A 55671-nucleotide genomic window follows, 5' to 3' on the forward strand; every position below is an offset into this window, starting at 1 on the left:
GACGTCGAGCTCGCGGACGATGGCGGCATCGATGTGGACACGTCCATGCTCGCCGCGCCCGCGCTCTATGCCGCCGGCGATATCGCGCGCTTTCCGTTGCCGCGCTCGGACCAGCGCGTGCGCATCGAGCATTGGCGTGTCGCGCAGCAACATGCGCGCGTCGCCGCGTACAACATGGCGGGCAGCGCACGCACGTATGTCGGCGTTCCTTACTTCTGGACCTATCACTACGAGAAGACCTTCGACTATCTTGGACATGTCAGCGAGCCCGACAGCATCGAAATAGACGGCGATCTCGAAGCGCAGCATTTCATCGCGTATCTGATGAAGGATGGACGCGTGGGCGCGGTGGTCGCGTGCGAACACGACGCCGCCGTGTGCCGTCTCGCCGAAGCGATGCGCGAGCCGCTCACGCTCGAAGACGCACGTCGCATCGCCAACGCCTGAGCGCGCGAACATGGCCACGAAACGCGCCGATATCGACCCGCAACAGACGCCCGCATCGCTCGACGAATGCCGGCGTTGCGCGCTCTGGGAACACGCGACGCAAGCGGTGCCGGGCAACGGTCCGCGTCATGCGCCGATCATGATCGTCGGCGAGCAGCCGGGCGATCAGGAAGACTTGCAGGGCAAGCCGTTCGTCGGGCCTGCCGGCGCGATGCTCGATCGCGCGCTCGAAGAAGCGGGCGTCGCGCGCAAGGAGGTGTATGTAACGAACGCGGTCAAGCACTTCAAGTGGGAACCGCGCGGCAAGCGGCGTCTGCACAAGACGCCTGCGCAGCGCGAGATCGATGCCTGCCATTACTGGCTCGATCGCGAGACAGGCGATGTTGCGCCGAAAGTGATCGTCGCGCTCGGCTCGACTGCGCTCAAGTCCGTGTTGCGCGATTCGAAGGCGACCCTGCAGGCCTCGATGGGGCACGCGCTCGAACACGAGGGACATGCGATCGTCGCGACCTATCATCCTTCGTTCGCGTTGCGCGCGCCCGATCCGGAGACACGCGAGCGTGCATACAAGGCAATCGTCGAAGCGTTGCGCGATGCACATCGGCTCGTCGCGCGTCATCGGAAATAGCGTTGAGGGAATGACTATGACAACGAGCGCAAAGTCAGCAGCGAAAAAGAAGAATAGCGGCAAGCGGCCCAGCACGCGCCAGCGGCATTCGCTTGCGAGCGTCCGCAAGAAGCCGGAGCGCACGACGCATCGCTGGTCGCATCATGTGATGGAAACGAGCGATGCAATGGATATTCAGCGCGACATCTTCAAGACCGGCAACGCGCAGGAAATCGCCGATTCGCTCAAGCGCTCGTCGACGCGCAGCACCCGCCGCAAGGGCTCGCCGTTTCAATCGGCAATGTCGATGCTGAACTTCTACATCAATCGCGCGGGGCGCAATCTGCCGAAGTCGCGCAAGAGCACGCTGGAACGCGCGAAAACACGCTTGCGCGAAGCGTTCGGACGCAAGCCCTGAAACGTCCGCGGGGCCTCGTCGGAACGAGGCCGCGCGCGTTGCGTGGCTACCGCTTCTCCATGAAGATCAGGGTTGCCGCTGACCGCCCTGATGCTGTGGCAACGGCTGATTCTGCTGCTGCTGACCGCTCTGCTGATCCTGTTGCGGTTGCCCCGGCGACCGGTCTTGCTGGCCGTGCTGCTTGGGCGTCGATGGCTGATTGCCCGTTTGCTTTTGATTTCCGCTCATGAAGCCCTCCTGGCTAAGTCATCGCGTAGGTTAAAAGCCGCGGCTTGCGCCGCACGATAATGCGAGCATCGCGCGTACCAGAACGGACGTCCGCATGATGCGGACGCTTCGCAACGTCACGAGGAACGTCTCTTGCTCCCGCTAAAAGACGATGCGACCCGCTCAAAGGAGACAGCAATGGCGCAAGAACCTCCTCTCAATCCCGGCGATGAAGCCGAGCCCGGCGCGCCCGGTACCGGCGAAGACATCTGTCCGGACTGCAACGGCTCGGGCAAGCTCGAAGGCGCCGACTGCAAGACGTGCGGCGGAACGGGCAAGGTGACGCAAGGCATCGGCGGCGGTTGAATCGACGTTTCAGGAGTCACGTTTGAAAACGCATCCGAGCCATCTGGCAGGCACGGTCGCGCTCGCGTTGTTGCTCGCGAGCGGCGCGGCCATCGCCGACGATTACGCGAACGACTTTGGCCCGAACCCGACGCTGCCCGCACCGCGCAGAGCGATGATGCCGACGGTGAACATCGCGCCTGCCAAACCTTGGGCGCAGGGACAAAAACCCATCGCGCCCGAGGGTTTCGATGTGACCGCGTTCGGCACGGGGCTCGAACATCCGCGCTGGCTTGCGACGCTGCCCAATGGCGACGTGCTCGTCGCCGAAAGCAATGCGCCCGCGAAGCACGACGAAAACGCCGGCATCAAAGGCTTCGTCATGAAGAAGGTGATGAAGCGCGCGGGCGCGGCCGTTCCAAGCCCGGACCGCATCATGCTGCTGCGCGATGCCGATGGCGACGGAATCGCTGAAACGCGCAGCGTGTTCATCGACAAGCTGCATTCGCCGTTCGGCATGGCGCTCGTCGGCGACGATCTCTACGTCGCGGATACCGACGCGATCCTGCGCTTCAAGTACGAAAACGGCACGACGCAAATCACGACGCCGGGCGAGAAGTTCATCGACTTGCCTGCCGGCGATATCAACCATCACTGGACGAAGAACATCATCGCGAGCCGCGACGGAAGGAAGCTCTACGTGACGGTCGGCTCGAACAGCAATGCGGCGGAGAACGGCATCGACGCGGAGAACGGCCGCGCGGCGATCATGGAAGTCGATATCGAATCGAAGCAGTCGCGCCTCTTCGCGAGGGGCTTGCGCAATCCGAACGGCATGGCGTGGCAGCCGCAGAGCGGCGCGCTCTGGACCGTGGTCAACGAGCGCGACGAACTCGGCAACGACCTCGTGCCGGACTATCTGACCTCCGTGAAAGACGGCGCTTTCTATGGCTGGCCATACAGCTATTACGGTCAGCATGTCGATGATCGCGTGAAGCCGCAACGCGCGGATCTCGTGCAATCGGCGATCGCGCCGGACTATGCGATCGGCGCGCACACCGCTTCGCTCGGTCTCGCGTTTTATGACGGCACCGCATTTGCGCAACGCTATCGAAATGGCGCGTTCATCGGTCAGCATGGTTCGTGGAATCGCAAGCCGAGAAGCGGCTACAAGGTGATCTTCGTGCCCTTCGACAATGGCAAGCCTTCAGGACCGCCCGAAGATATTCTGACGGGCTTTCTGTCGTCGGATGGTCATGCGCTCGGCCGTCCTGTCGGCGTGGCGATCGATGGCAAAGGCGCATTGCTCGTCGCCGACGATATCGGCAATACGGTGTGGCGGGTCGCGCCCGCCGCGAAATAAATGGCCGCGCGAAAGTCGGCACGCGGCGCGCCGGGTCTCTTCGCGCTCGCGGAAAAGCAGATCGTCGGGCTTTACGATGCGGGCGTGATGTCGCCTGCGGTGCTGCATCACGTCGTCGCGGCTTACGCGAATAGCAGCATCGACTGGAACGAAGATGGCACGCTGCAAACCGTCGATGGCCATACGGTGCACGAAGCCGTCGTGCTCGTGATGATGCCGGGACGTGCGTTGAAGAACGCACGCAAGGACTTCATCTCCGTGGTCGAGCATCTCGCGGGCGGCGCGCGCGAGATGCAACAGGACGAAGCGCAAGCCGAGGACGACGAAGATCTCCTGACTCAACTGGGCGGCGACCCGTCACCGCCGCGCGCGAAGGCGCGCGCCGCGAAGAAGAACACGGAAGAAGAAGCCGAGCCGAAGCGCGCGGCGTTCAATCCGCTCGTCGGCGCGCGTGCCGTGCGCAAGTAGCGGCATCACGGCACGCGCCTGTCGCGATCAATGCGGCACGCCCGGCGCGATGAGATCGAGCAGATCGTCCATGTCGAATGGCTTCGCGAGAATGGGCACGCCGAGATGCTTCGCGCGTTCGAGTTCATCGGCATAACCCGTCATCAGCACGAGCTTCTGCGATGGCAAACGCGACATGATCTGCTCGGCCAGATCGATGCCGTTCATGCGGCCCGGCATCTGCACATCCGACAACACGAGATCGAATCCATAACCTTCGCCCAATAGCGCGAACGCGGCATCGGCGCTTTCTTCGTGATGCACCGCGCAGCCGAGCACTTCGAGCACCGCCGTCACGCCCGCCGCGACATCCGCGTTGTCTTCCACGAGCAGCACCGACGTGCCGCGCAACGGCTCGTCTTCTTCATCGGATACGGGCACGATCGGCGGCGTCTCGACATCGGGCGGCACATAGGCCTTCGATTCCTTCGGTGCCGGACCATGATGGCGCGGCAAATAGAGGCGCACGGTCGTGCCCGATCCCGCCACGCTCGTGATGCGCGCCGTGCCGCCCGCCTGCTCGCACGCGGCGAGCACCTGCGTGAGGCCGAGGCCCGTGCCCGCGCCGCGCTGCTTCGTCGTGAAGAGCGGCTCGAACGCGCGGCGCTGCACTTGCTCGGTCATGCCTTCGCCGTTGTCGGTGATCGAGACGAGCACGTATTCGCCATCGGGAATATCCGTTTCCGCGCCGCGCACGCGCGCGTTCTGGCAACGGATCAGCACGCGCCCGCCGTGCGGCATCGCATCGCTCGCATTCACCGCGACGTTCACGAGCGCGATCTCCAGTTCGACCCGATCGGCCATGACGCGCCACAGATCGGGCGATAACTCCAGCGTCACCGCGACGGACGGATGCACCGATTTCTTCACGAGATCGAGCACGCTTCGCAGCCAGTCGGCGGGATCGACGAGCTCGCGTTTCAGCGGCTGCTTGCGCGCGACGCTCATCAGCCGCCGCGCGAGCGATTCGGCCCCGGCCGTGGCACGTTCCACCGCGAGCACTTCGCTTTCGACGTCGTTGAAGCGCTTGTGTCGGGCAAGCTCCATGTTCGAGCCGACGACCATCAGCAGATTGTTGAAGTCGTGCGCGACGTTCGCGACGAGATTGCCGAGCGCGCCCATGCGCCGCAATTGCCGGCTCGACGCCTCGACGGAAAGGCGCGTCGCGACTTCGGCCTGCCAGCGTTCCCATGCGGCCTGCTCGGCATTGAGCCGGCGGATCGAGAACAGGATCAGCAGCCACACCGCGATGCACGGCACGAGCGCGATCGTCGCGACGAGCGCAAGGTGATTGCGCCAGCGAGCGAGAACAGCGGAGGCCGCATAGCCCGTCGACACATAGAGCGGATAGTCGCCCACGCGTCTGAACGCGAGCAAGCGATCGACGTGATCGACGGTCGAACGAAGACGCATGCTGCCGTAAAGCTCGTTGTTGCGAAACGCGGCGGTAAAGGGCGTATTGGTCGCGGGTTGCCTGCTCTCCATGGCGGCCGGAAAGCGCGCGAGGATATTGCCGTCGCGCCGATAAAGCCCGATGACGACCGCCTTGTCGCCCGCCGCGAGTTCGCGATAAAAATCGGTGAGGTAGTCGCGCTTCAACGCAATCGACACGACGCCCAGAAACTTCCCGTTTCGGCCGATGCGTCCCATCGTCGTCGTGAAGACATCCGAGCGCGCCACCTTGCCGCGCAAGGGCAACGAAAAGTACGTGACGGGCGCCACCGCACGCGCGGACTGAAAATCGTCGCGATCCTCGATCGATATCGCGGGCGCGGGATACCACCGGCTATTGGCGAGCAGCGCGCCTTTCTCGCCGAACACGGAGATCGCCGCGATTTGCGCGAGCGTGCCGCTCATGTCGTCGAGCGTGCGATGCAGCTCCGCTTCGCGGCTCTTGATGAGCGCGTCGTCGCTATCGCCGAGCAGATCGACGATGCGCGTCTCCAGTTGCTGATTGAGGTCGATCACTTTCAGCGCGTGCTCGTCGGCGACGCGCGTGAGGCGTTCCGTGAGTTCCCGCGCATCGGCGAAGCGGCGCTGATGATCGTAGTAGCCGTAGATGCAAAGGCACGCGACCGGAATGACGATGGATGCGCCCAATACGAGCAGCAGCACCTTGCGCATCGATGCGAAATTGCGGGCAGGCAGCGGCAGATCGAATGTCGCGGTCTCTGTGGAGTCCAAGCGTTGCGTCTCCGAGGAAGTCGACCGGCATATCGTAACCGGCGAGGAGTCGGAGCGGTATGAAGAATGAAGAAAACGCCGGCATTCTCTTTAAACGCGGCGAGCGCATCGGTCGCCGGCGGCCTTTCTTCTCATTTAGCCAGGCGCATGCCTGGCCACTCGTCGCAGGGCTTGTGGACCCGGCGCGAGCGTCGGCTTCAGCCGGCCAATTCGCGATCGGGCGTCGCGGATATGCGATGAATCGCGAGATCGGCGCCATTGAACTCTTCTTCGCGATCGAGCCGCAGGCCCACTGTCATCTTGATGGCGCCATACACGAGCGCACCGCCCGCGAGCGCGAGCACGACGGCGCCCGCCGTGCCGATGAGCTGCGACCCGATCGATACACCGCCGATGCCGCCGAACGCCTTCTGTCCGAACACGCCCGCCGCGATGCCACCCCACGCGCCGCACATGCCGTGCAGCGGCCACACGCCGAGCACGTCGTCGATGCGCCAGCGGTTCTGCACGCAGGTGAACATCTGTACGAAAAGCACGCCCGCGACCGCGCCGACGATCAACGCGCCGAGCGGATGCATCAGGTCCGAGCCCGCGCATACCGCGACGAGACCCGCGAGCGGCCCGTTATACGTGAAGCCCGGATCGTTGCGGCCCGCGAACCATGCGGCGAGCGTGCCGCCGACCATCGCCATCAGCGAGTTGACGGCGACGAGGCCGCTGATCTTGTCGACGGTCTGCGCGCTCATCACATTGAAGCCGAACCAGCCGACCGCAAGCACCCACGCGCCGAGCGCGAGAAACGGAATGCTCGACGGCGGATGCGCGGCGATGCGCCCGTCCTTGTGATAACGCCCGTGACGCGGCCCGAGCAGCAGCACGGCGGGCAACGCGACCCAGCCGCCGAACGCATGCACGACGACCGAGCCGGCGAAATCATGAAACGGCGCGCCGAACGTGTGCGTGAGCCACGCCTGAATGCCGAAACGCTCGTTCCACGCGACGCCTTCCAGTAAGGGATAAATGAAGCCGACGATCACGCAGGTCGCGAACAGTTGCGGATTGAACTTGGAGCGCTCCGCAATGCCGCCCGACACGATCGCCGGAATCGCCGCGGCGAAGGTCAGCAGAAAGAAGAAGCGCACGAGCGCATAGCCGTTGTGCTGCGCGAGGATATCGGCGCTGTGCATGAACTGCACGCCGTACGCGATGTTGTAGCCGATGAAGAAGTACGCAAGCGTCGACACGGCGAAGTCCACGAGGATCTTCACGAGCGCATTCACTTGATTCTCGCGGCGGACGGTTCCGAGTTCGAGAAAGGCGAAACCTGCGTGCATCGCAAGCACCATCGCGGCGCCTAACAGCAGAAAAAGAGTGTCGGTTCCGGATTGGAGTGCCTGCATGATTCGAGCGATTGGTCTGAAAGAGGCGCACGTTTTGCAAGTTCCGGGCCAAGTTGGCGCAGACGGCATCCAAACGGTGCAGACGCTTTGCGCAGCGCGGATTGGCATGGTGCAACGGGCCGCGACGCTGACCTTTTCGGTGCGCCCGATCTTGGTGCAGTGCCCCGTTGCATGGCATTGAATGCACCGCGCAAGAGCCAAATATTTCGATGCGAAGGGACGCCGTAGGCTTATCGCAAGCATGCGATGCGATGCACGTTCGCGTTGCGCGGCGAGTATTCTGAAGACTGGTCGCGTGCAAAACGGAGTGGCCATGACCTCACGCATCGAACGATTTGGCGAGCACGTACGCATGGAATCGCATGAGCGCGATCCGCGTGTCGTCACGGTCGTGCTCGATCGGCCCGCGCGTCGCAATGCCGTCGATCGTTCCATGGCCGACGCATTGCGAGAGGCGTTCGAGCGCTTCGATGCCGACGATGCGTTATCCGTCGCCGTGCTATGGGGCGCGGGCGGCACGTTCTGCGCGGGCGCTGATCTGTCCGCACTCAACGATGACGCGCGCCGCAACGAGATCCATGCCGACGGCAGCGGCCCCGGCCCGATGGGACCGACGCGGCTCACGCTGCACAAACCCGTGATCGCCGCCATCGCCGGTCATGCGGTCGCGGGCGGACTCGAGCTTGCCGCGTGGTGCGACCTGCGCGTCGTCGAGGAACGCGCGGTGCTGGGCGTGTTCTGCAGACGCGTCGGCGTGCCGCTCATCGATGGCGGCACGATACGGCTGCCGCGTCTCATCGGCATGTCGCGCGCGCTCGATCTGATCCTCACTGGCCGCGCCGTCGATGCTGACGAAGCGCTCGCTATCGGCCTTGCGAATCGCATTGCGCCGGCGGGCGAAGCGCGCAATGTCGCCGAAGCGCTCGCATGCGAAGTGGCCGCGCTGCCGCAGGCCGCGTTGCGCGCCGACTTATGCTCCGCGCACGACAACGCATTCGATGCCGACCTGGGCCGCGCCTTGCAGCGCGAAGGCGCGAGCGGATATCGCGCGGTGTTCGATGAAGGTCTCGAAGGCGCGACGCGTTTCATCGCAAGACATCGGGACTGAAAGGACGAGCGACATGAACTCAGTGTTCGAGAACCGTAGGGAAGCGGGCCGCGAGCTCGCGCAGCATCTCGGCGCGTATGCGGACCGTGACGACGTCACCGTGCTCGCATTGCCGCGCGGTGGCGTGCCCGTGGCATACGAAGTCGCACGTGCATTGCGGGCACGGCTCGATGTGCTCGTCGTGCGCAAGCTCGGCGTGCCGGTGCAGCCGGAACTCGCGATGGGCGCGATCGCATCCGGCGATGCGTTCTTTCTCGACGAGCGCATCGTGGAATATGCAGGCGTCGGGAAAGACGAACTCGATCGCGTGATCGCGATGGAGCGCGCCGAGCTCGAGCGGCGCGAGGCGCTGTATCGCGGCGACATGCCGCCGCTCGATATGAACGGACGCGTGGCGATCGTCGTCGATGACGGCATGGCGACCGGCGCAACGATGAAGGCCGCGGCGATGTCCTTGCGTCATGCGCGCCCGTCGAAGATCGTCGCGGCGCTGCCCGTTGCGCCGCTCGATTCGGAAGCGCGCGTGGAAGATATCGTCGATGAATTCGTCTGCGTGATGCGGCCGCATCGATACTTCGGCGTCGGGCAGTTCTACATCGACTTCGATCAGACGAGCGACGACGAAGTGCGCGAGTTGCTCGATGCGGCCCGCAAGGATGTTTAGCGCAGCCAGGGCGCGTCGTGCGATTCCTGCGTCTTGCCGTATTTTTCACGCGCGGCCTTCAACGACTGCTTCTCGATGACGCCTTCGTCCACGAGCGATTTCAGCGCGGCGATGACGATCGATACGCGATCCACTTCGAAGAACTCACGCAACGATTGACGCGTATCGCTGCGGCCGAAGCCATCGGTGCCGAGCGTGACGTAACGGCGCGGCACATACGCGCGAATCAGTTCGGGCACCGCGCGCACATAGTCCGTCGCCGCGATCACCGGCCCGCGCGATGATTCGAGCGCGCGCGTGACGAAGGGCACGCTCGCATCGTCGTCGGAGAGGCGCGCCGCGCGCTCGCATGACGCGCCATCGCGATGAAGCTCCGTGAAGCTCGTCACGCTCCACACGGCGGCGTCGATGTTCCAGTCGTCTTTGAGCATCATGCGCGCGGCGATCGCTTCGTTGAGGATCGCGCCCGAGCCGAGCAATTGCACTTGCGCATTGGCATCGCCGCCGATGCGATAGATGCCGCGCAAAATGCCTTCGCGCGTGGACGCATTCAGCGCACTGCCGGGCGCGGAAGGCTGCGCGTAGTTTTCATTCGTCACCGTGATGTAATAGAACACGTCGTTCTGGCGTTCCATCATCTCCTGCATGCCTTCATCGACGATAGCCGCGACTTCGTACGCGAACGCGGGATCGTAAGCGCGGCAGTTCGGAACCGTCGATGCAGAGAGATGGCTCGTGCCGTCCTGATGCTGCAAGCCTTCGCCGCCGAGCGTCGTGCGGCCCGCCGTCGCGCCGATGAGAAAACCACGCGAACGCTGATCCGCGGCCGCGAAAATCAGATCGCCGATGCGCTGAAAACCGAACATCGAGTAATAGATGTAGAACGGCAGCATCGGCAGATCGTGCACGCTGTATGAAGTCGCCGCCGCGATCCACGACGACACCGCGCCCGCCTCCGAAATGCCTTCTTCGAGAATCTGCCCGCGCGTGTCCTCGCGGTAATAGAGCATCGAGCCCATGTCTTCCGGCTCGTATAACTGGCCGAGCGGCGAATAGATGCCCACTTGCCTGAAGAGATTCGCCATGCCGAACGTGCGCGCCTCGTCCGCGACGACAGGGACGACGCGCGGTCCGAGCGTCATGTCCTTCAGCAAGCTGCCGAGCATGCGGACGAAAGCCATCGTCGTGGACATTTCCTTCGCTGATGCGTCGAGCGCGAACTGGCCCCACGTAGCGAGCGCGGGCGGCGTGATGCCAAGCGAAGCCTTCGCGCGCCGTCGCGGCAGATAACCGCCCAACGCCGCACGACGCTCGTGCAGATAGCGCATTTCGGGCGCGTCATCCGCGGGCTTGTAGAACTTGAGCTGCTCGACATCGTTATCGGAGAGCGGCAGGCGGAAACGATCGCGGAACTGCTTGAGATCGTCGAGATCGAGCTTTTTCTGTTGATGCGTCGTCATGCGGCCCTGCCCCACCGCGCCCATGCCGAAGCCCTTCATCGTCTTCGCGAGAATCACCGTCGGCTGGCCCTTGTGCGAAAGCGCCTTCGCATAAGCGGCGTGGAGCTTGCGCACGTCGTGACCGCCACGGCGCAAACGGTCGATATCTTCATCCGACATATGCGCGACGAGCGCCGCGAGTTCCGGATTCTGCCCGAAGAAGCGCTCGCGGTTATAGCGGCCGTCATTCGCCGAGAAAGTCTGGAATTGGCCGTCGACGGTATGCGCAAATGCGCGCAGCAATGCATTGGAGCGATCGCGCGCGAACAGCGCGTCCCAGTCCGAGCCCCACAAGACCTTGATGACGTTCCAGCCCGCGCCGGTGAATTGCGCTTCGAGTTCATCGACGATGCGCCCGTTGCTGCGCACAGGGCCATCGAGCCGCTGCAGATTGCAGTTGATGACGAACACGAGGTTATCGAGCTGCTCGCGCGCTGCGAGCGACAGCGCGCCGATCGATTCCGGCTCGTCCATTTCGCCATCGCCGAAGAAGCCCCAGACCTTGCGGCCTTCCGTGTTCTTGAGATTGCGGTTCTGCAAATAGCGCATGAAGCGCGCTTGATAAATGGAATTGATAGGACCGATGCCCATCGACCCAGTGGGGAACTGCCAGAAATCCGGCATCAGCCAGGGATGCGGATAAGAGCACAAGCCCGGTCCCGCGATCTCGCGCCGATAATGCTTCAGATGTTCTTCGCCGAGAAAGCCTTCGAGAAACGCGCGCGCATAGACGCCCGGCGACGAATGCGGCTGAAAGTAGACGATATCGCCGCCATGCGTTTCATTCGCGGCTTCAAAGAAGTGATTGAAGCCGACCTCGAAAAGATCCGCCGCCGATGCATAACTTGCGATATGGCCGCCGAGTTCGCCATAAGCCCGATTCGCGCGCACGACCATCGCGAGTGCATTCCAGCGCAACACCGCGGCGAGCTTTTCCTCGATGTCGAGATTGCCGGGATAAGGCTGTTGCTGCGCCACGGGAATCGTATTCGCATAAGGCGTCGCGCGCGCCCGCGCCGATTCGACGCCCACCGACAGCGCGTGCTCCGCGAGCCGGTCGAAAAGATACTGCGCGCGATCCTTGCCTACGTGTTCGACGACCGCATCGAGCGCCTCCAGCCATTCGGCGGTCTCGCCGGGATCGATGTCCTCGCGTCCCTTGGCAATGGAAAGAAGCTGGGTGGTACCGCTCGACAAGTCCGTCATGGCGCGACTCCGCGTTGGCTAGAGAATACGCTCAAGCATATCCATTGATGCGCAGAATGTGCGTCTCATTTGGCTGCCTTCTCGCTTTGCTGTAGTGTATTTATTCTTCGGAAACGCCAAAAACCGGAATCTTTCGACTATGACAGCACACTCGAAGCAGCGCCTCGACCGCATCGACATCGGCATATTGAATGAGCTACAGCAAAACGCGCGCATCACCAATTCGGAACTCGCCCGCGCCGTCAATCTTTCGCCGACGCCCTGCTTCAACCGCGTGCGCGCGCTGGAGAAGGCGGGCCTTTTCAAGCAGCACGTCACCTTGCTGAATCCGGAAGCGCTCGGGCTTTCCATCAACGTCTTCATTCAGGTCAGTCTGGAAAAGCAGATCAAGGATGCGCTTGCGCGTTTCGAGCAAGCGATCAGCGAGCGGCCCGAAGTGATGGAGTGTTATCTGATGACGGGCGATGCCGATTACCTGTTGCGCGTCGTATTGCCCGACGTCGCCGCGCTGGAGCGCTTCATCCTGGAACGGCTCACGCAGATGCCAGGCGTTTCCAACATTCGTTCGAGCTTTGCGCTCAAACAGGTGCGCTATAAAACCGCGCTGCCGTTGCCCGCCTCGGGATTGACCCTGCCCGATCAGAATGCCGACGAGGCAGAATGGACCTGATGGATAGTGCAACGAGCGGTCGATCCTTCCGACAGCACTAAACATTCCTGTAATTCTTGCGATGACGCGGTGCATCGCCTATAACTCGTGTGGCCTGTGCGGCATGTTTTCCCGGCTTGACGTGTTCTCCGACGAATTACCACGCACGCGAGAAAGACATGAACATCGAAACCGTACGTGTATTCATCATGACGCGCGGCGTCGATTTCGCGATCATGGTGATCGGCGCGATCGCGCTGTGGATCATCGGGCGCTGGCTGATCGGTTTCGTCACGAGCACGATGCGCAAGCTTCTTTCGCGCAACGGCCGCGTCGATCCCACGCTCGCGCATTATCTCGGCTCCATCGTCGGCGTCATTCTCAATCTGCTGCTCGTACTCGCGATTCTGCAGATTTTTGGCGTGCAGACGACGTCTTTCGCGGCGTTGCTCGCGGGTCTCGGTCTCGCTATCGGCACGGCATGGGGCGGGCTGCTCGCGCACTTCGCGGCAGGCGTGTTCATGCAGGTGTTGCGGCCCTTCAAAGTGGGCGATTTCGTGACCGCGGGCGGCGTGACCGGCACCGTCACTGAGCTTGGTCTTTTCGGCACGACCATCACGACGCCCGACAACGTCGCGGCCATCATCGGCAACAACAAGATCTTCTCCGACACGATCTGGAATTTCAGCTTGCTGCCGCATCGGCGCGTCGAACTGAGCGCGAAGATCGCGAATGGCGTCGATCCGCTCGATGCCATCGCGCGTCTGAAGGAAGCCGTCGCGAAGATACCGAACGTGGCGACCACGCCGCCGCCCGATGTCGAAGTGCTGTCGTTCACGCCGGAAGGACCGCTTCTGTGCGTGCGGCCTTACACCAATACCAACGACTATTGGCAGGTCTATTTCGACACCAATCGCGCGATCATCGAAACGTTCAGGCAAGCCGGCTATCCGACGCCGGAAACGCCGCTCGTGCGCCGCGTCGTCAACTGATTTTCACGCGCGAATGCTGAACTAGAATGAGTGGAACCGGCGTGCCTTGCGCCGGATCACCGGTCGCGCGCGGGAGGATGCCATGCCGACTTATCAATACCGTTGTCAGGATTGCGGCGAGACCTTCGAGCACGCGGAGCACATCGTCGAGCATGCAACGGTGCAACTCAAATGCCCGAAGTGCGGCAGCGAGAAGGTCGCGCACGCACCGGCGCCGTTCGTCGCGAAGACCACGAAGAAAAGCTGAACTTCAAGCCGCGCGAAACCGCACTTCGTGCGACGGCAGGCCGCCCAGACGTTGCGCGACGTGATCGATGAACGCGCGCAAGCGCGGCGCTTCGTGACGGCTCGGCGGCCATAGAATCTGAAACACGCCTTCCGTACGCATGTGTGCGCCGAGCACCGCGCGCAGCATGCCGCCGTCCATCGCGCTCTTCGCGACGAAATCCGGCACGCACGCGAGCCCCAATCCGGAGATGCAGGCTGCGAGCACGGCTTCCATGTCGTTGAACGTGAGCGTCGCGTGCGGATCGATTGCGAACGTGTGATCGTCACGCGCGAAACGCCAGGGCTCGGGACGGCCGCTCGCCGGAGAACGGAAGCGGATGCACGCATGGCCATCGAGATCGCCGGGCGTCGCGGGCTCGCCATGACCCGCGAAGTATGCGGGCGAGCCAATCACGACCGGACCGTATTGCGTGAGCGGGCGCGCGAGCAATTGCGAATCGGCGAGACGCCCTGTGCGGATCACCGCGTCATACCCTTCCTGCGTGACATCGACTACGCGATCGCTGAATTCGATATCCAGTTCGATGTCCGGATAGCGCCGCCTGAAGTCCGGCACGAGCGGCATCAATAGCCGCGTGCCGAGCGACGGCGCGCTGATGCGCAGGCGTCCGCGCGGCGACGACGTCGAATGGAACAGCTCGTTCTCTGCTTCTTCGAGATCGGCGAGCATGCGTTTGCAGCGCGCGAAGAAACGTGCGCCTTCGTGCGTGAGGCCGATCCTGCGCGTCGTGCGATTGAGCAGTTGCACGCCGAGCTTCGCTTCGAGCCGCATCACGCTCTTGCCTACTGCCGAAGCCGACAATCCGAGCGCGCGCCCTGCCGCGACGAAGCTGCCCGACTCGGCGGCGCGCACGAACGCGACCATGCCGGAAAGACTTTCTGTCGATGGAGGCGCCCCGGACGAAGTCGCCGTGAGAGACCCGTGCGAAGCCTGCGATGGAACGGTGGTCATATTCATGTTCTGGCGAAAAAGAAGGCGCGACGGATTGCGCCTGTCTTCTGCAAGAACGTGCGTGATGCCGATTTATTCCCGACTTACCCGCGCTCTCGTGTAGTGCGGCGCGTCAGCCGTTCAGTTCCTCGTGCAGCGCGACGTATTCCTGCGCGAGCTTGTGACGCGGTTCGAGATAAATCATCGGCCGCGCGTGCTGATGGCTCTCGCGGATTTTCACGGAGAGCGACAGATGCGAATTGAGCACAGGCAAATCTTCGCCGCGTAGTTCCTCGACGAGTTGCTGGGGCAGGCTTGCGCGCGGCTGGAACTGATTGATGACGATGCCTTCGACGCTCAGATCCGGATTGTGATCGTGGCGGATCTCCTGCACGTTATCGAGCACCGAATAGAGCGCGCGGCGCGAGAAGTCGTCGCAATCGAATGGAATCAGACAGCGCTCCACGGCGATCAATGCGGAGCGCGTGAAGAAGTTGAGCGCGGGCGGCGTGTCGATATAGACGGCGTCGTAGTGTTGCAGTCCCTTCAATGCGTCACGCAGCTTATAGATCTTGTAGCGCGATTCGAGCTTGCTTTGCAGCGCTTCGAGATTCGGATGCGACGGCACGATGTCGAGATTCTCGAATGGCGTTGCATGAATGAAGGACTCGAACGCCGGTTCGCGAAAGCTATAGCTCAATGCGGATTCGAAGAAGCTTGCGAGATTCGGCTGTGCATCGCGGGCTTGTTCGCCTAGCAGGTACTGGCTTGCATTGCCCTGCGGATCGAGGTCGATGACGAGTGTGCGCAGGCCCCGGGAAGCGCTGATCGCGGCGAGATTGCAGACGATGGTGGACTTGCCTACGCCACCCTTTTGATTGAAGACCACACGGCGCATCGGTTTTTCTTCCTGGGTTTGTGAACGCTCGTTTCTTTGTGCGTTCTGGCTGGGGTTGAGCGGTTCCAGGGATGTGATCTTATCGCATCAATATGGTTGCGGTTTTTGGCTTTGGGTTTTTGTTCGCTTGTTCGGGAGGTGTCGCTGGATCCCGTATTCGTGTCGGTCTATTAGCACTGCCCCTGTGCTAATAGACCACTAATAAAACGGGATCCGGCGAAAGCGAAAAAATCAAGGAAAAGCCGGAATCGTAGGATCGGCCCCTTCGACATCGGCCTCCGGATGATGACTCTTCACCAGCGCCTCGATCTCCTCGACACGATCCTTCGGCACATCGACCATCATCAGCAATTCGCCATCGTCGATCGCCTGCTCGAACCGCCGCAAGCGCGTATTGGGAATGCCCACGCCGATCATCGTCGCGGCCCATGCGCCGAAGCCCATGCTCGCCAGCGTCATGCAAACGACCGCGCCGCCGGCAATCGTCAAACCCGCAGGCGGAAATGCCATCGCAACAAGTCCGGCGAGCGCGCCCGTCACGCCTCCTGCAGCCGTTCCGCGAGCAAGCGCAGGCAAGAGATCGGTGCGTTGAACGAGTGTCGCTTGAGGCAAATCCTCCAGCGGTTCATGAGGCCGCGCAAGCACATGGATATGCCGCCATTCGATTCGCTTCAGCAGCAATTCGTCGATGATCCCCTTCGCGCTCGCCACACTCGGCAGCAGAAAATAGATGCGCCTCATCTCGCACCTCCATATCGGAGCGTCATGAATCCAATATAGACGACGCGCACAGGAACGCTTTTCAACACGCACGAAGCAAGTCACCGTGCTTGGGTATCACCATGCAGGCAGCGCACGCTTATGCGAGTATCTCCGGATTCGTTCGAACGATTCGCATTCGGAAAAGGAGCAGCATGACGCACATGAACACCCCTTCGTGGCAGGACGTAATCATGCAAACCGAACGCGCACTCGCATGCGGCGCACTGCGTTCGTTCGATACCGCGCAAAGCGTGATCGAAGATGGCGGCGTGCGCTTTCTCGTACGACAGGCCGCTAATATCGCGCGCAAGGAGCAGGCATCGAAACTCGCGGCAAAGTCCGCCGCCGATGCCGCGAGCGCATGGCGCGATCCATTCTCGCCATGCGAGGAAGCGCTGCGTGTCGGCGATATCGGCGAGCGGCATTTTCTGTTGCTCAACAAGTTCAACGTGCTCGCGCATCATCTGCTGATCGTGACGACGGACTTCGAGCCGCAAGAGACGCTCATCAGCGAGGACGACTTCGCCGCGCTCTTTGCCTGCCTCGATCGTTTCGATGCACTCGGCTTCTATAACGGCGGCAGCATCGCCGGATCGAGCCAGCCGCACAAGCATCTGCAGATGGTGCCGCTGCCGCTCGATGGTCAGGCATTGCCGATCGAAGCGGCCATCGAAGCGGCGCGCACGAGCGGCATCTTTCGCGTGCCGCAACTCGCGTTCGCGCACGCAGCCGCATGGCTCGACGATGACAGCATCGCCAACGTGCACGCAACCTATCTGCAACTGCTGAACGCGATCGGCGTGCAACCGCTCGATGTCATGGGCGTCGAACATCAAAGCGCGCCTTATAACCTGCTCGTCACGCGTCGATGGATGCTCGCGGTGCCGCGCAGCGTATCGCATGTCGAGGGCGTCGCGGTGAATGCGCTCGGATTCGCCGGCTCGCTCTTCGTTCGCGACGACGCACAGCGCGAGGTCGTCGAAGCGCTGGGTCCGATGAAACTACTTGCAAACGCAACTATCTCTTGAAATCGGCTCCGGCGACCCGCATGTCCGCATCCAGACATCGGGAGTTCAAGGAACATGGGAAGCCGGCCTCAATTCATCGACGATCTTGCGCGCGGGGCGCAGGACGCCGCGCCCTCCACCCCGCTCGACCCCATCGACGCTATCGACGATGGGGCCCTGCTCGACGCCTATTCGCGCACCGTCATCGGCGCGCTGGAGCGCGTGCAGCAAGCAGTCGTGTTCATTTCCGTCGAACGTCAACTGGCCGACGCGCGCGGCGCGCGACGCAGTGTCGGCGGCACGGGCTCGGGATTCATCTTCACGCCCGACGGCTATCTGCTGACCAATAGTCACGTCGTGCACGGCGCGACGCATATCGTCGTCACGCTCGCCGATGGCACGCGCTTCGACGCCGATCTCGTCGGCGACGATCCCGCAAGCGATCTCGCGGTGCTGCGCATCGGCTCGCCGGAGCCGCTGCCGCATGTCGAACTGGGCGACTCGGGCCGCCTTCGCGTAGGACAGATCGCGATCGCGGTAGGCAATCCGCTCGGGCTCGCGCAGACCGTCACGACGGGCGTCGTCTCCGCGCTCGGCCGAACGCTGCGCTCGACTTCGGGCCGCATGATCTATGACGTCATCCAGACCGATGCCGCGCTCAATCCCGGCAACTCGGGCGGGCCGCTCATCAATTCGGCAGGCCAGGTGATCGGCGTGAACACCGCGATCATCGCCGGCGCGCAGGCCATCTCGTTCGCGACCGCGATCGATACGGCGAAGTGGGTCATCATGCAGATCTTCGCGTACGGGCGCGTGCGGCGCGCGTATATCGGCGTGGCGGGTACGACGACGCCGATCTCGCGGCGCGTGCAGCGCTTTTTCGCGCTTCCGTCGGCAAGCGGCGTGCATGTGATGGAGATCGTCAAAGGCAGTCCGGCCGCGCTCGGCGGCCTGCGCACAGGCGATCGGATCGTCGCGGTGGATGACGTCGCCATCGATAGCGTCGACAGTTTGCAGCGCACGCTGGACGCATCGCGCATCGACAGGCCGGTGAAGATCGCGGTGCTGCGCGGCACGCAGAAGCTCGATATCGACGTGACGCCCGTCGAGCAGACGGGCTGACGCGGCGGCGGCGCGTGCCTCGATGCACACGCGCCGCCTCCCGACGCTTCGCTTCACTTCCTGCTGCCGGTCTCCCGCGCCGCTTGTCCCGCGTACCCCGTGTTTCGTGCGCGCGCATCGGCGAAAACATCGGCCAGACGCTCGCGCAGCGCGTCGGCGTCGCGGCGCAACGGCGCGTTCGCCGACGCATCGATCAACGCATCGATACGCCGTTGCCAGTACGCCTGCTGCATGACGGCATGCCGCATCGGCTCCCCGCGTGCTTTCGCCGCCACGCGCTCAAGCTCCGCGATCATCCGGCCGATGTGCGCGAGTTCCTCCTGCGCGAGCTGATCGACGCTCACAGGCTCCTCCTCGTTCCGCGTCTGTCATGGAGCGCGGTTCCATGAATGCTAAACGTCGCAACCTAAGGCTTTATTCCAGCGGCGCAAGGAAACGAAGCGATTCCGCACCCTGGCCCGCGCTTTGCGCTGTTTGCAATGTCTCGACGGCTATGTGCGCTAACGACCGGTCGCGCGTGCGCGGCTCCGGCCTAATGTGGAAGCAGCAGACAGTGTTCGCGCGCACGGGCCGCCCCGTTCGAACGAGCCTGCCCTGTCGGGGAAGGTCCTAGAAAAAGGATTGCCATGACCACGCACAAGAAAAACCAGACGGCGATGCGCCGCGAAGCGTTCCGTTGCACTGGCGCACAACTCGACGCCATCCTGCGATTCGGCGAGGAACGCAAGCTGGAGAATCAGCCGTTGCATATCGTCGTCGCTGAATACTGGCGCTATCAGGCGCACGCGAAAGCCGCCTGATCGTTCGTACTTCTCGCCGGTTTCGAAGCATCGCCCGTGCGGGCCGCGCGGCGCTATGTACCCGCTATTGTCCCGACAGCACCCGCTGCTTCAGCACCCAGATTGCCGTGGGCACTGCGTAGTAAGCGCTGACATTGCCCGTGACGAGCTTGCCCGTCAGTTGAATGCGTGCGTTCTCCGTGGGCGTCGCATCGATGATCTGGACCGCCGACACATTCGTCTGCTGGCGACCGCCTTGTCCTGTGCTCGCGCTCATCACGCACACCGGACGCGACAGCGATAGCACCCACGCGGGCTTGGGGGACGCATCGCCTTCGCGTGCGGCCTGGCGCGTCGCCGTGCCTTCGAGCGTGACGACATCGCCATCGTTATAGCAAGGCGCCGCCGCTGCGGAGCCTGCCATCAGCACGAGCACCCAAGCACAGGCTTTCGCAATCATTCGAACCTCGCGAAGAGCGCGTCGCGTGACGCGCGGATCCGGGAAAGAAGCTCAGTTACTTTAGGTGATCGGCGTTGGGGTCGCAACCTGCGGACGAATGGTCATCCTCGGCGCTCTTTTCAAAACCTTCATTCGGGAACGCGTGTTGCTGCACTTCATCTGACGAATCGAAAGAGCGCGGATCATGACTGCGAAAGACCGCGCATGAAGACATTGCCGGTCCGCGACTCATTCGGACTGACAGAGGGGGCGACGATGAATCAGGTCATAGTTGGTGTGTTCGGATCCTATCGGGACGGACACGACGCGCTTCGCGCATTGCAGCTCGCGGGTTTGCGACGCGACGACGCGCATCTTTATCGGGCCGGACGTGGCGAGAGCGATATCGATGCTCTGCTGCCGCCCGCGCACGACGAGGACGATGCGGAGTACGTCGCTCATGGCGAGCATCAAGGCGTGATCTGCGCGCGCAATCGGTTCGTGCCGCACGAGCCGGTCTCGCCGCGCCCGCCCGCGTCTCATGCCGCCGACGACGCCACGCCACAGCGCACGCTGCTCGTCATCCGCATCAACGATGACATCAAGCCGGGCGCGATCGGCGAAATGCTGCACGAGCACGGCGCGATCGCGGTCAAGGACGCGAGCGGCCACTGGCGCTTCTCGCCGTTCAGGAATCCGGCGGGCGTCTGAGCGCAGCGTTTTGAGTGCATGCCCGGATGAGGCTTGCGAACGACGGACGGCGCTTCGGACTCGGCGCGCTCATCGTCTTCCGATGGGTCGTCGGACGAAGGCTCGTTGGCGAGATCGCGCGCTTCCTGCGCCGCCGCCGCCGCACGCAACGTCCGACAGCGCGCCGAGTGGCGGAACGTCGCGAGCAGGCGAACGACTTCGCGTGTTCTCGTTCTCATTGTTGCCTCCTTCGAAGCAGTTGAGAAACTACTTTAAGTGTAGGCGGCAAATGCTCAGGCGCAAGGCGTTCCATCGAAATAATGTGCGTCGGCGCATGCGCGTTGCATGCGTTTCGGACGCGCATGAAAAAGCCGGACGGATGCTTGCGCACACGTCCGGCTCTTTTCTCACTTTCACGTCACGTTTTACTGCTGCTGCGGATACTGCCTTGCTTCTATTGCTTCTACCGCTTCACTGCTGAAACACCTGTACCTGCTCCGGGGCCGCACGAGCGATCGGGAACGTATCGGCGGCGCTGTAACTGTTGCTCATCGACATGAATGCGATAAGGCTCATCGACATCATGGCGGCCGCAAGGATGATGCGCTTCTTTTGCATGGCTGCTATTCGTTCTCTCGTTTGGCGTGCAACGAATAGTAGAGCGTCGAAGATAGGAAAGCGCTAATCCGCGTCTTAATTCAAGGCACAAAAAACTAGGAGCGAAAAGCACGACCGCCAGCAATCGGCATGAGCGCAGCATGCGATTGTTCGAACCGTCTAGTACATTTCCCGCATCGTGCCCTGTGCGCAACACGGCGGAAAAGAACTTTACTGTTGCCTTGCCAGCGTCCTGCGATGCCGGGAGAATTGAAGCAACGGCCTAAAAACCGTTCCTTCACTACCACGAGAGTTCGATGGCAACCTTAGAGGGCAAGGCGCAATACCGCATTGATACCGATAACACGGCAGCCGGTATCGCCATCATGATCCTGACGACCGCGACTTTCGCGGCAAGCGATTCCACCGTCAAGCTGATCGGCACCGCCGTCCCTCTGCTGGCTTTGCTCTGGGTTCGCTATCTTTTCCAGATGATCGTCATGGGCGCGTGGCAGATACGCCGCCGCGCGTTCGGCCTCTTTCGCACGGGCAGCGTCAAGCTGCAGATCGTGCGCGCGGTGCTGCTGCTGACCAATTCCGCGTGCACGTTCGCAGGGCTGCGGCATCTTCCGTTGCCCGTCAGCACGTCCCTCGCGATGCTCGCGCCAGTCATCTCCACGCTGCTCGCCGCGCTCGTGCTGAAAGACGACGTGCCGCGCAGCAAGTGGGCGCTGGTCGCGATCGGTTTCGTCGGCATGCTGCTGGTGGTGCGGCCGGGCGGCAGCTCGTTTAGCTGGACGGTGATCTATCCGATCGGCGCGGCGACGACGTTCGCGTGTTTCCAGGTGGTGTCGAGCCATCTTTCGCGCGTCGACGACGCGATCACGACCAACTTCCTCACGGCGCTCGTCGCGACGCTCATGCTGTGCGTGCTCGTGTGGATGGATCAAGCCGAAATGCTGCCCGCGCTCGCGCAGGTACGATTCGAAAGCTGGCTGCTCGTCGTCTTCATGGCGACGATGGCGACCACCGGCCACGGACTCATGCTTCAGGCGCTAAAGCGCGCGCCGCTCTCCGTGCTGACGCCGCTCGGCTACGGCCAGCTCGCGTTCGCCGCCCTTTTCAGCTGGTTGCTCTTCGGACAAGTGCCCGACTTCTGGATGGCGATCGGCATGTGCGTGATCGCGGCGAGCGGCATCGGCACCGTGCTCCTGCATGGACGCAAGGCGGCGCCGGCCGTATCGGCGGATGTCTGACGATAACGGAACGCTCAGTTGGCGGCGTGCGCGCGCTCGGCCTGGCCCGTGCAGAGCCAATGCGGATCGATGTCCAGCGCCTTCGCGATGCGATTGAATGCCGCGAACGGCGGAACCGTGATGCCGCGCCGCCAGAATTGCACGTCGTGCTCGCTCACGTCGAGCCAGCCAGCGGCTTTTGCGGAACTGATGTTTGCCTTCTGCAAGGCCCGGTCGAGTCGTGCGGCCATGGCGCGCCGCAAGGCGTTGTCTTCGTGACTGCGTTCAAGGTGGCCAAGGGTTTGGGAATGTCGCCCCATTTTCTTCAAGTCTCTCGATTTATATCTTTATGCCGTTCAGCGCCGGCTCATTCGCGCGAAGGTGAATCCTACTGATTCACGATGACGCGGCAGTGACAGAAATACCGGAAAATCGTCCGATCTACCGAAAGCCCGTCGCGCATGTTGCAGTGCGAGATTCTTCCAATTAACGCATCAATGCGTCAAGTGGGGAAACAACGCATTCGGTAACTTTTGTCTTAGGGGTTTACGACAGGCCGCGCCTGGACGCCTGCAGCAAGCGTTTAATGAACGCACGTTCGCAGGCCGACTGGTCGGGATTATTTCTTTTCTACCTGCATTCGTGTGATGTGTGATGAGTCCTTAATCGCTCCGATTATTTACTTTGCGCTCACTGTTATTTTTGAATGAACGGCTGAGTGGTTTAAAGTCAAGCCGGGAAAACGTAATTGACACACCACACGCTTGCCTTAAAATAAGTCGTTCGCTGCATTGCACAAATACATCGGCAATCAATTGGCAATTTCCATATGGAGTCGAGCATGAGCAGTCTTGCGCCCGAAAATGTAATCGCGTCACAAAAGGCGGGGGTCGACACCACGTTCGGTGTCGCCGCACGAGCCGTCGAAGGCTTTGAAAAGCTGACCGATCTGAACGTGCGTACGGTCAGGACGGCGCTCGACGAGCATCAGGCGCTCATCGCCAGAACGCTCTCCGTGCGCGATCCGCAGGCGTTCTTCGCGCTTCAGAACCAGCACCTGCAAGACAGCGCCCAGCGCGTTCAGGCCTATTGGCTCGGCGTCTATGAGATCGCGTCGGGCGTGCGCGGCGGCTATCTCGAAGCCGCGCAGGACCAGATCGCGAAGTCTCAGCGCAATGTGCAGGCGTTCGTCGAGAGTCTCGCGAGCAATGCGCCGGTCGGCAGCGAAGCCGTCGTGACGGCGTGGCGCACGGCGATCGATGCCGCGACGGAATCGGCGAATTCCGCTTACGAAGCGGCGAAGAAGGCCGCGCAGCAAGTGGTGGAGGCCGCGCAAAACGACGCCTCGGTGGCTGGCCAGACGGCCGTGCGCGTGGTGTCGTCGAAGACGGCAAGCGCGAAGAAGTAACTCGCCGGCGATCCAGCAAAAGGCGGACGCGGTCCGCCTTTTTTACGTCTCAACCGCCCAGACTCTTCAGCGAGAGTTCGTGCGAACGGCCGATCCACACCGCCGAGTCGCGATGATCGACGAGCGCGTCGCCCGTATTCGGATGCATGAAGACATCGAGCGCGCCGTGATTCAGCGTGAGCCACGCGAGCATCGGCGCGAGCAGCGCATCGCCGAATCCCAACTGGAACGACCACATCGGATGCGGCCCGACCGGGCGCTCGTGAAAGCGGCCCAGACGCAGCGCGCCATCCTGCAATTCGGTCGCAAACCGCTGCTCGATCACGAGCCGAAGCTGCCACGCGGCGTCGCGGCTCGCGGCATCGAAATAGACATGCGCGTGCCAGTCGGCGATCGTGCGTGTGTCCGTGGCGTTCATCGTTTCGTCCGTGCGCGGCAATATTGAGATGCGTGTCATTTTAGCGAACCGCGTTCAGCAACGTTCGAGCGTCCAGAGCACGGCGCCGTCACCGAACGTTCGATGATGCGTCGCGCGCATGCCGACGCCTGCGCCGAGTTGAGACAACACGAACGCATCGGCGTAGCGCGTGATGCCACCGATCGCATGCGACGACGACAGGCGTTCGATCCACAGCCAGCCCGCATCGCCCGACAGAGATGCGATCTGCGCGCCCGTCAGACGCGCGCGCCGCACGATGATGCCGCCTTGCGGCAAGTCCCCGTCGACGACCCACGTGCGCGCCGATGGCCGCGTCGCGCCGCCGAACGGCATCCACGGCACGACGCCCATCGCGATAAGAAACGCGCGCCGTGTCGTCATCGCCAGATGCCCTGCTTGCCGGGCGACAGAATCCCGTTCGGATCGAGCGACGCCTTGATCGTCTTCGAAAGCCGCATCAGCGCGTGATCGTTGAAATCGTATTGCGCGGCGGCGAGGTCCATGTACGACAGATGCGTGCGATATTGCCCGTAGCCCGCCGCGCCCGCATCGCGGATCAGCGTTTCGACGAGCGCGCCGGCATCGCGCGATTGTTTCGGATCGTCGCGATCGAAAATCGCCGCGAAGATGTGATGCATCGCGCGCTCGCCGGCCGTGAATCCGCCGTAATAATCGAAGCCGAATTGCGCGGCGCGCTCGCGCACCATGCGGACCTGCTTCACGGCATCGCGTCCGATGGGCGGACAGATCGGCGAGAAATCGATGTGCGCGCCCGAGCCGCCGCGCCAGTTGAGCAGATTGAACGCTTCGAGTCCCGGAATGCCGACTTGCGCGCGATCGCCGCCGCCTTCCGGCTCGACCGATGCATCGCGATACGGCATCTCGAAGAGCGTCGCGCCCGCGATCGGCCTGTAGCGCGCATGCACGATATCGCGCCGCGCCTCGACGAGCGCTCTCGGCCCATACAGGCAGAAGCGCAGGTTCCAGCGCCCGATGCCGATCTTGCGCGCCATGGCGTCGATGGCGCCGTCGGGCATCGCGCCGTCGCCGTCGAACCATTGCTTGCGCGTCGACACGCCTGCCGCCCAGCGCACCGCGCTTTCGATGACCGCGTTGCTCTGGATGGTGCCGTCCATCTTCAGCGGGCGCAGCGTATCGACGACGCGTTCGAGATCGTCCTCGCGCGCGAATGCGTAGCGGCAGATCATGTAGCCCTCGGGCGCGGGCATGAGCCAGACGCCGAGCTTCGTGACAACGCCGAAGTTCGATTGCATGAACATGCCGTCGTACGAAGGCCCGAAGCCGCTCTTGAATACCTGCCAGTCGCGGCTCGACGACATCGCGCCCATGCCGGTGCGTACGACATCGCCGTTCGCGAGCACGACTTCCATGCCGCACTGATTCGCCGCATGGTCGCCGTATGGCGTCGTGCCGTAACCGCGTTCGAGCGTGTTGCCGATCACGCTGCCCCATCCGGCCGCGGGCGGATCGAGCCAGAAGCGCCGCGGCGTGCCGAGCGCGCGATACAGGTCGTAATAGGTCACGCCCGGTTCGACGAGCGCATAAGCCAGCGTTTCATCGATCTCGACGATGCGATTCATCCGCCGCAAATCGAGCACGACGCAACCAGGCATACGCGGCGCGGCGCCGCCGTAAGCGAAGTTGCGCCCCGTCGATACGGTCCAGAGCGGCACGCGATATCGATTCGCGACCGCCAATGCCGCACGCACGCCTTCGACGTCCTTCGGCAACACGACAGCAGATGGCGCGTGTGCGGATGCATCGCCGGGCGCGAACGGATCGAGATACGAAGCGATATCGTCCGCGAGCACCGCATCGTTGCCGAGCGCCGACTTGAACGCCGCGAGCGCCGCGGGCAAATACGGCATCAATATCCGCCGCTGCTGCCGCTGTTCGATGTCGTGCCCGACGCGCCCGAGCTGCCATCGGTCTGACATCCTGCGAGCAGGCCGGCGAGCAGCGCGAGCATGACTGTTGCGATTCTGGCGAGCTTCATGGAACCACCTCCGAAAGATTGAAAAGCGGGCACGGCGATTAAGCCGCTTATTCATTAAACGCGCGGCGGGGCGTCGATATTCCGTCGATAAAGCGTGAGACAATTTCGCGCCCTTTCACCGATACCCGCGATGAAGCGCTACCAAGCCCTTGCCGACACGATGGCCGCCGAGATACGCGCGGGCCGCCTGCCTGTCGGTGCACGGCTGCCTTCGGTGCGGCATTTGACGACGCAATACGGCGTCGGCCAGTCGACGGTCTTTCGCGCGTACTACCTGCTCGAAGAATGGGGCTTGATTCGCGCGCGCGAACGTTCCGGCTATTACGTCGCGCCGGGCGCCGCACTCGCGCCGAAAGAGAGCGCGACGCTGAAAGAACCCGCGCCCATCGACGTAAGCAGCCTCGTGTTCTCCGTGCTCGACGCCGTGAAGCGCCCGGACGTCGTGCCGCTCGGCTCCGCGTTTCCATCGCCGGCGCTCTTTCCGTTGCAGCGTCTTGCGAAGTCGCTCGCGCACGCGGCGCGGATGCTCGATCCGTGGAGCACCGTCGTCGACATGCCGCCGGGCAACGAGGCGTTGCGCGGACAGATCGCGCTGCGTTATATCGGCATGGGAATCGCGCAGCCGATGGACGAACTCATCGTCACGAACGGCGCGATGGAAGCGCTCACGCTTTGCCTCATGGCCGTCACGCAGCCGGGCGATGTCGTCGCGATCGAATCGCCGTGCTTCTATGCCGCGCTGCAGGCTATCGAGCATCTCGGCTTGCGCGCGGTGGAGATTCCGGTCGATCCGCAAGACGGTCTCGATCTCGACGTGCTCGCCGAAGCGCTCGACAAGCATCCGGTGCGCGCGTGCTGGTTCATGACGAACTTTCAGAATCCGACGGGCGCGACGCTTTCCGTCGAGAAAAAGCGCGCGCTCGTCGCATTGCTCGCGAAGCACGAGGTTCCGCTGATCGAAGACGATGTCTACGGCGAACTGCATTTCGCGCAGGATCGTCCGCCGCCTGCGAAAGCTTTCGATACGAACGGGCTCGTGATGCATTGCGCATCGCTGTCGAAGACGCTTGCGCCGGGGTATCGGCTCGGCTGGGTCGCGGCGGGCCGTTTCGCAGATGCGATCCGGCGTCTCAAGCTGATGACGAGCATTTCCACCAGCGTCCCGATTCAGGCGGGCATCGCCGATTATTTGCAGCACGGCGGCTTCGACAAGCACTTACGCAAGCTGCGCGGCGCGCTTCTCGCGCAACGCGATGCGATGGAGCACGCCATCGCGCGCTGGCTGCCGTCCGACGTCGCATATCGGCGGCCGGACGGCGGCTATTTCCTGTGGCTGCAACTGGCCGATCACGTCGACGCGATGCAGTTGCATCGGCGGGGACTCGAACACGGCATCAACGTGACGCCGGGGCCGATCTTCTCCGCGCGTCACGATTTCGGGAATCATGTGCGCGTCAATTTCGGTCATCCATGGTCGCCGCAAATCGACAACGCGATGAAAACGCTCGGAGAACTGCTGCGCGCGGCTTCGTGAAAGGCGCGTGCTAGACTCCTGTACATGCATACAGTATCCGAGCCCGCCTACACCGTCGCCGTGCGCGCGCTGTGCGAGTTCACGGCGAAACAGGGCGATCTCGATCTACGCTTTACGCCGACGCCGAGCGCGCAGGAAGGCGTCGCCGGCCATGCCACGGTGACGAACCGTCGGCCGGACGGATATCAAAAGGAAATTTCGCTTTCGGAAACCTACGGCCCGCTACTCGTTCGCGGCCGCGCCGATGGCTACGATCCCGCGCTCAACCGGCTCGAGGAAATCAAGACGCATCGCGGCAAGCTCGAATCGATGCCGGAGAATCATCGGCATCTGCATTGGGCGCAGGCGCGCGTCTACGGACATCTGATGTGCCGAAAGCTCGGGCTGGAAGCCATCGACATCGCGCTCGTTTATTTCGATATCGTCGATGAAACCGAAAGCGTGCTCGTCGAGACGCAAACGGCCGCAGCGCTCGCCGTGCATTTCGAGGCGCAGTGCGAACGCTTCATCGCGTGGGCGCGGCAGGAACTGGCGCACGGGGCGGCACGCGACGAAGCGCTGAAGACGCTCGCGTTCCCTCACGCCGATTTCCGCCCCGGCCAGCGCGCGCTCGCGGAAGCGGTGTATCGCTCGGCGGTGTCGAAGCGCTGTCTCGCCGCGCAAGCGCCGACGGGCATCGGCAAAACGGTCGGCACGCTCTTTCCGCTCCTGAAGGCCTGGCCCGGCCAGCAACTCGACAAGATCTACTTTCTCACCGCGAAAAGCGCGGGACGGCAACTCGCGCTCGACGCGCTCACGACGCTCGCCGCGAAGCCGTTGCGCGTCGTCGAACTCGTCGCGCGTGACAAGGCTTGCGAATATCCCGATCGCGCGTGTCACGGCGAATCGTGTCCGCTCGCGCGCGGCTTCTACGATCGCCTCGCCGATGCGCGCGCCGCCGCGCTCCAATGCACGCAGTTCGATCGGGCGTCGGTCGCCGAGGTCGCGCGCCGGCATGACATCTGTCCGTACTATCTGAGCCAGGAATTGTCGCGCTGGAGCGATGTGATCGTCGGCGACTACAACTACTACTTCGACACGAGCGCGATGCTCTTCGCGCTCGCGGAGGCGAATCGCTGGCGCGTGGCGGTGCTCGTCGACGAAGCGCACAACCTCGTCGAACGCGCGCGCGGCATGTATTCCGCGACACTCGATCAGTCCGCCTTCAACGCGATGCGCCGCGGCGCGCCGGGCGTGCTCAGGAAGGCGCTGGGGCGCGTCGCGCGAAGCTGGAGCGAGACGGCGAGCGAGCAGCACGCGTCGGGCATCGAGTACGCGGCGCATACGGAGCCGCCCGCGCGCTTTTTGACCGCGCTCGGGCAAGCCGTTTCGCTGATGACAGAAACGCTCGGCGAACAGCCCGACGCCTTCACGCCCGACACGCTGCGCTTCTATTTCGATGCCGTGCATTTCACGCGCATCGCGGAGCGTTTCGGTTCGCATTCGATCTTCGACATCACGCTTTCCGGCGCGAACGCAAACGCGAGCGCAAACGCGAAGAAGCGCAATGCCACGCTCTGCCTGCGCAACGTGATTCCCGCGCCGCATCTCGCGCCGCGATTGGCGCGCGCGCACAGCGTCGCGCTCTTTTCGGCGACGCTCACGCCCGCGCACTTTTACGCCGATACGCTCGGCTTGCCGGCATCGAGCGTGCGGATCGACGTCGAATCGCCCTTCTCCGCCGATCAGCTCGACGTGCGCGCGATCGCCGATCTTTCGACGCGCTATCGGGATCGCGAGCGCTCGGTGGATCTCATCGCCGCGCAATACTTCCGCGCCGAGGGCAACTATCTGAGCTTCTTCAGCAGCTTCGACTATCTGACGCAAGTGGCGGCGGCGCTGGCGGCGCGTCATCCGTCGATTCCCTGCTGGCAGCAGTCCCGCGCGATGAGCGAGGCGGCGCAACGCGAGTTTCTCGCGCGCTTCGTCGCCGATGGACGCGGTATCGGATTCGCGGTGCTGGGCGGCGCGTTCGGCGAGGCGATCGATCTGCCGGGCACGCGTCTCATCGGTGCGTTCGTCGCGACGCTCGGGCTGCCGCAACTCAATCCCGTCAATCAGCAAATGAAAGCGCGCATGCACGAGGCGTTCGGCGAGGGCTATGCGTACACGTATCTTTTTCCCGGCTTGCAGAAAGTGGTGCAGGCGGCGGGACGCGTGATTCGCGGACCGCTCGATCGCGGCGTGCTTTATCTGATCGACGACCGCTTCGCGCGCGCCGAAGTGCGGCGGCTGCTGCCCGCGTGGTGGCAGGTGAAAGTGTTGCGCCAACGCGACTTGAGCGAATCGAGAAATACCACTATCTAGACGCGCGCACCGCCGCCGTTAACTGATCCATCGCGGGCATTCGTCTTGCTTTTTTACGGCACCTTGGGGACACGCAGATGTCGCTACCGGGCCGACAGAGCCCACTATTGGAGAACCCCATGTCCACCGCTCAAACCCCGCGACCCATCGATGCGCTCGACATGCTCGAAGCCGATCACCGCGCCATCGAACAATTGTTCGATGCCTTCGAACGCGCGGACCACGACGATTTCGAGCGCAAGAACTCGCTCGTACAGCGCGCGTGCGAACTGTTGACGATCCATACGATCGTCGAGGAAGAATTGTTGTATCCGGGCGCGCAGAACGCGCTCGAAGCGGACCGGCGCATCGACGTGGACGAAGCCTACGTCGAGCATTTTCTGGTGAAGACGCTGATCGAACGATTCGCGAACCTGCGCGCCGGCGAAGACGGATTCGACGGGACGTTCAAGGTGCTGAAGGAAAACGCGGTGCATCACATCGAGGAAGAGGAAACCGTACTCTTCCCGGCCGTGCGCAAGACGCAGATGGATCTCGTCGCGATCGGCGCGAAGATGGCCGCGCGCAAGGCCGCGCTGCACGAACGCATCGCGGAGACTGCGGCCGCGCACTGAATTGCACAGCAAGAGCCGGAGTGCGTGCGTCGCGTCGCGGGCGCACACTTCATTCGAATTCACGCACATCCGGAGGAACGACATGAAGGTGCTCGAACGCGCGACGGCAGACGATATCGGCGATCGCATCGACGCGCTCGACTGGGCCGATCTCGAAGCGCAACTCGATAGCTTCGGCTGCGCGACGGCGTCGGCGCTTTTTTCGCCCGACGAATGCGAGGCGCTCGCGGCGCTTTACGATCGCGACGGCATTTTTCGCAGCCGCGTCGTGATGGAGCGCCACGGCTTCGGGCGCGGCGAATACAAATACTTCGCGTATCCGTTGCCGGGCGCGCTCGAACGCGTGCGGCGCGCGGTGTATCCGCATCTCGCGCCGGTCGCGAATCGCTGGAACGAGGTGATGGGCATCGAGACGCGCTATCCGCGCGAGCATGCGGCGTTCATCGAGCGCTGTCATCGCGCGGGGCAGACACGGCCGACGCCGCTCTTGCTACGTTACGTGCCCGGCGATTTCAACTGTCTGCATCAGGATCTCTACGGCGAGCACGTCTTTCCGATTCAGATGGCGATCCTGCTTTCCGCGCCCGGCCACGATTTCACCGGCGGCGAATTCGTGATGACGGAGCAGCGTCCGCGCATGCAGTCGCGTGCGGAAGTCGTACCGCTTTTGCAAGGCGATGCGGTGTTCTTCGCGGTGCATCATCGGCCGGTGCAGGGCACGCGCGGGCCGTATCGGGTGAACATGAAGCACGGCGTGAGCCGCCTGCGCTCGGGACGCAGGCATATGCTCGGGGTAATTTTTCACGACGCGCAGTGAGCGCGCGCACTGTCGGGCTTACTCGTTCTCGTCGAAGTAATGCCCGAAGCGCGCCTGCTTCGTCTTGATATAGCGCTCGTTTTCCTCGCGCATCGGGATGGCGAGCGCGACGCGTTCGCATACGGGAATATCGTGCCTGAGCAGCGTGTCGAACTTCGACGGATTGTTGCTCATCAATCGCACCGACTTCACGTTCATGGAACGCAGGATCGCGGCGGCGGAATCGTATTCGCGGGCGTCGTCGGGCAGGCCGAGATGCAGGTTCGCATCGACGGTATCGAGCCCCTGTTCCTGCAGCGCGTATGCACGGATCTTGTTCGCGAGGCCGATGCCGCGCCCTTCGTGGCCGCGCAGATACAGCAGAATCCCGCGAGCCTCCGCGGCGATATAGCGCAATGCCAGATCGAGCTGCTCGCCGCAGTCACAGCGGTACGAGCCGAAGACATCGCCGGTCACGCATTCGGAGTGCAGGCGCGTCAGCACGGGTTCGCCGCTGCTCACGTCGCCCATCACGAACGCGATGTGCTCCACATCCGTGTGCTTCACGCGATAGACGTACGAAGCGAAAGTGCCGTAGCGGGTCGGAATGGTGGCGGTCGCCACGAGTTCGACGTCCGCGCACTCGTCGCACTCGCCGAAGCGGTGTTGCGGGTTCTGCACGTCCTGCGTAGGAGAAGCGGTTTTCATAGTCAATCTGCGAGTCCACGACGCCGGACGGCGGCTGCATTTTTGCGCCAGCCCGGTTCGTCATGTTAAAGCCCATCGGGAAAGTTTGCAGATTGTCTCACGGCGCGCGCGCGTTCCCGCGCTTTACCGTACGGTCTTTCGCTTCTACGCGGGTTGGTCGAACGTGCCGGGACTCTTGTCCGTCGCGCGCCATTCGGGCTTGCGCACCGGATCGGCCTTCTGAAGCGCCGCGCGCAGGCCGGCGGCGTCGAGATCGGCGGTGTAGACGGGCGTCGCGGGCTGCTGACGCCAGGAATCGTCGATCTGGCCGGCATCGACCGGATCGAAGCCGATCTCATCGACGAGCTTCATCACGACGGCCTTTGCCTTCGCGTCATCGCCCGCGACCGGCAGCGCGATGCGGCCCGGCGTTCCCGGCGGCTTGCCGCGGTTCTTCAGGTGATCCGCATAGATATTGTTGAACGCTTTCACGACCGGCCGACCGATCTGCTGCTCGACCCAGCCGCTCTCGGGCGTGCCCTTTTCGATGCCTTCGATCCGCCCGTCGCGCTGCTGCGGATAGTAGTTACCGGTGTCGATCACGACGACGCTCGCCGGCACGCCCGCAAACAGATCCTTCGGCAGGTTCGGCACCTTGGCTTCGGGAATCGTGACGACGACGACTTCGGCGTCCTTCACCGCGTCCCGCGCTTCGACGGCCTTCGCGCCGGTCTCGCGCTCGATATCCGCGAGCGACGCCGGGCCGCGCGAATTCGCGATACGCACGTCATGCCCTTTCTCGGTGAAGCGCAGTGCCAGCACCGAACCGATATTGCCCGCTCCGATGATTCCTATTTTCATACTGCCTCCTTGAAATGAAAGTGAAAGCGACCAAGTCTGTTTAAGGAACCTGCGAAGGCGCATGCAATCAGAATGCCTTGTGCGGGAAAACGCCAAAATATCGCGTCGATAGCCCGGCGCTATCCCGACAATAAAATCAATCCACTTCGCAAGTACGATAGCTTTCCTGTATAGTTCACTTACTTCTTCAACACCACTCCAAAAGGAAACTGGTAATGCCCATCATCAACAGTCAAGTCAAGCCGTTCAAAGCAACCGCCTATCACAATGGCGAGTTCGTGACCGTCACCGATGAAAGCCTGAAGGGCAAGTGGTCGGTGTTTGTGTTCTACCCGGCCGATTTCACGTTCGTCTGCCCGACCGAACTGGGCGACCTGGCTGACCGCTACGAAGAATTCAAGAAGCTCGGCGTGGAAATCTACTCGGTTTCGACCGACACGCACTTCACGCACAAGGCATGGCACGACACGTCGGACACGATCCAGAAGATCAACTATCCGATGATCGCCGACCCGACGCTCGCGATCTCGCGCAACTTCGACGTTCTGATCGAAGAAGAAGGCCTGGCGCTGCGCGGCACGTTCGTGATCAACCCGGAAGGCGAGATCAAGCTGTGCGAAGTGCACGACAACGGCATCGGCCGCGACGCTGGCGAACTGCTCCGCAAGGTTCAGGCTGCTCAGTACATCGCGAAGAATCCGGGTCAAGTGTGCCCCGCCAAGTGGACGCCGGGCGCTGAAACGCTGACCCCGTCGCTCGATCTGATCGGCAAGATCTAAGTCTCGTACTTCACGAGCGCTGTATCGAACTTGCCGCGGTTCTGCGGCAGGTTCACCCCAAAAAACGTGTTCGTCCGGCGCTGCGAATTTCGCAGCGCCGCGGCGGAACACGTCTGCAATATCCCAAGTCAAGGAACGGACATCGCCATGCTCGACGCCAATCTCAAGAATCAATTAAAAGCGTATCTGGAAAAAGTCACCCGGCCGATCGAACTCGTCGCCTTCCTCGACGACAGCGACAAGTCGCGTGAGCTGAAAAGCCTGCTCGACGAGATCGCTACGCTGTCTGCGCGGATCAGCGTCGTCGAGAAAGAGGACGCCAGCGTGCGTCGTCCGTCCTTCACCATCGGCGAGGCGGGCAAGGCTGCGGGCATCCACTTCGCCGGCATCCCGATGGGCCACGAATTCACGTCGCTCGTGCTCGCGCTGTTGCAAGCCGGCGGCCATCCGATCAAGCTCGACGACGCCATCATCGAGCAGATCAAGAATCTCGACGGCGACTTCGCGTTCGAGACGTATTTCTCGCTGTCGTGCCAGAACTGCCCGGAAGTCGTGCAGGCGCTGAACGTGATGGCGATCATCAACCCGCGCATCAAGCATGTCGCGATCGACGGCGCGCTGTTCCAGCAGGAAGTCGAGGAACGCCAGGTCATGTCCGTGCCGATGATGTTCGTCAACGGCGAGAGCTTCGGCTCGGGCCGCATGGGCGTGAAGGAAATCCTCGCGAAGCTGGACACGGGCGCATCGGCGCGCGCGGCGAAGGAACTCGAGAACAAGCCGGTGTTCGACACGCTGATCGTCGGCGGCGGTCCTGCCGGCGCGGCGGCGGCGATCTATTCGGCGCGCAAGGGCATTGCTACGGGCGTCGTCGCCGAGCGCTTCGGCGGTCAGGTGCTCGATACGATGGCCATCGAAAACTTCGTCTCGGTCAAGGAAACCGAAGGGCCGAAGTTCGCCACAGCGCTGGAGCAGCACGTCAAGAGCTACGAAGTCGATATCATGGACGTGCAACGCGCCGAGAAGCTGGTGCCGGGCCGCATCAATGAAATCCATCTCGCGAGCGGCGCGGTGCTGAAGGCGAAGACCGTGATTCTGTCGACCGGCGCGCGCTGGCGTGAAATCAACGTGCCGGGCGAGCGCGAGTATCGCGGACGCGGCGTGGCGTACTGCCCGCACTGCGACGGCCCGCTCTTCAAGGGCAAGCGCGTCGCCGTGATCGGCGGCGGCAATTCGGGCGTGGAAGCGGCGATCGACCTCGCGGGCATCGTGTCGGCGGTGACGCTGATCGAATTCGGCAACGAGCTGCGCGCCGACGCGGTCCTGCAGAAGAAGCTGCGCAGCCTGCCGAACGTGACGATCGTCACCGAGGCGCAGACGACCGAAGTCACCGGCGACGGCAAGAAGGTCAACGGCATCACGTACACGGACCGCGCGACGGGCGCGAGCCATCACGTCGAGCTCGAAGGCGTGTTCGTGCAGATCGGCCTCGTGCCGAACACCGAATGGCTGAAGGGCGTAGTCGAGTTGTCGAAGCACGGCGAGATCGTCGTCGATGCGAAGGGCGCGACCTCGCTGCCGGGCGTGTTCGCCGCGGGCGACGTGACGACGGTGCCGTACAAGCAGATCGTGATCGCGGTCGGCGAAGGCGCGAAGGCGGCGCTCTCGGCGTTCGACCATCTGATCCGCGCGTCGGTGGAAGACGAAGCAGTGGTCGAAGAAGAAGCGGCGGCCTGAGCATCGTTCAGGCGTCGTGGTGACCGGAAGGCGGACGGGGCGACCCGTCCGCCTTTTTTCGTTTATTGAGCGTCGGAAGCCTTCGGTTCCAGCACCATCGGGAACGTCACTTCGAACACGCTTCCGCGCCCTTTCGACGACTGGAAGCGCAGTTCCCCTTCCAGCGTGCGCGACAACTCCTTGACGATCGCAAGGCCGAGCCCGGCGCCGGGAATGTCGTCATCGGCGGCGCGCTCGAATTCCTCGAACACGCGCTCCTGATCCGCCACGCTGATGCCGACGCCCGTATCGGCGACGCGCAATTTCCAGCGCTGATCGGGCGCGGCGGCGATCGACAGTGCGATCTCGCCCGACGACGTGTACTTGATCGCATTCGACAGCAGATTCAGCGCGACCTGCTTCACCTTCAGCCGGTTCGACGTCACCTCACCGAGCGCCGGATCGAGATGGCCGATCAGCTTCAATCCCTTCGATTCGGTCGCGACGCGGCAGGCCTGCATCAGCTCGTCGAAGAGACCGACGAGATCGAACGGCTCGACCGTCAGCACCGAATCGTCGCCCAGCACTTTCGAATATTCGACCATCTCGTCGACGAGCGACGCCATGTCGGCGACTTGCCGGTTCGCCAGTCCGAGCGCCGTCTCGCGCTTCGCGGCCGAGCGCGAGGCCAGTTGCAGCGCCGTCGAGAACACGTTGAGGAAATTGCGCAGATCGTGCGCGACGCGCCGCGTGACCTGCATGCGCGTCTCGTACAAATCGCTGATGAGCTTTTGCCGCAGCGTGAGCTCGTAGTTGGCGCGCTCCAGCATGCCGGTGTATTCGTCGATCTTGCGATCGCGCTCGCCGATCGCCTCGCGAATCGACGCCAGCGTGACGAAGCTCACGACTTCATCGGTCATGAGGCGCGCGTGCTCTTCGTCGGCGCGCGAAAGATCGTCATGGGCGCCCGCGTATTCGCCGATCGCGAGCAGCAACACCTGACGAAAAAGATCGAGTTCGCGCACGAGTTCATCGATACGGTAGCCTTGCTGCCAGCGCCATTGCCCGTGTTGGCGCGCGTCGCGCTCGATCGCGCCTTCCTGGTCGCGCAGATTGCGCGATTCCAGCACGATGCAGATTTCATCGAAGATGCTCGGCAGATGATCCGCAAGCTGCCGATACGTGAGCTGATCCGAATGTTCGACTTCCTGATCGCCGAACACGAGCTTCATCCAGCGTTCGGTGAGCGCGTCTTGCTGCGCGCGCAGCGCGTCCACGAGACCCTTCAAGCCGCCGACTGACGTGTCGCTCATCTGCGAGTCCCCGAGTGCTTAAGGCGCCGGAGGGCGGCGCGAATGATGTTCGTGATATGCATGCGAAAGCAAGTTCCGATATTGCCTGGAACCGCCCGCGAATGCTTCGCCAGTATAGGCGCGATGCCCGCGCGAAAGGGACATATCCGAGTTTTTTCAATGACTCGCGTGCACATCGGATTCAGCGTTCCATTCAAAGGCCGTCGCGCGGCTTTGGATCGGCGCGGCCCGCGCATCTAGAATCGCGTGTGATATCACGACGAACATCGACTGGAGCCTTCAATGACGACATCATCGCCCGAATGGCAAGCGCGCCAATATTCGCTGTTCGAGGAAGAGCGCACGCGCCCCGTCCGCGATCTGCTGAACGCGACTCATGCGCGAGCCGCGCGCACGGCGGTCGATCTCGGCTGCGGCCCCGGCAATTCAACCGAAACGCTCATCGCGCATGCGCCGAACGCGCGCGTGATCGGCGTCGACAATTCGGGCGACATGATCGACGCGGCGAAAAAGCGCCTGCCCCAAGTCGAATTCGCGCTCGCCGACATTTCCGCGTGGCAGGCAGAAGGACCGTTCGATCTGATTCTCGCGAACGCGGCGCTGCAGTGGGTGCCCGATCACGAGACGCTGTTTCCGTCGCTCGCCGGCAAGCTCGCGAAGGGCGGGCAGCTCGCCGTGCAGATGCCCGACAATCTCGACGAACCCGCGCACCGCCTGATGCGCGAAGCCGCCGCCGATGGCCCTTGGCGCGACAAGCTGAAGGGCGTGGAGCGCACCGCGCGCTTCCGGGCGGACTGGTATTACGCGTTGCTCAAGCCGCTGTGCGCGCGCGTCGACGTGTGGCGCACGACGTACCATCATCCGCTGGACGGCGGCGTCGATGCCATCATCGAATGGTTCAAGGGCTCGGCGCTGCGGCCGTTCCTCGCGAAGCTCGACGAGAAGGAAGCGGCCGCGTTCCTCGACCGCTATCGCGCCGGCCTGAAAACCGCATATACCGTTTTCGACGACGGCAGCGTGCTCCTGCCCTTCCCGCGTCTGTTCATCGTCGCGACGCGCTGAGTGTCAGTTCGGCCGGCGCTGCTCGCGCAACATCTGCACGAACTGCCGCGCCGCCGGCGAAAGCTCGCCGCCCCTGCGCGTGACGATGCCGTAGGTCTGCGATTTCGACTTCATGCGAACGGGCAGAATGCGCAGCATGCCGTGGCGCTCGAACACTTTCGCGACGCTCGCCGGCAGAATCGACACGAGTTCCGCGCTCTCTTGCAGCAGCGTCACGGTCATCAGCGGCGAGGCGGTGGAAATCGGATTGGCGGGCATCGGCAGGCCGGCGAGATCGAGTTCGCGTTCCAGCAATGCGCTCATCGGCATATAGCTCGGATACGTGACCCAGCGATAGCGCGCGAGATCGGCGAAACCGACTTCCGGCTCGCCCGTGCGCTCGTGACCCTGACCGACGACGATGCAAAGCGGCTCGTCCGCCAGCGGCTGATACTGATACTTCGACGGCTGATCCGACACGCTCGAGCGCCCGATGACGAGATCGACGCGGCCGTCGTCGAGCATCGGCAGCATGCGCGCGCTCGTATCCTCGACGATTTCGATCGCCAGATCCGGATGCTTCGCGTGCATCTCGTTGACGATCGGCGCGACCACGCCCGGCACCGCGCCCATGATCGTGCCGACGGTCAGCCGCCCGCCCGTGCCCGCGCGAATCTGCGCGACTTCCTGGCAGAGCGCGTTGAGATCGGCGGCCAGCACGCGTGCGTAGCGCACCACGCAGCGGCCGAACGGATTCGGGATCAGCCCGCTCTTCGCACGCTCGAATAGCGGCGCTTCCAGCATGGATTCGAGTTCGGCGAGCGCCTTGCTCGCGGCGGATTGCGTCATCGCCATGGCGCTCGACGCCTTGTGCAGCGATTTGTGGTCGTCGAGCGCGATCAGCAGTTGAAGCTGCTTCATGCGCAGCCGCGACATCAATACATCGAGCGTGTTCTTCATCTTTCGGCGTGCGGGAAAGCGCGGGATGATTCCAAAAAGCGATCAAGCGATGGAAAGGTTTCACTATACAGGCGCACGCGCGAAGCCGTATAGTCGGGCAAGGTGCAGTCATCGTACAACCGGTACATGCGGCTGCCGCGAATCACTCCAAGCAAGGACGAGACATCATGCAACTCACTGGCAACCTGCTCATCGGTCAGGAATCGGTCTTCGGCTCGAACGGCTCGATCAAGGCCGTCAACGCGTCGACCGGCGCGGCCATCGAACCGGCTTTCGGCGGCGCGACGCTCGCGGACCTCGACCGCGCGTGCGCCCTCGCGTGGGCCGCGTTCGACGTCTACCGCGAAACCGCGCCCGAAGCGCGCGCGAAGTTCCTGGAAACGATCGCGCAGAACATCCTCGATATCGGCGACGACCTGATCGAGCGCTGCATGATCGAAAGCGGCCTGCCGCGCGCGCGTCTCGAAGGCGAGCGCGGCCGCACGGTCGGCCAGTTGCGCATGTTCGCCGATGTCGTCCGCAATGGCGATTTTCTCGGCGTGCGGATCGATCCGGCGCAACCCGAGCGCAAGCCGCTGCCGCGCGTCGATCTGCGTCTGCGTCATATCGGCGTCGGCCCGGTCGCCGTGTTCGGCGCGAGCAACTTCCCGCTCGCGTTCTCCGTCGCCGGCGGCGACACGGCGTCGGCGCTCGCCGCCGGTTGCCCGGTCATCGTCAAGGCGCACTCGGCGCATCCCGGCACGGCGGAGCTCGTCGGCCGCGCGGTGCAGAAGGCCGTGAAGGACTGCGGCATGCCCGAAGGCACGTTCTCGCTCCTCTTCGACAGCGGCCGCGACATCGGTCAGGGCCTCGTCGCCGACAACCGCATCAAGGCGGCGGGCTTCACCGGCTCGCGCGGCGGCGGCGTCGCGCTGATGAAGATCGCGGCGGCGCGCAAGGAACCCATCCCCGTCTACGCGGAAATGAGCAGCATCAACCCGGTACTGCTCTTCCCGAACGCGCTCAAGAATCGCGGCGAAGCCATCGGCAAGGCGTTCGTCTCGTCGCTCGTGCTCGGCGCGGGCCAGTTCTGCACGAATCCGGGCCTGATTCTGGCCGTCGACGGCCCGGATCTCGACAAGTTCATCGAAGCGGCTTCCGCTGCGCTCAAGGAAACCGCCGCGCAGACGATGCTCACGCCGGGCATCTGCAAGACGTACGCGAACTCGGTCGCGAAGACCGCCGATAACGCCGACGTGACCACCGCCGCGCGCGGCCTCGAAGCGAAGGGCGACAATCAGGGCCAGTCGGCGCTGTTCGTCACCACCGCCGAAGCGTTCCGCAAGAATCACGATCTGCAAGAGGAAATCTTCGGTGCATCGTCGCTGGTCGTGCGTTGCCCGAGCCTCGACGCGATGATCGATCTGATCGAATCGCTGGAAGGCCAGTTGACCTCGGCGCTGCATATCGACGAGGCCGATTACGCCGATGCGAAGCGCGTCCTGCCCGCGCTCGAGCGCCGCACCGGCCGCCTGCTGGTGAACGGCTTCGGCACGGGCGTGGAAGTCGGCCACGCGATGGTGCACGGCGGCCCGTTCCCGTCGACGGCGGATGGCCGCTCGACTTCGGTCGGCAGTCTCGCGATCAACCGTTTCCTGCGCCCGGTCAGCTATCAGGATCTGCCTGACGCGCTTCTGCCCGACGCGCTGAAGACGGCGAATCCGCTCGGCCTGAACCGCCGCATCGACGGCAAGCTGCAACTGGCGGAATAACGCTTCGGGTTAGTCTGATGAAAGCCGCGGCGCGTCATTCGCGCCGCGGCTTTTTCGCTTCTGCGCAACGCCGAGCACGAAAGGCAAACCTTTCGAACGATGATTCGGAAGCCTTACCAATCTCCCGGCAACGTCCGCCGCTTCGGGCGATCCGCGTTGACATACTCGGCGTGGGCTCGCTACAACGTTTCATCACGCGCTCGAATCGCTTTCACATCAGTGGGTTATCCGGCGATCGCGCCCCGTTGTCTTTTTTCGGCTAAGGATTGGCGATTCAAAACCGCCGCCGCGATCCCAAAATGTCAGAAATATCGTGAGCGAGAGCACCGCCCGGAGTAGGGGCGAAAGGCAATTGACGTCCGATAGTGGTTGAACCATAGTCGGATAGTCGTTTCCCGCTGGCGCGCGCGCCGCGCGGACAAAGAATACGAAGGATTGCTGCCGCGGGACGCCGTTCCCGCGTACAGGCGCGACGGCTCGGCGCGCATTGGCGGCCACGCGATTTTGGCAACCTCACGCACACGTCCTTCGAGGGCTTTAGCATGACCACGCGACTGACGTTTCCCGCATCCATGTTCTCCGTCGTCTGCCAGCGGTGCGGCAGCACGGTGCGCAAGAACGCCGACAGTTGCCCCAATTGCGGCGCAGACCGAAGCGCCGCATTCGGCCAGACGCGCGAGGCCGCCTCGGGCAAATCGCGCAAGAACGTTTTCGAAGAGGCATCGGCGCCGCTCGCATCGGCGGGTGCGTCCGCATCCGGTTCTTCCGCTTCCCTCGACTCGGATGGCGCCGGGCGCGTCGAGCCGGGCATGCGCTCGCGCTGGACGGAGCGCGCGAGTGAGCGCATCGCGCAAAAGGCGGCGGAGTATCGCGCGCGCCGCGCCGAGGAATCCGCACGCAACGCCTTCGCCGATTCCAGCAACGATCCCGACGCCCTGCCCGGTTCCGAGCGGTGGAACACGAAGAAGACAGTCATCGCCGGTGCATGCGGTCTCGTGTTGCTGCTCGGCGCGACGTTCTATTACCAGCTTGGCGATTCGGACGGCGGTTCGAGCACGCCATCCGCGGATCACAGCGTTTCGGGCGTGATCGATTCCAAGGTTGGTTCGCTGATGCGCGGCGCAACCGACGCGCCCGGCACGCCTGCCGCACCGGCCGCGGCGGACCGGCGCCCGTTGGCCGCCGCTCCGTCCGGCAATGCGCTGCAGGATGTGCGCGTCGCGCTGGATCAGCACGATCTCGCCACGGCCCGCGCGCGGCTCAAAATGCTTCCGCCGCAGCAACAGGCGCGCGCCGACTACGAATCGCTGAAGGACGAGCTCGTCAAGCGCGAAGCGCAGCGCGACGCCGCGCTGCAACTCGCGCGCGCCTGCGAGCGCACGTCCGCGTGGGCGTGCGTGCAGCAGAACGCGGGCGAGGCGCTCGCCCTCGACGGCAGCAACATCGAATCGCAAGCCATGCTCGAACGCGTGATTTCGCACGCGGGCTGGCTCGCGCCGACGGCAGTGGCCGCGCTCGCCAAACGCGTGCCGGGCACGGCGCCCGCCGCGGATGCCGCGAACACGGCGGCTGCCGCGCCCGCTCAACTTCCCGCGCAGGCAAACGTTGCAGCGGCGGCCGCGCAGGCCGCGAAGACGAACGGGTTTGCTCAGAAGCCCACGCCGGACAGGCGCACGGTGCAACGCAGCACCGCCGCGCGCTGGGCCGACGACGACGCTGCCTACGAATCGCGCGCGGAGAAAATCGCGCGTGGCCAGGCGGCGACCGCCGCGATCACCGCGACGACGATCAATCCGCCGCCCGCGCCGACCGTGGCCACGACGATGACGATGCCCACGCCCGCGCCGCAAGCGGCCACGCAACCGACGCCCCAACCGACGCCCCTGCCGACGCCACAACCGGCCACGACACAAGCCGCCGTGCCCGCGCCGTCGCAACCGGCCGCTGCGAAGGCCGCTCCGCCGCCCGTCACGCAAGCGGCGCGCGCGCCCTATTATCTCGGCGAAGAAAGCGCCCAGCCTTCCGCCGCGAATTCGCGTGCCGCGAACCCGCGCGCGCCCTATTACATCGGCGACGAGCCGCCGCAGCAAGCCGCTCGTCCGGCCAATCCGCGCGGCGCGTATTACCTCGGCGAAGATCCGCCGCAGCCGTCGGCGCCCCCGACGCGCACCGCCGTGCCGCATCCACCGCAATCGGCCAATCAGAGCAGCGCGCTCCCGCCATCGACGGCGCCGATGCAGGCAGCCGTGCCCCGTCCGCCCGCGGCCGTCGCACAAGCCGTCGCCCAGCCCGTCGTGCAGACGAACGTCGCGACGCGCAGCACGCAGGCCGCGGCCACGACCGGCGCGTCGCCGCAGTTCGCCACGGTGCCGGCCGGCTCGCATGTCGACTCCGACAAGTCCGAGGAACTCGAACGCGCCATCAAGCAATACGGCTGGAGCGGCGGCGATTCGGCCTCGAAGCCGCCGTCGCGCTGAAAACGGCAAAAAAACGCAAAAAAACGCACAAGAACGACGCAAGAACGACGCAACTACAAGAACACGCAGAGACAACACCGACGCACCGCAAGCACGCGCCGCGCATCTTCGCGCCGGGCCGCATGCGAGTGCCCGCGCATGAGCAGATTGCGCGCGACGCGGACGATTCCCGCATCGTGCGAGTTTCAAAAAGCACCCGTCCAACTCCGACTAAGGGTCAATCATGTTCACCACGAAATACATGCGCAACGCCGCACGGGGCGCGCTGACGCTTCTCGCCATCGCCGGGATGATCGGCGCGGGATCGAGCTTCGCCGCCGATCCGATTCCCTACAAGATCACGACGGGCCAGGAACGCGGCACGTATATCCAGATCGGACAGGACTTGTCGAAGTACGTCGCCGAGCCGGCCGGCATCGAACTGGAAGTGCTGCCGTCGAAAGGGTCGGCGGAGAACGTGCAGCGCATGCGCTACGAGCCCGGCGTGAAGTTCGCGCTGGTGCAGTCGGACGTGTATCAGGCGTACATGGACATGGCGACCTCGGGCAATGCGGACGCGGGCAAGATCATCAAGCCGCTGCGGCTCATCATGCCGCTCTACGACGAAGAAATTTACTTCGTCACGCGCGCGGACTCGCCGATGAAGTACATCCACGAGATCAAGGGCAAGAACATCAGCGTCGGGCCGATCGGCAGCGGCACGGCGCAATCGGCGGAGACGCTGTATCGGCTGATGTTCGGCGAACCGATCGCCGAAGCCAACGAGCAGCATCTCAACAACGAGGATTCGCTCGCGCGGCTGATCGTCGGGAAGATCGATGTGGCGGTGATCGTCGCGGGGCAACCGGCGAAGCTCTTCCAGGACATGAATCCGGAGCTGCTCAAGCAGATCAGGCTGCTGCGCCTCGATCCGAACGCGCAGGAAACCGCGCGCGCGAAGCAGACCTATTTCCCGGCGACGATCCGCACGACGAGTTATCCGAACTGGATTCAGGAAGACACGCCGACGCTCACCGTGAAGGCGTTTCTCGTGACCTACGATTACGGTTTGCGCGGCACGGTCGGCGCGCTGTCGAAATTCGCCGATTCGCTGTGCTCGAACTTCGACACGCTGCAGGCGAACGGCCATCCGAAGTGGAAGCAGGTGCATCTCGAACTGCCGCCGCTCACGAAGGGCTGGAAATACTATCCGCCGATGGAAAAGCACTTGCGCGCGTGCATCGCGCAGCGCACGGCGGCCGCCGAGCAAGCGCAGAATCCGACGCGCAAGGTCGCGACGCGCGACGCGGACGCGGCCGCGCAAAAGCCGAAAAAGGCGGCGTGTTCCGCGCAGGAAAAGCTGCTGTTGTTGTGCGATCAGTGACGCCGCGAAGCTAGCGGACGAGCGTCGGCATGAGCGCGGCGAGGCGCGTCGCGCCGCGCTCGATCGCCGTGACGCTCGTCCCGCCGTAGCCGAGCAGCACGCCTTGCTGCGCCGGCTCGCCCGCGTAGAACGCGCGTATGCCGTACAGCCCGACCGATACGGCGCGCGCCGCCGCGACGACCTCGTCTTCCCGCACCGAACCGGCGAGCCGCGCGACGAGATGGATGCCCGCCGTCGCGGGCAGCGGCTCGAACCAAGGCGCGAGCTCGCCTTGCAGACGTTCGATCAACAGCGCGCGGCGTTCCGCGTACGCCTTGTGCATGCGGCGCAGATGCTTCGCGTATTCGCCATCGAGCATGAACGCGCCGAGCGCGGTTTGCGTCAGCATGCAGCTGTGCCAGTCGCAAATCTGCTTTGCGTTCCAGAGCGGTTCGGAGAGTGTCGCGGGCGGCACGACGTAGCCGAGCCGCAGATCGGGAAAGAGCGTCTTCGAAAACGTGCCGACATACGCGACGAGTCCCGCGCGATCGAGACTCTTCAGCGATTCCACCGGCCGCCCTTCGAAGCGGAATTCGCCGTCGTAATCGTCCTCGACGATCACCGCGCCGCGCTTGCCCGCCCATTCGAGCAACTCGACGCGCCGCTCGAGGCTCATCGGCATGCCGAGCGGAAACTGATGCGACGGCGTCACGTAGACGAGCCGCGTGTTGCGCGGCAGCTTTCTCACGACGATGCCCTCGCCATCGACCGGCACATGCGCGATGCGCGCGCCGAGCGCCGCGAAGAGCGCTCGCGCCGGCGGATAACCCGGCTCTTCGACCGCGACGACATCGCCCGGCTGGATCGTCACGCGCGCGAGCAGATCGAGCGCCTGTTGCGCGCCCTGCGTGACGATCACGTCCTGCCAGTTGCAGACGACCGCGCGGCTGAACGCGAGATAACGCGCGATGCCGAGCCGCAACGCCTGCTCGCCGCCCGGATCGCGATAACCCGCGACGCCGCCGCCCGCGCGCGCCTGCGTGCGCAGTGCCTGATTCAGGCAGCGTCGCCAGGCGTCGTAGGGAAAGAGCGATTTGTCGGTTACGCCGCCCTTGAAATCGCAGTCGAGCGTTTCGTCGGCGGGCGGCATCGGCATCGCCATGCGCTCGGGCATCTTGCGCCAGATGCCGGTGGCGCGAGCGCGGGCCGATACGGGTTCGGTGCGCGCGGTCGGCAGGCGCGTGAGCCCTTCAGCGACGAACGTGCCGTCGCCGGCGCGCGTGCGCAAGAAGCCTTCCGCGATCAGCCGCTCGAAGACATCGAGCGTGGTCTTGCGCGAGACGCCGAGCTGCGCGGCGAGATCGCGCGTGGACGGCAGGCGCGCGTTCGCGGCGAGCCGCCCTTCGATGATGCCCGCGCGTAGCTGGCCGTAGATCTGGCCGGTCAGGTCGCGGCGGCCGTGCAGGGTGATGTGGATGTCCAAGGGTGCTGGCGACCGACGCGGCTACAGTTGATAGGGCATCCGCACGCCCGGATCGTCGGGCGGGAAGTCCTTCGAGTTGCGCGAAACGAGCAGCGCATTCACCGATTGCGCCGACGCCCACACGATCGCATCCGGCAACTTGATGCGCGATTTCCTGCGAATTCCGATTGCGAGGTTCGCGACGGCCGAATCGAGCGGCACGAGATCGAAGGTGGACAGCCAGGCGCGCAGCGACGCTTCACTGTCGGGTTTGGCGCCCTCTAGAACTTCCATGTGCGTGATGATGCTGATCGACCGCTCTTCGTAACGCTCGATCTCCTTGCGTGCCGCATCGATTCCCAACAGGTAATCGATCAGGATGTTCGTGTCGAAAAGCGCTCTTACCATTCTTCGCGCAGCTCCCGCTGATACTGCAATCCATCGATCTTTCGCTCTTGCCATAAGCCGAACACATCGACGGCAGGACGGCGCTTGTTGCTCGCGACGTACGCGCTGATCGCGTCCCGAATGACCGCGGCTCGCGGGCGCTGCTGCTCTTCGCCGATCGCGGCGAGTTCGTCTATCTGTTCGTCGGGCAAATCGATCAAGATCCTTCCCATAGATACCTCGCTATACGATATACATATGGTATATCGCCATAGCCCATTTATTCACCTGCGCTGAAAATCGACTGACACAAAGTCACGCCTTGCTCGCTCAACCCCGCGCTGCCCGTCCCATCCTCGTTCATCCGCACCTCGACGAATCCCGCTTCCTCGAGCCCGGTCAATTGCCGACGCAACGCGCTCATCGGCAAACCGGACTGCTTCGCCAATTTCGCGAGCGACCACGCGCGTTCCGGCGTTTCCGTCTGTGCGCGCCAAAGCTGTGTCAGCACGGCGACGAGCGCCGGATCGATGTCATCGTTCATGCGCGAATCCCCATAGTGATCTCCCTGCCCGCGAGTTCGCCGAGCCGCCGCAACGCGGCCTCGCTCTGCGCGGTCCACGGATAACTGTAGTTCAGCCGGATGAAATGGCTGAAGGCGTTGCGCGTGGAGAACATGTAGCCCGGTCCGACCGTGATGCCGCTGTCGAGCGCGGCGCGATAGAGCCGCATCGAATCGACGCGCTCCGGCAATTCCACCCATAGCACATAGCCGCCCTGCGGCGCCGATGTGCGCGTGCCCGCCGGAAAGAAGCGCTCGACCATCGCGCTCATGATGCGCGACTGCTGCCGATACAGCTTGCGCACGCGCCGCAGATGCCGGTCGTAGCCGTCCTGCCGCAGATAATCCGCGATCGCGACCTGCGGCACCGATGGCGTCGTCAACGTGTTCAGAAACTTGAGCTTCTCGACCTGCGCCCGATACCGTCCCGGCATCGCCCAGCCGATCCGGTACGACGCCGTCAGACTCTTCGAAAACGACGCGCAATGCAGCACGAGCCCTTTTGTATCGAAGTTCTTGAGCGTCGACGGGCGCGCATCGCCGTAATAAAGCTCGTGATAGACATCGTTTTCGATGACCGGAATATCGTGCGCGGACAGCAATTCGACGAGCCGGCGCTTGCGCTCGTCCGGCATCTGGAAGCCGAGCGGATTCTGGAAGTTCGGCATCACCATGCACGCGGCGATCTTTCTTCGTCCGATGATCCGCGCCAGAGCGTCGATGTCGATGCCTTCCGCCGGATGCGTCGGCACTTCGATCGCGCGCATCCCGAGACGCTCGATCGCGTGCAGCATCGCGTAGTAAGTCGGCGATTCGACGGCCACCGTGTCGCCGGGCTGCGCGACGGCCTGCAGGCTCAGGTTGATCGCCTCAGTCGCACCGACCGTGATGACGATCTCCTCCGGATCGACCGGCACGCCGTTTTCGGCATAACGCCGCGCGATCTGGCGAATCAGCTCGGGATTGCCGGGCGGCAGATCGTCGATGAGATTCCAACTCGCCTGCCGCCGCGCGATCGCGTTCGCGTACTGGTTGATGCGCCGCCACGGAAACGGCTCGGGATCGGGATACGGCGAGCCGAACGGCACGGCGTCGTGAGCGCGGATGCTGCGCAACGTCGAAAGCACGAGCCGGCTCACATCGACTTCCGATGCCGTCGCGATCACGCGCGTCGGCTGACTGTGCGCCGCGCCCGCCTGCGGTTTTGCGCGCACGAAATAGCCGGACTGCGGACGCGTCTCCAGAATCCCGCGGCTTTCCAGGATCGCGTACGCATGCAGCACCGTCTTGATGCTCACGCCGTGCTGCTGGCTCGCCTGCCGCACCGACGCAATCTTCTCGCCGGGCGTGAACACGCCGCGCCGCACGGCTTCCTCGATTTCATCGGCGAGCTTTTCGTAGAGTTTCAACTGGATTTCGTTCTGAAGCGGGAATGCGTCAAGTCTAGGGCAAATCGACGCAACTGTACTCCTTCTATTTCGCATTTTCTGTGCGCCGCGCGCGATTCGGATCACAGTACGCTTCGGACATCGCAAGCCAAAAAGCATCATCCGCCAAGCCATGTTCAAGAAGCCCGAAGAACGCATCGAACCCTATACGCATCCCGCCGCCGGCTGGGGCGCGCTGAAGCAGGTCGCCATCAATCTCGTCAAGGAGAAGGTGGCGGGTGGCAACTACAAGACGCTCTTCAAGCAGAATCAGCCGGACGGCTTCGATTGCCCCGGCTGCGCGTGGCCCGACCGCGAGCACGGCTCGACCTTCGAATTCTGCGAGAACGGCGTCAAGGCCGTCGCCGCCGAAGCGACGAGCAAGCGCGTGACGCCCGCGTTCTTCGAGGAGCACACGGTTTCGTCGCTGATGACGCAGAGCGATTACGAACTGGAGCAGCACGGCCGGCTGACCGATCCGCTCGTCTACGACGCAAAGCGCGACCGCTATCTGCCGATCGACTGGGACGATGCGTTCGAACTCATCGCCTCGCATCTGAAGAAACTCGACGATCCCGATCGCGCCGCGTTCTACACGTCCGGCCGTGCGAGCAACGAAGCCGCTTTTCTGTATCAATTGTTTGTGCGGATGTACGGCACGAACAATTTCCCCGATTGCTCGAACATGTGCCACGAAGCGACGAGCCGCGGCTTGCCGCATACCGTCGGCATCGGCAAGGGCACCGTCACGCTCGACGACTTCGAACACGCCGACACGCTGCTGCTCTTCGGCCAGAATCCGGCGACGAACCATCCGCGCATGCTCGGCGAGTTGCGCGAGTGCGCGAAACGCGGCGCGACCATCGTGTCGATCAATCCGCTGAAGGAGCGCGGCCTCGAACGTTTCGCGAGCCCGCAGCACACGCTCGACATGCTCTCGCCGAAGGGCGTGAAGATCAGTTCGGTGTTCATCCGCCCGAAAGTCGGCGGCGACTTCGCGCTGATCAAAGGCGTGGCGAAGCGCGTGATCGAACTCGACGACGCCGCGCGCGCGAACGGTGGCGAGCGCGTGCTCGACGTCGATTTCATCGCGGAGCACACGGTCGGCTTCGACGCCTTCGCCGACGACCTGCGCGCCGAAAGCTGGGACGCGATCATCGCGGAATCGGGCGTGGAGATGGACGATCTGCTGAATCTCGCCGACATCTACGCGAAAGGCCGCGCCGTCATCTCGACGTGGGGCATGGGCCTCACGCAGCACAAGAACTCCGTGCCGACCATTCAACTGCTTTCGAACCTGATGATGATGCGCGGGAATATCGGACGGCGCGGCGCGGGCTTATGTCCGGTGCGCGGCCATTCGAACGTGCAGGGTGACCGCACGGTCGGCATCGAGGAAAAACCGACGCAGGCGTTTCTCGACCGGCTCGGCGCGGCCTACGATTTCGAGCCGCCGCGCGAGCATGGCTACGACGTCGTCGAAACGATTCACGCGATGCTCGAAGGCAAGGTGAAGGTGTTTATCGGCCTGGGCGGAAATTTTTCGATCGCGACGCCCGACACGCCGCGCACCTGGGAAGCGATGCGCTCGTGCGATCTCACGGTGCACATCACGACAAAGCTCAACCGCAGCCATCTCGTACACGGCCGCGACGCGCTCATTCTGCCGACGCTCGGCCGCACCGAGATCGATGTTCAGAACGGCTTGCCGCAAGGCGTGTCCGTCGAGGATTCGATGAGCATGGTGCACATTTCGTACGGCATGAACAAGCCGGCCTCGGCGAATCTGCTTTCCGAAGTCGCGATCGTCGCACGCATGGCGCACGCGACGCTCGGCTCGGCCAAGGTCGACTGGCGCGCACATGAGGGCGACTACGCGCTGATCCGCGATGGCATCGAAAAAGTGCTCGACGGTTTCGAGCGCTACAACGAACGCCTGAAGCAGCCGGGCGGTTTTCATCTCGGCGTGGCCTCGCGCGATCGCGTCTGGAAGACGCCGAGCGGCAAGGCGCAGTTCATCGTGCACAGGATCGCGGTCGATACGCCGATCCACCGCGCCCGTGCGCTGTACGGCGACCGTCTCATGACGCTGATGACGACGCGTTCGCACGATCAGTACAACACGACGATCTACGGTCTCGACGATCGCTACCGCGGCGTGTACGGACAGCGGCGCGTGCTGTTCGCGAACCGCGAGGACATCGACATGCTCGGGTTCGAGCCGGGCGAACTGGTGGATATCACGAGCGTGTGGGACGACGGCATCGAGCGTCGCGTAGACGGTTTCAAGCTCGTCGAATACGACATTCCGCGTGGCTGTCTCGGTGCGTATTATCCGGAGACCAACCCGCTCGTGCCGCTGTCATCGGTTGCGGATGGCGCCGGTACGCCGACGTCGAAGTCCATTCCCGTGCTGCTGACGTCGTCCAGTCAGGCCATTGCTGCCTGAAACCGCTGCGCGACGCGATGCCGCCAAGCACGCGGCATCGCGCTCTCTCGCGCTGACGGATACGGCGTTCGAGCGCGGCGGCGCCGCTGAACCAGCGATCGGCGCATGCGCCCAGCATGGCGAGGATGCCGGCCCACGCGATCAACCCGGCGGCGAAGCTGTTGAATTCGCCGCTGAACCAGACGCCGCCGAGCATTGCGGCGGCGAACACCAGCATGACGATGGCGAACGGGGGGCAATGTTCGTGTTCGATATGAGCGCGGCCGCCAGCGCCCAAGCCCATTTGGTAGCCGCTGAGAGAATATGCGCTAATCGACTGCGCCATCTTGTCCTCCAGACTGTTATCAATTTGTGTTTCCACAAACTTACGCAGTTGGAGCGATCAGTAATACCAGACAATTCCTAACAACGCTTTCGACCTGTGGCGCTTGACTTTCGCCGAACCCCGCAAAACGCGATGCCACCGCGATTCACGCCTCATTTCGCTCCTGCGAACTCCTGAACATCGGCATCGGCTTCGCCGGCGAGCGGCACGACGCCGGACGGCCCCGTCGCATGCGGATGCAGCAACAGCGCGACGAGCCCGCTCCAGCCCGTCTGATGCGACGCGCCCACGCCGCGCCCGTTGTCGCCATGAAAATACTCGTGAAAGAGCACGAGATCGCGCGAACGCGGATCGGCCTGTAGCAGCGGATAGGCAGCCATCACCGGACGCTCGCCGTTCTTGTCGAGCAGAAAGAGCGTGGTCACGCGGCGCGCGAGTTCGTCGGCGATTTGCGCGAGCGAAAACTTCTGTCCCGAGCCCGTCGGATATTCGACGCGAAAATCATCGCCGTAATAGCGATGAAACTCGTGGATCGATTCGATCAGCAGATAGTTGACCGGCATCCACACCGGACCGCGCCAGTTCGAATTGCCGCCGAACACGCGCGAGTCGGATTCCGCCGGAAGATACTGGATGCCGAAGCTTTCGCTGTTGTGATAGAAGACGAACGGGTTATCGAGATGCACGCGTGACAGCGCGCGCACGCCGTGATCGGAAAGGAATTCGGTTTCGTCGAGCATGCGCCTGAGCAGCGCCTTCATGCGATGCCCGCGCAACAGCGACAGCAGCACGCTGTTGCCCTGACCCGCCACGTTCCAGCGCGACACGAGCCTCGAAAGATCCGTTCGATGTTCGAGAAACCAGTGCAGCCGTTCGCGCAATTCCGGCAGCGAGCGATACACCTTCGGCTCCAGCACATGCACGGCGAAAAGCGGAATCAGCCCGACGATGGACCGCACGCGCATCGGCACATTGGTTCCGTCGGGCAGGCGCAGCTTGTCGTAGAAGAACTCGTCCTCGCTGTCCCAGAGACCGGTGTCGCAATCGTCCTCGCAGCTCACCGCTTCCGCGATATACAGGAAGTGCTCGAAGAACTTCACGGCGATATCGACGAACACCTTGTTCGCGTATGCGAGTTCGAGCGCGATACGCATCAGATCGAGCGCGTACGCGGCCATCCATGCGGTGCCGTCGGCCTGATCGATGTGGCCGCCCGTCGGCAGCGGCGACGAGCGATCGAAGATGCCCACGTTGTCCAGGCCGAGAAAGCCGCCCTGGAAAATGTTCTTGCCATCGGCATCCTTGCGATTCACCCACCATGAGAAGTTGAGCAGCAGCTTGTGGAACACGAGTTCCAGAAAATCGCGATCGCCCTTGCCGGTGATCGCGCGGTCGATCTCGTAGACGCGCCACGTCGCCCACGCGTGCACGGGCGGATTGGCATCGCCGAAAGCCCATTCGTACGCGGGCAATTGACCGTTCGGATGCTGATAGCGGTCCTTCACGAGCAATAGCAACTGACGTTTCGCGAACTCCGGATCGATGAGCGCGAACGCCGCCGCATGAAACGCGAGATCCCACGACGCGTACCACGGATATTCCCACTTGTCCGGCATCGACACGATGTCCGCGTTGCACAGATGCCGCCAGTCCGAATCGCGTCCGGTGCGCCGCTGCTTCGGCGGCTTCGGCTGAAGCGGATCGCCGTCGAGCCAGCGCGTCACATCGAACTGATAGTACTGCTTCGACCACAGCATGCCGGCGAGTGCCTGGCGTTGCACGAGCCGCTGATCGGCATCGGCGATATCGTGCTGCAGCGCGCCGTAAAACTCGTCGGCTTCCGCGATGCGTCGCGCGAAGAGACCATCGACGTCGAGCGGCACGGCGTCCGGCGCGGACTCGGGCCGCCAGCGCAGATACACGACCGCCTTGCCGAGCGGCTCCAGTTCGAGATGCGCGTGCGCGGCCGCGCGCGTGCCCTTGTCGCGGCGAATCGCGTCTTCGTCGCCTTGCAGGATGTAATCGTTGAAGCCGTCCTTGAACGGTCCCGTGCCTTCCATGTGGAAGAGACGCCTGACGTTGGTCTCGTTCTCGCAGAAGAGCCATTCCATCGCGCTCGCGTCCGGCGACCACGCGGTGACGACCATCGGTTCGTGCGCGCCCTGTTCGGCGAGCACGTAGGTGCCTTCGCCCTGCACCGTTTCCACCTTCAGCGAGGGCTTGATCGGCGTCGGCTTCCACGACCAGGTATTGCGCGCCCAGATTTGCGGCAGCACGTCGAGCGCGGCCCGCACCTCGCTGCGATTCTCGATCGTCACGCGCATCACGATGTCGTCCGGCGTGTGCTTCGCGTATTCGACCTGCACGTCGAAGTAACGCGCGTCGTCGAACACGCCTGTGTCGAGCACTTCGTATTCGGGCATGTCGGCGCCGCGCCGCGCGTTTTCATCGACGAGATCGGCATACGGATACGCCGCATGCGGATACTTGTAGAGCATGCGCATGTAGGAATGCGTCGGCGTGCCGTCGATGTAGAAGTACAGTTCCTTCACGTCCTCGCCGTGATTGCCTTCCTGGTTCGTCAGACCGAAGAGCCGCTCCTTGATGATCGGATCGCAGCCGTTCCAGAGCGCGAGCGAGATGCACCAGTTGAGTTTGTCGTCGCCGAAACCGGCGATACCGTCCTCGCCCCAGCGATACGCGCGGCTGCGCGCATGATCGTGCGGAAAGTATTCCCACGCGGTGCCGAATTCGCTGTAGTCCTCGCGCACGGTGCCCCATTGGCGTTCGCTCAGATACGGTCCCCAGCGCTGCCAGCGTGGGCAGTCCTTCGAATGGAGCCTCAGGCCCTCGACGGTTTCGAGCTGGTTGACGGGGCGCGATTTCGACATGGGCGACTCCTCGATGGCGGCGTGCTGAACGACGGGCAAGTCTCGTAATTTAGCGCGTTTTGACGCCGGCCCGCGCGCGCCGCGCTAGGTTGCGCCGAGCAGCTTTTCGATGCGCAAGAGCTCCGCGAGCGACCACGCCTGAAACGGCGTCCCGCCGGGCGTGTGCGGCGCATCGGCATCGGCGACTTCGCTGACGTGATCGAGACCGTAGCGATCGAGATGCGCGTAGAGCGGCGTCAGAAAACGCTCGCGCGCGCCCGCCGCGCCGTGCACGCGCACCCACGCCTCGACGAACGGGCCGATCAGCCACGGCCAGACGGTGCCCTGGTGATACGCGCCATCGCGATCCAGCACGCCGCCCGCGTAGTTCGCCCTGTAGGCCGGATCGGACGGCGCGAGCGTGCGCAAACCGGGCGGCGTGAGAAGTTGCGTTTCGACCTGATCGACGACCGCGCGCGCGATATCGCCATCGACGAGCGGAAACGGCAAGCCGCCGACCGCGAAGATCTGATTCGGGCGAATTGATCGATCGACGCGACCGGGTTCGTGATCGACGTCGACGACATCGAAGAGCGTATGCGTGTCCGGATCGACGAAACGCGCGGCGAACGACAACTGCGCCTGATCGCGCAACGCCTGCCAGCGCGGATTCCACGCGCTCGCGATCGTGAGCGCGTTGATCCACAGCGCCTGCACCTCTACCGGCTTGCCGATACGCGGCGTCACGACCCAGTCGCCTGCCTTCGCGTCCATCCATGTGAGCTGGACGCCGGGCACGCCCGCGCGCAGCAGACCGTCCACATCGGCGGCGATGCGAAAGCGCGTGCCGCGCGAATAGCCGTCGAGAATCGCATCGACGGCGCTTTGCAGGCGGCTTGTCGTCGCCGCGTGCGCGTGCCCCGTCGCCAGATAATCGTGCACGGCGACGACGAACCACAGCGAGGCATCGACGGAGTTGTATTCGGGCAGGCCGCCGCTGTCCGGAAAGCGGTTCGGCACCATGCCTTCGGAAATCGTATCGGCCCATTCGAGCAGGATCGATTCCGCTTCCTGATGCCGGCCGGACGCGAGCAGGAGGCCGCGCATCGAGATGAAGGTGTCGCGGCCCCAGTCGGTGAACCACGGAAAGCCCGCGATGATCGTTTTGCCGACATTGCGCGTGACGACGTACGCATCGGCGCTGCGCGCGAGCCGCGAGCCGAACGCCGCGCGCCGTTCCTTTTCCCGCGAGGCGAGATGCGATGCGTGCGCGAGCGCGCTGTCTTCGAACGGCTTGTCGTGGCCCGCGTGCGCGTGGAGGATCATCACGGCTTCGCCGCGCGCGAGATCGAAGCTGAAGATGCCGGGCGTCGCGAGGTCTTCGGTGAAATCGAGTCCGCGCTCGCGTTCGCGCACGTAGCAGAAGTTGCGATACCAGTCGGGGGCGTGATCGTAAGCGCCGTTCGACGTGACGCAAATCGTCGGCAAATCGCCATACGGCTGCCATTGCACGCGCTCGCCTTCCAGTGTGGCATCGAAGGAAAATGCCGCGTTTTCGTGGTGCAGCGCGTGGTAGTCGCGGCCTGAGAGCAGCGGGCGGACTTCCAACTTGGCCGCTTTCGATGCGCCCTCGAGACGCCAGCGCAGGACGGTTTGGCGGGCTTCCTTTGCAACGAACGCTTCTGCGACGATGATCGTTGCGTCGTCGTTACCGATGCGGTAGCGCCATGTGGGCCACGGATCTGTATCGAATGAAAGGAGGCTTGC

At 63.6% G+C, this 55671-nt stretch carries 55 protein-coding genes (2 of these 55 only partly in view); 29 read left to right on the forward strand and 26 right to left on the reverse strand.

Annotated elements, in window-relative coordinates:
* The 3 genes in view from NCR93_RS18225 to NCR93_RS18235 are tightly spaced (at most 16 nt apart) and all read left to right on the forward strand, a layout consistent with a single transcriptional unit that may run on beyond the window.
* A protein-coding gene (locus NCR93_RS18225; protein ID WP_250532270.1) for an FAD-dependent oxidoreductase crosses the window boundary here: on the forward strand, positions 1–447 show its final stretch. 1116 nt of this gene lie to the left of the window's left edge; the window shows 447 of its 1563 coding nt (coding positions 1117–1563); its start codon lies beyond the left edge, outside the window; its stop codon occupies positions 445–447.
* A gap of 10 nt (positions 448–457) precedes the next feature.
* Positions 458–1075, forward strand: coding sequence for a UdgX family uracil-DNA binding protein (locus NCR93_RS18230; RefSeq protein WP_008353025.1), 618 nt, complete (start codon positions 458–460; stop codon positions 1073–1075).
* A 16-nt stretch (positions 1076–1091) separates the two neighbouring features.
* On the forward strand, positions 1092–1472 hold the full coding sequence (locus NCR93_RS18235) for a DUF3175 domain-containing protein (protein ID WP_175979470.1): 381 nt from the start codon (positions 1092–1094) through the stop codon (positions 1470–1472).
* Between the two features lie 66 nt (positions 1473–1538).
* On the opposite strand, the gene NCR93_RS18240 is transcribed toward NCR93_RS18235, so the two are convergent.
* Complete coding sequence (locus tag NCR93_RS18240; RefSeq protein WP_167561849.1) at positions 1539–1700, reverse strand: hypothetical protein; 162 nt, start codon at positions 1698–1700, stop codon at positions 1539–1541.
* 177 nt (positions 1701–1877) lie between these two features.
* Here NCR93_RS18240 and NCR93_RS18245 point away from each other — a divergent pair, with 177 nt between their 5' ends.
* Genes NCR93_RS18245 through NCR93_RS18255 form a run of 3 tightly spaced genes read left to right on the forward strand, consistent with a single transcriptional unit; the run spans position 1878 to position 3855 of the window.
* Positions 1878–2045: a hypothetical protein gene (locus NCR93_RS18245; RefSeq protein ID WP_175979471.1), complete on the forward strand. Its 168-nt coding sequence runs from the start codon at positions 1878–1880 to the stop codon at positions 2043–2045.
* 22 nt (positions 2046–2067) lie between these two features.
* Positions 2068–3387, forward strand: coding sequence for a PQQ-dependent sugar dehydrogenase (locus NCR93_RS18250; protein WP_175979472.1), 1320 nt, complete (start codon positions 2068–2070; stop codon positions 3385–3387).
* Entirely contained in the window at positions 3388–3855 is a 468-nt protein-coding gene (locus NCR93_RS18255; protein WP_175979473.1) for a hypothetical protein, read from the forward strand.
* Between the two features lie 27 nt (positions 3856–3882).
* Here the strand turns inward: NCR93_RS18255 and NCR93_RS18260 are convergent, their stop codons facing one another.
* Complete coding sequence (locus tag NCR93_RS18260; protein ID WP_008353016.1) at positions 3883–6078, reverse strand: hybrid sensor histidine kinase/response regulator family protein; 2196 nt, start codon at positions 6076–6078, stop codon at positions 3883–3885.
* A gap of 197 nt (positions 6079–6275) precedes the next feature.
* On the reverse strand, positions 6276–7478 hold the full coding sequence (locus NCR93_RS18265; protein ID WP_175979474.1) for an ammonium transporter: 1203 nt from the start codon (positions 7476–7478) through the stop codon (positions 6276–6278).
* A 313-nt stretch (positions 7479–7791) separates the two neighbouring features.
* On the opposite strand from NCR93_RS18265, the gene NCR93_RS18270 reads away from it, so the two are divergent.
* Entirely contained in the window at positions 7792–8586 is a 795-nt protein-coding gene (locus tag NCR93_RS18270; RefSeq protein WP_175979475.1) for a crotonase/enoyl-CoA hydratase family protein, read from the forward strand.
* 13 nt (positions 8587–8599) lie between these two features.
* A complete protein-coding gene (locus tag NCR93_RS18275) occupies positions 8600–9250 on the forward strand; it encodes a phosphoribosyltransferase (RefSeq protein ID WP_034471932.1) in 651 nt (216 codons plus the stop codon).
* On the opposite strand, the gene mdeB is transcribed toward NCR93_RS18275, so the two are convergent.
* Positions 9247–11955: an alpha-ketoglutarate dehydrogenase gene (gene mdeB / locus NCR93_RS18280; RefSeq protein WP_175979476.1), complete on the reverse strand. Its 2709-nt coding sequence runs from the start codon at positions 11953–11955 to the stop codon at positions 9247–9249. The genes NCR93_RS18275 and mdeB overlap by 4 nt on opposite strands.
* Before the next feature lie 139 nt (positions 11956–12094).
* Here mdeB and NCR93_RS18285 point away from each other — a divergent pair, with 139 nt between their 5' ends.
* From NCR93_RS18285 to NCR93_RS18295, 3 genes are all read left to right on the forward strand, one after another.
* Positions 12095–12625 (forward strand): Lrp/AsnC family transcriptional regulator, encoded by a 531-nt coding sequence (locus NCR93_RS18285; protein ID WP_175979477.1) that lies wholly within the window; start codon positions 12095–12097, stop codon positions 12623–12625.
* A gap of 158 nt (positions 12626–12783) precedes the next feature.
* Positions 12784–13596, forward strand: a complete 813-nt coding sequence (locus tag NCR93_RS18290; protein ID WP_175979478.1) for a mechanosensitive ion channel family protein — start codon at positions 12784–12786, stop codon at positions 13594–13596.
* Between the two features lie 82 nt (positions 13597–13678).
* Positions 13679–13843 carry an FmdB family zinc ribbon protein gene (locus NCR93_RS18295; protein ID WP_008353004.1) on the forward strand — a complete coding sequence of 55 codons (165 nt, stop codon included), beginning with the start codon at positions 13679–13681 and terminating at the stop codon, positions 13841–13843.
* 3 nt (positions 13844–13846) lie between these two features.
* Here the strand turns inward: NCR93_RS18295 and NCR93_RS18300 are convergent, their stop codons facing one another.
* The 3 genes from NCR93_RS18300 to NCR93_RS18310 form a co-directional block, all read right to left on the reverse strand.
* Positions 13847–14749, reverse strand: a complete 903-nt coding sequence (locus tag NCR93_RS18300) for a LysR family transcriptional regulator (protein ID WP_008353003.1) — start codon at positions 14747–14749, stop codon at positions 13847–13849.
* Positions 14750–14948: 199 nt separating this feature from the next.
* Positions 14949–15713: a ParA family protein gene (locus tag NCR93_RS18305; protein WP_175979479.1), complete on the reverse strand. Its 765-nt coding sequence runs from the start codon at positions 15711–15713 to the stop codon at positions 14949–14951.
* 231 nt (positions 15714–15944) lie between these two features.
* On the reverse strand, positions 15945–16454 hold the full coding sequence (locus tag NCR93_RS18310; protein WP_175979480.1) for a DUF1269 domain-containing protein: 510 nt from the start codon (positions 16452–16454) through the stop codon (positions 15945–15947).
* A 173-nt stretch (positions 16455–16627) separates the two neighbouring features.
* Between NCR93_RS18310 and NCR93_RS18315 the strand changes: the two genes are divergently transcribed.
* Both NCR93_RS18315 and NCR93_RS18320 read left to right on the forward strand, forming a co-directional pair.
* Positions 16628–17503 (forward strand): ATP adenylyltransferase family protein, encoded by an 876-nt coding sequence (locus NCR93_RS18315; protein WP_175979481.1) that lies wholly within the window; start codon positions 16628–16630, stop codon positions 17501–17503.
* Between the two features lie 54 nt (positions 17504–17557).
* Complete coding sequence (locus NCR93_RS18320; RefSeq protein WP_008352997.1) at positions 17558–18604, forward strand: S1C family serine protease; 1047 nt, start codon at positions 17558–17560, stop codon at positions 18602–18604.
* Between the two features lie 53 nt (positions 18605–18657).
* Here the strand turns inward: NCR93_RS18320 and NCR93_RS18325 are convergent, their stop codons facing one another.
* Positions 18658–18948 (reverse strand): hypothetical protein, encoded by a 291-nt coding sequence (locus NCR93_RS18325; protein ID WP_008352995.1) that lies wholly within the window; start codon positions 18946–18948, stop codon positions 18658–18660.
* A 282-nt stretch (positions 18949–19230) separates the two neighbouring features.
* Here NCR93_RS18325 and NCR93_RS18330 point away from each other — a divergent pair, with 282 nt between their 5' ends.
* On the forward strand, positions 19231–19404 hold the full coding sequence (locus NCR93_RS18330) for a hypothetical protein (protein ID WP_160172894.1): 174 nt from the start codon (positions 19231–19233) through the stop codon (positions 19402–19404).
* A gap of 64 nt (positions 19405–19468) precedes the next feature.
* Here the strand turns inward: NCR93_RS18330 and NCR93_RS18335 are convergent, their stop codons facing one another.
* Positions 19469–19843: a hypothetical protein gene (locus NCR93_RS18335; protein WP_175979482.1), complete on the reverse strand. Its 375-nt coding sequence runs from the start codon at positions 19841–19843 to the stop codon at positions 19469–19471.
* Positions 19844–20098: 255 nt separating this feature from the next.
* Here NCR93_RS18335 and NCR93_RS18340 point away from each other — a divergent pair, with 255 nt between their 5' ends.
* A complete protein-coding gene (locus NCR93_RS18340) occupies positions 20099–20533 on the forward strand; it encodes a hypothetical protein (protein ID WP_008352992.1) in 435 nt (144 codons plus the stop codon).
* 450 nt (positions 20534–20983) lie between these two features.
* Here NCR93_RS18340 and NCR93_RS18345 read toward each other — a convergent pair whose 3' ends face one another.
* Positions 20984–21130, reverse strand: a complete 147-nt coding sequence (locus NCR93_RS18345; RefSeq protein ID WP_160172893.1) for a hypothetical protein — start codon at positions 21128–21130, stop codon at positions 20984–20986.
* A 296-nt stretch (positions 21131–21426) separates the two neighbouring features.
* On the opposite strand from NCR93_RS18345, the gene NCR93_RS18350 reads away from it, so the two are divergent.
* On the forward strand, positions 21427–22365 hold the full coding sequence (locus tag NCR93_RS18350; RefSeq protein ID WP_250532271.1) for a DMT family transporter: 939 nt from the start codon (positions 21427–21429) through the stop codon (positions 22363–22365).
* Between the two features lie 14 nt (positions 22366–22379).
* Here NCR93_RS18350 and NCR93_RS18355 read toward each other — a convergent pair whose 3' ends face one another.
* Complete coding sequence (locus NCR93_RS18355) at positions 22380–22664, reverse strand: helix-turn-helix domain-containing protein (protein WP_033537060.1); 285 nt, start codon at positions 22662–22664, stop codon at positions 22380–22382.
* Positions 22665–23185: 521 nt separating this feature from the next.
* On the opposite strand from NCR93_RS18355, the gene phaP reads away from it, so the two are divergent.
* A complete protein-coding gene (phaP, locus tag NCR93_RS18360) occupies positions 23186–23752 on the forward strand; it encodes a TIGR01841 family phasin (protein ID WP_239294394.1) in 567 nt (188 codons plus the stop codon).
* A gap of 49 nt (positions 23753–23801) precedes the next feature.
* Here phaP and NCR93_RS18365 read toward each other — a convergent pair whose 3' ends face one another.
* The 4 genes from NCR93_RS18365 to NCR93_RS31935 are packed head-to-tail and all read right to left on the reverse strand — an operon-like array spanning position 23802 to position 26208.
* Complete coding sequence (locus tag NCR93_RS18365; protein ID WP_033537083.1) at positions 23802–24170, reverse strand: DOPA 4,5-dioxygenase family protein; 369 nt, start codon at positions 24168–24170, stop codon at positions 23802–23804.
* Between the two features lie 54 nt (positions 24171–24224).
* On the reverse strand, positions 24225–24572 hold the full coding sequence (locus NCR93_RS18370; RefSeq protein ID WP_175979484.1) for a hypothetical protein: 348 nt from the start codon (positions 24570–24572) through the stop codon (positions 24225–24227).
* On the reverse strand, positions 24569–26080 hold the full coding sequence (locus tag NCR93_RS18375) for an FAD-binding oxidoreductase (RefSeq protein WP_175979485.1): 1512 nt from the start codon (positions 26078–26080) through the stop codon (positions 24569–24571). Before NCR93_RS18375 ends, NCR93_RS18370 begins: the two co-directional genes overlap by 4 nt.
* Entirely contained in the window at positions 26080–26208 is a 129-nt protein-coding gene (locus tag NCR93_RS31935) for a hypothetical protein (protein ID WP_268811676.1), read from the reverse strand. Before NCR93_RS31935 ends, NCR93_RS18375 begins: the two co-directional genes overlap by 1 nt.
* 130 nt (positions 26209–26338) lie before the next feature.
* Here NCR93_RS31935 and NCR93_RS18380 point away from each other — a divergent pair, with 130 nt between their 5' ends.
* The 4 genes from NCR93_RS18380 (at position 26339) to NCR93_RS18395 (ending at position 31519) form a co-directional block, all read left to right on the forward strand.
* Positions 26339–27742, forward strand: coding sequence for an aminotransferase-like domain-containing protein (locus NCR93_RS18380; protein WP_175979486.1), 1404 nt, complete (start codon positions 26339–26341; stop codon positions 27740–27742).
* Positions 27743–27766: 24 nt separating this feature from the next.
* Positions 27767–30088, forward strand: a complete 2322-nt coding sequence (locus NCR93_RS18385; protein ID WP_250532272.1) for an ATP-dependent DNA helicase — start codon at positions 27767–27769, stop codon at positions 30086–30088.
* Between the two features lie 119 nt (positions 30089–30207).
* The gene (locus tag NCR93_RS18390; protein WP_175979488.1) at positions 30208–30702 is read left to right on the forward strand and encodes a hemerythrin domain-containing protein; all 495 of its coding nucleotides are present in this window, start codon (positions 30208–30210) and stop codon (positions 30700–30702) included.
* Positions 30703–30784: 82 nt separating this feature from the next.
* Positions 30785–31519: a 2OG-Fe(II) oxygenase gene (locus tag NCR93_RS18395; protein WP_175979489.1), complete on the forward strand. Its 735-nt coding sequence runs from the start codon at positions 30785–30787 to the stop codon at positions 31517–31519.
* Between the two features lie 18 nt (positions 31520–31537).
* Here the strand turns inward: NCR93_RS18395 and ribA are convergent, their stop codons facing one another.
* Positions 31538–32206 (reverse strand): GTP cyclohydrolase II, encoded by a 669-nt coding sequence (gene ribA / locus NCR93_RS18400; protein ID WP_008352974.1) that lies wholly within the window; start codon positions 32204–32206, stop codon positions 31538–31540.
* Positions 32207–32350: 144 nt separating this feature from the next.
* Positions 32351–33109 carry an NADPH-dependent F420 reductase gene (locus tag NCR93_RS18405; RefSeq protein WP_175979490.1) on the reverse strand — a complete coding sequence of 253 codons (759 nt, stop codon included), beginning with the start codon at positions 33107–33109 and terminating at the stop codon, positions 32351–32353.
* A gap of 152 nt (positions 33110–33261) precedes the next feature.
* Here NCR93_RS18405 and ahpC point away from each other — a divergent pair, with 152 nt between their 5' ends.
* Both ahpC and ahpF read left to right on the forward strand, forming a co-directional pair.
* Positions 33262–33825, forward strand: a complete 564-nt coding sequence (ahpC, locus tag NCR93_RS18410) for an alkyl hydroperoxide reductase subunit C (RefSeq protein ID WP_008352971.1) — start codon at positions 33262–33264, stop codon at positions 33823–33825.
* A gap of 147 nt (positions 33826–33972) precedes the next feature.
* Entirely contained in the window at positions 33973–35559 is a 1587-nt protein-coding gene (gene ahpF, locus NCR93_RS18415; RefSeq protein ID WP_008352970.1) for an alkyl hydroperoxide reductase subunit F, read from the forward strand.
* A gap of 62 nt (positions 35560–35621) precedes the next feature.
* Here the strand turns inward: ahpF and NCR93_RS18420 are convergent, their stop codons facing one another.
* Entirely contained in the window at positions 35622–36851 is a 1230-nt protein-coding gene (locus NCR93_RS18420) for a sensor histidine kinase (protein WP_175979491.1), read from the reverse strand.
* Positions 36852–37133: 282 nt separating this feature from the next.
* On the opposite strand from NCR93_RS18420, the gene tam reads away from it, so the two are divergent.
* The gene (tam, locus tag NCR93_RS18425) at positions 37134–37913 is read left to right on the forward strand and encodes a trans-aconitate 2-methyltransferase (RefSeq protein WP_008352965.1); all 780 of its coding nucleotides are present in this window, start codon (positions 37134–37136) and stop codon (positions 37911–37913) included.
* 3 nt (positions 37914–37916) lie between these two features.
* Here the strand turns inward: tam and NCR93_RS18430 are convergent, their stop codons facing one another.
* On the reverse strand, positions 37917–38852 hold the full coding sequence (locus NCR93_RS18430; RefSeq protein ID WP_008352964.1) for a LysR family transcriptional regulator: 936 nt from the start codon (positions 38850–38852) through the stop codon (positions 37917–37919).
* 167 nt (positions 38853–39019) lie between these two features.
* Here NCR93_RS18430 and NCR93_RS18435 point away from each other — a divergent pair, with 167 nt between their 5' ends.
* The 3 genes from NCR93_RS18435 (at position 39020) to NCR93_RS18445 (ending at position 44443) form a co-directional block, all read left to right on the forward strand.
* Positions 39020–40603, forward strand: coding sequence for an aldehyde dehydrogenase (NADP(+)) (locus NCR93_RS18435; RefSeq protein ID WP_008352961.1), 1584 nt, complete (start codon positions 39020–39022; stop codon positions 40601–40603).
* A 542-nt stretch (positions 40604–41145) separates the two neighbouring features.
* A complete protein-coding gene (locus NCR93_RS18440; protein WP_175979492.1) occupies positions 41146–43080 on the forward strand; it encodes a zinc ribbon domain-containing protein in 1935 nt (644 codons plus the stop codon).
* A gap of 223 nt (positions 43081–43303) precedes the next feature.
* Positions 43304–44443, forward strand: a complete 1140-nt coding sequence (locus NCR93_RS18445; RefSeq protein WP_008352958.1) for a TAXI family TRAP transporter solute-binding subunit — start codon at positions 43304–43306, stop codon at positions 44441–44443.
* Positions 44444–44453: 10 nt separating this feature from the next.
* On the opposite strand, the gene pdxR is transcribed toward NCR93_RS18445, so the two are convergent.
* The 5 genes from pdxR to NCR93_RS18470 are packed head-to-tail and all read right to left on the reverse strand — an operon-like array spanning position 44454 to position 48242.
* On the reverse strand, positions 44454–45905 hold the full coding sequence (pdxR, locus tag NCR93_RS18450) for a MocR-like pyridoxine biosynthesis transcription factor PdxR (protein WP_175979493.1): 1452 nt from the start codon (positions 45903–45905) through the stop codon (positions 44454–44456).
* A gap of 21 nt (positions 45906–45926) precedes the next feature.
* Entirely contained in the window at positions 45927–46292 is a 366-nt protein-coding gene (locus NCR93_RS18455) for a type II toxin-antitoxin system VapC family toxin (RefSeq protein WP_175979494.1), read from the reverse strand.
* Positions 46286–46504: a ribbon-helix-helix domain-containing protein gene (locus NCR93_RS18460; protein ID WP_175979495.1), complete on the reverse strand. Its 219-nt coding sequence runs from the start codon at positions 46502–46504 to the stop codon at positions 46286–46288. The genes NCR93_RS18455 and NCR93_RS18460 overlap by 7 nt, the downstream gene beginning before the upstream one ends.
* A gap of 47 nt (positions 46505–46551) precedes the next feature.
* A complete protein-coding gene (locus NCR93_RS18465) occupies positions 46552–46815 on the reverse strand; it encodes a helix-turn-helix domain-containing protein (protein WP_008352953.1) in 264 nt (87 codons plus the stop codon).
* A complete protein-coding gene (locus NCR93_RS18470; protein WP_175979496.1) occupies positions 46812–48242 on the reverse strand; it encodes an aminotransferase-like domain-containing protein in 1431 nt (476 codons plus the stop codon). The genes NCR93_RS18465 and NCR93_RS18470 overlap by 4 nt, the downstream gene beginning before the upstream one ends.
* 151 nt (positions 48243–48393) lie before the next feature.
* Between NCR93_RS18470 and NCR93_RS18475 the strand changes: the two genes are divergently transcribed.
* Both NCR93_RS18475 and NCR93_RS18480 read left to right on the forward strand, forming a co-directional pair.
* Positions 48394–50709 (forward strand): FdhF/YdeP family oxidoreductase, encoded by a 2316-nt coding sequence (locus tag NCR93_RS18475; protein WP_175979497.1) that lies wholly within the window; start codon positions 48394–48396, stop codon positions 50707–50709.
* On the forward strand, positions 50699–51115 hold the full coding sequence (locus NCR93_RS18480) for a hypothetical protein (protein WP_250532273.1): 417 nt from the start codon (positions 50699–50701) through the stop codon (positions 51113–51115). The genes NCR93_RS18475 and NCR93_RS18480 overlap by 11 nt, the downstream gene beginning before the upstream one ends.
* A 71-nt stretch (positions 51116–51186) precedes the next feature.
* On the opposite strand, the gene NCR93_RS18485 is transcribed toward NCR93_RS18480, so the two are convergent.
* Positions 51187–53925: an MGH1-like glycoside hydrolase domain-containing protein gene (locus tag NCR93_RS18485; protein WP_175979499.1), complete on the reverse strand. Its 2739-nt coding sequence runs from the start codon at positions 53923–53925 to the stop codon at positions 51187–51189.
* An 84-nt stretch (positions 53926–54009) separates the two neighbouring features.
* On the reverse strand, positions 54010–55671 hold the 3' portion of the coding sequence (locus NCR93_RS18490) for an amylo-alpha-1,6-glucosidase (protein WP_250497288.1). Its footprint extends 276 nt past the window's final position; the window shows 1662 of its 1938 coding nt (coding positions 277–1938); its start codon lies beyond the right edge, outside the window; its stop codon occupies positions 54010–54012.

This window comes from Caballeronia sp. ATUFL_F1_KS39 (genome assembly GCF_023630985.1).
Lineage (GTDB): Bacteria > Pseudomonadota > Gammaproteobacteria > Burkholderiales > Burkholderiaceae > Caballeronia > Caballeronia zhejiangensis.

Excerpts from the sequence above, each read along its gene's own strand:
- NCR93_RS18340 (WP_008352992.1), top strand. The coding sequence starts at position 20,099 with ATGAATCAGGTCATAGTTGGTGTGTTCGGATCCTATCGGGACGGACAC.
- mdeB (WP_175979476.1), bottom strand. The coding sequence starts at position 11,955 with ATGACGGACTTGTCGAGCGGTACCACCCAGCTTCTTTCCATTGCCAAG.
- tam (WP_008352965.1), top strand. The coding sequence starts at position 37,134 with ATGACGACATCATCGCCCGAATGGCAAGCGCGCCAATATTCGCTGTTC.
- NCR93_RS18395 (WP_175979489.1), top strand. The coding sequence starts at position 30,785 with ATGAAGGTGCTCGAACGCGCGACGGCAGACGATATCGGCGATCGCATC.
- NCR93_RS18295 (WP_008353004.1), top strand. The coding sequence starts at position 13,679 with ATGCCGACTTATCAATACCGTTGTCAGGATTGCGGCGAGACCTTCGAG.
- NCR93_RS18345 (WP_160172893.1), bottom strand. The coding sequence starts at position 21,130 with ATGCAAAAGAAGCGCATCATCCTTGCGGCCGCCATGATGTCGATGAGC.
- NCR93_RS18440 (WP_175979492.1), top strand. The coding sequence starts at position 41,146 with ATGACCACGCGACTGACGTTTCCCGCATCCATGTTCTCCGTCGTCTGC.
- NCR93_RS31935 (WP_268811676.1), bottom strand. The coding sequence starts at position 26,208 with ATGAAGCTCGCCAGAATCGCAACAGTCATGCTCGCGCTGCTCGCCGGC.
- ribA (WP_008352974.1), bottom strand. The coding sequence starts at position 32,206 with ATGAAAACCGCTTCTCCTACGCAGGACGTGCAGAACCCGCAACACCGC.
- NCR93_RS18365 (WP_033537083.1), bottom strand. The coding sequence starts at position 24,170 with ATGAACGCCACGGACACACGCACGATCGCCGACTGGCACGCGCATGTC.
- NCR93_RS18235 (WP_175979470.1), top strand. The coding sequence starts at position 1,092 with ATGACAACGAGCGCAAAGTCAGCAGCGAAAAAGAAGAATAGCGGCAAG.
- NCR93_RS18475 (WP_175979497.1), top strand. The coding sequence starts at position 48,394 with ATGTTCAAGAAGCCCGAAGAACGCATCGAACCCTATACGCATCCCGCC.
- NCR93_RS18420 (WP_175979491.1), bottom strand. The coding sequence starts at position 36,851 with ATGAGCGACACGTCAGTCGGCGGCTTGAAGGGTCTCGTGGACGCGCTG.
- NCR93_RS18385 (WP_250532272.1), top strand. The coding sequence starts at position 27,767 with ATGCATACAGTATCCGAGCCCGCCTACACCGTCGCCGTGCGCGCGCTG.
- NCR93_RS18290 (WP_175979478.1), top strand. The coding sequence starts at position 12,784 with ATGAACATCGAAACCGTACGTGTATTCATCATGACGCGCGGCGTCGAT.
- NCR93_RS18315 (WP_175979481.1), top strand. The coding sequence starts at position 16,628 with ATGACGCACATGAACACCCCTTCGTGGCAGGACGTAATCATGCAAACC.
- NCR93_RS18355 (WP_033537060.1), bottom strand. The coding sequence starts at position 22,664 with ATGGGGCGACATTCCCAAACCCTTGGCCACCTTGAACGCAGTCACGAA.
- NCR93_RS18465 (WP_008352953.1), bottom strand. The coding sequence starts at position 46,815 with ATGAACGATGACATCGATCCGGCGCTCGTCGCCGTGCTGACACAGCTT.
- NCR93_RS18380 (WP_175979486.1), top strand. The coding sequence starts at position 26,339 with ATGAAGCGCTACCAAGCCCTTGCCGACACGATGGCCGCCGAGATACGC.
- NCR93_RS18300 (WP_008353003.1), bottom strand. The coding sequence starts at position 14,749 with ATGGTCGCGTTCGTGCGCGCCGCCGAGTCGGGCAGCTTCGTCGCGGCA.
- NCR93_RS18270 (WP_175979475.1), top strand. The coding sequence starts at position 7,792 with ATGACCTCACGCATCGAACGATTTGGCGAGCACGTACGCATGGAATCG.
- NCR93_RS18460 (WP_175979495.1), bottom strand. The coding sequence starts at position 46,504 with ATGGGAAGGATCTTGATCGATTTGCCCGACGAACAGATAGACGAACTC.
- NCR93_RS18310 (WP_175979480.1), bottom strand. The coding sequence starts at position 16,454 with ATGAGGCGCATCTATTTTCTGCTGCCGAGTGTGGCGAGCGCGAAGGGG.
- NCR93_RS18430 (WP_008352964.1), bottom strand. The coding sequence starts at position 38,852 with ATGAAGAACACGCTCGATGTATTGATGTCGCGGCTGCGCATGAAGCAG.
- NCR93_RS18320 (WP_008352997.1), top strand. The coding sequence starts at position 17,558 with ATGGGAAGCCGGCCTCAATTCATCGACGATCTTGCGCGCGGGGCGCAG.
- NCR93_RS18230 (WP_008353025.1), top strand. The coding sequence starts at position 458 with ATGGCCACGAAACGCGCCGATATCGACCCGCAACAGACGCCCGCATCG.
- NCR93_RS18255 (WP_175979473.1), top strand. The coding sequence starts at position 3,388 with ATGGCCGCGCGAAAGTCGGCACGCGGCGCGCCGGGTCTCTTCGCGCTC.
- NCR93_RS18275 (WP_034471932.1), top strand. The coding sequence starts at position 8,600 with ATGAACTCAGTGTTCGAGAACCGTAGGGAAGCGGGCCGCGAGCTCGCG.
- NCR93_RS18435 (WP_008352961.1), top strand. The coding sequence starts at position 39,020 with ATGCAACTCACTGGCAACCTGCTCATCGGTCAGGAATCGGTCTTCGGC.
- ahpF (WP_008352970.1), top strand. The coding sequence starts at position 33,973 with ATGCTCGACGCCAATCTCAAGAATCAATTAAAAGCGTATCTGGAAAAA.
- NCR93_RS18455 (WP_175979494.1), bottom strand. The coding sequence starts at position 46,292 with ATGGTAAGAGCGCTTTTCGACACGAACATCCTGATCGATTACCTGTTG.
- NCR93_RS18335 (WP_175979482.1), bottom strand. The coding sequence starts at position 19,843 with ATGATTGCGAAAGCCTGTGCTTGGGTGCTCGTGCTGATGGCAGGCTCC.
- NCR93_RS18305 (WP_175979479.1), bottom strand. The coding sequence starts at position 15,713 with ATGCGCCGTGTGGTCTTCAATCAAAAGGGTGGCGTAGGCAAGTCCACC.
- NCR93_RS18350 (WP_250532271.1), top strand. The coding sequence starts at position 21,427 with ATGGCAACCTTAGAGGGCAAGGCGCAATACCGCATTGATACCGATAAC.
- NCR93_RS18265 (WP_175979474.1), bottom strand. The coding sequence starts at position 7,478 with ATGCAGGCACTCCAATCCGGAACCGACACTCTTTTTCTGCTGTTAGGC.
- NCR93_RS18375 (WP_175979485.1), bottom strand. The coding sequence starts at position 26,080 with ATGCCGTATTTGCCCGCGGCGCTCGCGGCGTTCAAGTCGGCGCTCGGC.
- NCR93_RS18485 (WP_175979499.1), bottom strand. The coding sequence starts at position 53,925 with ATGTCGAAATCGCGCCCCGTCAACCAGCTCGAAACCGTCGAGGGCCTG.
- NCR93_RS18330 (WP_160172894.1), top strand. The coding sequence starts at position 19,231 with ATGACCACGCACAAGAAAAACCAGACGGCGATGCGCCGCGAAGCGTTC.
- NCR93_RS18445 (WP_008352958.1), top strand. The coding sequence starts at position 43,304 with ATGTTCACCACGAAATACATGCGCAACGCCGCACGGGGCGCGCTGACG.
- NCR93_RS18285 (WP_175979477.1), top strand. The coding sequence starts at position 12,095 with ATGACAGCACACTCGAAGCAGCGCCTCGACCGCATCGACATCGGCATA.
- ahpC (WP_008352971.1), top strand. The coding sequence starts at position 33,262 with ATGCCCATCATCAACAGTCAAGTCAAGCCGTTCAAAGCAACCGCCTAT.
- NCR93_RS18240 (WP_167561849.1), bottom strand. The coding sequence starts at position 1,700 with ATGAGCGGAAATCAAAAGCAAACGGGCAATCAGCCATCGACGCCCAAG.
- NCR93_RS18245 (WP_175979471.1), top strand. The coding sequence starts at position 1,878 with ATGGCGCAAGAACCTCCTCTCAATCCCGGCGATGAAGCCGAGCCCGGC.
- NCR93_RS18405 (WP_175979490.1), bottom strand. The coding sequence starts at position 33,109 with ATGCGCCTTCGCAGGTTCCTTAAACAGACTTGGTCGCTTTCACTTTCA.
- phaP (WP_239294394.1), top strand. The coding sequence starts at position 23,186 with ATGAGCAGTCTTGCGCCCGAAAATGTAATCGCGTCACAAAAGGCGGGG.
- NCR93_RS18390 (WP_175979488.1), top strand. The coding sequence starts at position 30,208 with ATGTCCACCGCTCAAACCCCGCGACCCATCGATGCGCTCGACATGCTC.
- NCR93_RS18370 (WP_175979484.1), bottom strand. The coding sequence starts at position 24,572 with ATGACGACACGGCGCGCGTTTCTTATCGCGATGGGCGTCGTGCCGTGG.